General features: G+C 63.9%; 51 protein-coding genes, 2 tRNA genes and 1 pseudogene (1 of these 54 only partly in view). 19 read left to right on the top strand and 35 right to left on the bottom strand.

Translation table 11 applies throughout. The features are described from left to right. Both FYM52_RS09315 and zapE read right to left on the bottom strand, forming a co-directional pair. Nucleotides 1–358, bottom strand: the 5' portion of a protein-coding gene (locus FYM52_RS09315) for a hypothetical protein (RefSeq protein WP_154163869.1). It extends 332 nt beyond the left edge of the window; the window shows 358 of its 690 coding nt (coding positions 1–358); it begins with the start codon at nt 356–358; its stop codon lies beyond the left edge, outside the window. A 10-nt stretch (nt 359–368) separates the two neighbouring features. Continuing rightward, nucleotides 369–1,466, bottom strand: coding sequence for a cell division protein ZapE (gene zapE, locus FYM52_RS09310; RefSeq protein ID WP_042418527.1), 1,098 nt, complete (start codon nt 1,464–1,466; stop codon nt 369–371). 257 nt (nt 1,467–1,723) lie between these two features. On the opposite strand from zapE, the gene FYM52_RS09305 reads away from it, so the two are divergent. Beyond that, nucleotides 1,724–2,557 (top strand): multidrug ABC transporter ATPase, encoded by an 834-nt coding sequence (locus FYM52_RS09305; RefSeq protein WP_154163868.1) that lies wholly within the window; start codon nt 1,724–1,726, stop codon nt 2,555–2,557. A 208-nt stretch (nt 2,558–2,765) separates the two neighbouring features. Here FYM52_RS09305 and lpdA read toward each other — a convergent pair whose 3' ends face one another. From lpdA to FYM52_RS09290, 3 genes are all read right to left on the bottom strand, one after another. Then, the gene (lpdA, locus tag FYM52_RS09300; protein WP_154163867.1) at nt 2,766–4,193 is read right to left on the bottom strand and encodes a dihydrolipoyl dehydrogenase; all 1,428 of its coding nucleotides are present in this window, start codon (nt 4,191–4,193) and stop codon (nt 2,766–2,768) included. 93 nt (nt 4,194–4,286) lie between these two features. After that, nucleotides 4,287–5,519 (bottom strand): 2-oxoglutarate dehydrogenase complex dihydrolipoyllysine-residue succinyltransferase, encoded by a 1,233-nt coding sequence (gene odhB, locus FYM52_RS09295; RefSeq protein ID WP_042418532.1) that lies wholly within the window; start codon nt 5,517–5,519, stop codon nt 4,287–4,289. A gap of 58 nt (nt 5,520–5,577) precedes the next feature. Then, nucleotides 5,578–8,457, bottom strand: coding sequence for a 2-oxoglutarate dehydrogenase E1 component (locus tag FYM52_RS09290; RefSeq protein ID WP_043383450.1), 2,880 nt, complete (start codon nt 8,455–8,457; stop codon nt 5,578–5,580). 336 nt (nt 8,458–8,793) lie between these two features. On the opposite strand from FYM52_RS09290, the gene FYM52_RS09285 reads away from it, so the two are divergent. Continuing rightward, nucleotides 8,794–9,846 carry an AI-2E family transporter gene (locus FYM52_RS09285; protein ID WP_042416429.1) on the top strand — a complete coding sequence of 351 codons (1,053 nt, stop codon included), beginning with the start codon at nt 8,794–8,796 and terminating at the stop codon, nt 9,844–9,846. A gap of 55 nt (nt 9,847–9,901) precedes the next feature. On the opposite strand, the gene FYM52_RS09280 is transcribed toward FYM52_RS09285, so the two are convergent. Further along, nucleotides 9,902–10,114 (bottom strand): hypothetical protein, encoded by a 213-nt coding sequence (locus FYM52_RS09280; RefSeq protein WP_154163866.1) that lies wholly within the window; start codon nt 10,112–10,114, stop codon nt 9,902–9,904. 146 nt (nt 10,115–10,260) lie between these two features. Between FYM52_RS09280 and FYM52_RS09275 the strand changes: the two genes are divergently transcribed. The 3 genes from FYM52_RS09275 to FYM52_RS09265 all read left to right on the top strand — a co-directional run bounded on the left by FYM52_RS09275 (nt 10,261) and on the right by FYM52_RS09265 (nt 11,561). After that, nucleotides 10,261–10,857: a YigZ family protein gene (locus FYM52_RS09275; RefSeq protein ID WP_154163865.1), complete on the top strand. Its 597-nt coding sequence runs from the start codon at nt 10,261–10,263 to the stop codon at nt 10,855–10,857. A 129-nt stretch (nt 10,858–10,986) separates the two neighbouring features. Continuing rightward, nucleotides 10,987–11,220 (top strand): hypothetical protein, encoded by a 234-nt coding sequence (locus FYM52_RS09270; RefSeq protein ID WP_042416440.1) that lies wholly within the window; start codon nt 10,987–10,989, stop codon nt 11,218–11,220. Nucleotides 11,221–11,261: 41 nt separating this feature from the next. After that, nucleotides 11,262–11,561: a helix-turn-helix domain-containing protein gene (locus tag FYM52_RS09265; RefSeq protein WP_154163864.1), complete on the top strand. Its 300-nt coding sequence runs from the start codon at nt 11,262–11,264 to the stop codon at nt 11,559–11,561. Here the strand turns inward: FYM52_RS09265 and FYM52_RS09260 are convergent. Then, nucleotides 11,558–12,334: an NAD-dependent deacylase gene (locus tag FYM52_RS09260; protein WP_154163863.1), complete on the bottom strand. Its 777-nt coding sequence runs from the start codon at nt 12,332–12,334 to the stop codon at nt 11,558–11,560. The genes FYM52_RS09265 and FYM52_RS09260 overlap by 4 nt on opposite strands. A 29-nt stretch (nt 12,335–12,363) precedes the next feature. After that, the gene (gene rlmB, locus FYM52_RS09255; protein WP_045266852.1) at nt 12,364–13,113 is read right to left on the bottom strand and encodes a 23S rRNA (guanosine(2251)-2'-O)-methyltransferase RlmB; all 750 of its coding nucleotides are present in this window, start codon (nt 13,111–13,113) and stop codon (nt 12,364–12,366) included. A 195-nt stretch (nt 13,114–13,308) separates the two neighbouring features. Between rlmB and sstT the strand changes: the two genes are divergently transcribed. Further along, on the top strand, nt 13,309–14,523 hold the full coding sequence (gene sstT / locus FYM52_RS09250; protein ID WP_154163862.1) for a serine/threonine transporter SstT: 1,215 nt from the start codon (nt 13,309–13,311) through the stop codon (nt 14,521–14,523). A gap of 121 nt (nt 14,524–14,644) precedes the next feature. Here sstT and FYM52_RS09245 read toward each other — a convergent pair whose 3' ends face one another. After that, on the bottom strand, nt 14,645–14,893 hold the full coding sequence (locus FYM52_RS09245; RefSeq protein WP_042416452.1) for a DUF3297 family protein: 249 nt from the start codon (nt 14,891–14,893) through the stop codon (nt 14,645–14,647). Nucleotides 14,894–14,973: 80 nt separating this feature from the next. Next, a complete protein-coding gene (locus tag FYM52_RS09240) occupies nt 14,974–15,657 on the bottom strand; it encodes an ABC transporter ATP-binding protein (RefSeq protein WP_154163861.1) in 684 nt (227 codons plus the stop codon). Nucleotides 15,658–15,676: 19 nt separating this feature from the next. Between FYM52_RS09240 and FYM52_RS09235 the strand changes: the two genes are divergently transcribed. Then, nucleotides 15,677–16,336, top strand: coding sequence for an arylesterase (locus FYM52_RS09235; protein ID WP_154163860.1), 660 nt, complete (start codon nt 15,677–15,679; stop codon nt 16,334–16,336). On the opposite strand, the gene FYM52_RS09230 is transcribed toward FYM52_RS09235, so the two are convergent. From FYM52_RS09230 to FYM52_RS09220, 3 genes are all read right to left on the bottom strand, one after another. Continuing rightward, complete coding sequence (locus tag FYM52_RS09230; protein ID WP_051519506.1) at nt 16,293–17,129, bottom strand: DUF2189 domain-containing protein; 837 nt, start codon at nt 17,127–17,129, stop codon at nt 16,293–16,295. The two genes, FYM52_RS09235 and FYM52_RS09230, sit on opposite strands and share 44 nt — an antisense overlap. 172 nt (nt 17,130–17,301) lie before the next feature. Continuing rightward, a complete protein-coding gene (locus FYM52_RS09225; protein ID WP_154163859.1) occupies nt 17,302–18,540 on the bottom strand; it encodes a PLP-dependent transferase in 1,239 nt (412 codons plus the stop codon). An 83-nt stretch (nt 18,541–18,623) separates the two neighbouring features. Continuing rightward, a complete protein-coding gene (locus FYM52_RS09220; RefSeq protein ID WP_042416464.1) occupies nt 18,624–19,109 on the bottom strand; it encodes a BON domain-containing protein in 486 nt (161 codons plus the stop codon). Between the two features lie 175 nt (nt 19,110–19,284). Here FYM52_RS09220 and FYM52_RS09215 point away from each other — a divergent pair, with 175 nt between their 5' ends. From FYM52_RS09215 to FYM52_RS09205, 3 genes are all read left to right on the top strand, one after another. After that, the gene (locus FYM52_RS09215) at nt 19,285–20,943 is read left to right on the top strand and encodes a SulP family inorganic anion transporter (protein WP_154163858.1); all 1,659 of its coding nucleotides are present in this window, start codon (nt 19,285–19,287) and stop codon (nt 20,941–20,943) included. Between the two features lie 78 nt (nt 20,944–21,021). Further along, a complete protein-coding gene (locus tag FYM52_RS09210; RefSeq protein WP_043383496.1) occupies nt 21,022–21,810 on the top strand; it encodes a GGDEF domain-containing protein in 789 nt (262 codons plus the stop codon). Between the two features lie 10 nt (nt 21,811–21,820). Next, a complete protein-coding gene (locus FYM52_RS09205; RefSeq protein ID WP_154163857.1) occupies nt 21,821–22,675 on the top strand; it encodes a MinD/ParA family protein in 855 nt (284 codons plus the stop codon). A 99-nt stretch (nt 22,676–22,774) separates the two neighbouring features. Here the strand turns inward: FYM52_RS09205 and FYM52_RS09200 are convergent, their stop codons facing one another. Both FYM52_RS09200 and FYM52_RS09195 read right to left on the bottom strand, forming a co-directional pair. After that, nucleotides 22,775–23,188 (bottom strand): DoxX family protein, encoded by a 414-nt coding sequence (locus FYM52_RS09200; RefSeq protein ID WP_043383503.1) that lies wholly within the window; start codon nt 23,186–23,188, stop codon nt 22,775–22,777. A gap of 56 nt (nt 23,189–23,244) precedes the next feature. Continuing rightward, complete coding sequence (locus FYM52_RS09195; RefSeq protein WP_043741213.1) at nt 23,245–23,958, bottom strand: pirin family protein; 714 nt, start codon at nt 23,956–23,958, stop codon at nt 23,245–23,247. Nucleotides 23,959–24,082: 124 nt separating this feature from the next. Here FYM52_RS09195 and FYM52_RS09190 point away from each other — a divergent pair, with 124 nt between their 5' ends. Genes FYM52_RS09190 through FYM52_RS09175 form a run of 4 tightly spaced genes read left to right on the top strand, consistent with a single transcriptional unit; the run spans nt 24,083 to nt 27,795 of the window. Further along, nucleotides 24,083–25,051: a LysR family transcriptional regulator gene (locus FYM52_RS09190; protein ID WP_154163856.1), complete on the top strand. Its 969-nt coding sequence runs from the start codon at nt 24,083–24,085 to the stop codon at nt 25,049–25,051. 4 nt (nt 25,052–25,055) lie between these two features. Further along, nucleotides 25,056–26,015, top strand: coding sequence for a tRNA glutamyl-Q(34) synthetase GluQRS (gene gluQRS, locus FYM52_RS09185; RefSeq protein ID WP_154163855.1), 960 nt, complete (start codon nt 25,056–25,058; stop codon nt 26,013–26,015). Then, nucleotides 25,999–26,763, top strand: coding sequence for a tRNA (guanosine(46)-N7)-methyltransferase TrmB (gene trmB / locus FYM52_RS09180; protein WP_154163854.1), 765 nt, complete (start codon nt 25,999–26,001; stop codon nt 26,761–26,763). The genes gluQRS and trmB overlap by 17 nt, the downstream gene beginning before the upstream one ends. A 39-nt stretch (nt 26,764–26,802) precedes the next feature. Further along, the gene (locus FYM52_RS09175) at nt 26,803–27,795 is read left to right on the top strand and encodes a diguanylate cyclase (protein WP_042416487.1); all 993 of its coding nucleotides are present in this window, start codon (nt 26,803–26,805) and stop codon (nt 27,793–27,795) included. A 61-nt stretch (nt 27,796–27,856) separates the two neighbouring features. On the opposite strand, the gene FYM52_RS09170 is transcribed toward FYM52_RS09175, so the two are convergent. The 6 genes from FYM52_RS09170 to FYM52_RS09145 form a co-directional block, all read right to left on the bottom strand. Continuing rightward, entirely contained in the window at nt 27,857–29,110 is a 1,254-nt protein-coding gene (locus FYM52_RS09170; RefSeq protein ID WP_154163853.1) for a GGDEF domain-containing protein, read from the bottom strand. A gap of 14 nt (nt 29,111–29,124) precedes the next feature. After that, nucleotides 29,125–30,174, bottom strand: coding sequence for an ABC transporter substrate-binding protein (locus tag FYM52_RS09165; protein WP_154163888.1), 1,050 nt, complete (start codon nt 30,172–30,174; stop codon nt 29,125–29,127). A 263-nt stretch (nt 30,175–30,437) separates the two neighbouring features. Next, nucleotides 30,438–33,062, bottom strand: a complete 2,625-nt coding sequence (gene alaS / locus FYM52_RS09160; protein ID WP_154163852.1) for an alanine--tRNA ligase — start codon at nt 33,060–33,062, stop codon at nt 30,438–30,440. A 120-nt stretch (nt 33,063–33,182) separates the two neighbouring features. Next, nucleotides 33,183–34,112, bottom strand: coding sequence for a pseudouridine synthase (locus FYM52_RS09155; protein WP_154163851.1), 930 nt, complete (start codon nt 34,110–34,112; stop codon nt 33,183–33,185). Nucleotides 34,113–34,190: 78 nt separating this feature from the next. Beyond that, entirely contained in the window at nt 34,191–35,498 is a 1,308-nt protein-coding gene (locus FYM52_RS09150) for a 3-deoxy-D-manno-octulosonic acid transferase (RefSeq protein WP_154163850.1), read from the bottom strand. Nucleotides 35,499–35,530: 32 nt separating this feature from the next. Then, the gene (locus tag FYM52_RS09145) at nt 35,531–36,919 is read right to left on the bottom strand and encodes a phosphomannomutase/phosphoglucomutase (RefSeq protein ID WP_162524687.1); all 1,389 of its coding nucleotides are present in this window, start codon (nt 36,917–36,919) and stop codon (nt 35,531–35,533) included. 217 nt (nt 36,920–37,136) lie between these two features. On the opposite strand from FYM52_RS09145, the gene FYM52_RS09140 reads away from it, so the two are divergent. Next, on the top strand, nt 37,137–39,872 hold the full coding sequence (locus FYM52_RS09140; RefSeq protein ID WP_162524686.1) for a GGDEF and EAL domain-containing protein: 2,736 nt from the start codon (nt 37,137–37,139) through the stop codon (nt 39,870–39,872). Between the two features lie 192 nt (nt 39,873–40,064). Here FYM52_RS09140 and FYM52_RS09135 read toward each other — a convergent pair whose 3' ends face one another. Continuing rightward, nucleotides 40,065–41,990, bottom strand: coding sequence for a propionate--CoA ligase (locus tag FYM52_RS09135; RefSeq protein WP_370513824.1), 1,926 nt, complete (start codon nt 41,988–41,990; stop codon nt 40,065–40,067). A 236-nt stretch (nt 41,991–42,226) separates the two neighbouring features. On the opposite strand from FYM52_RS09135, the gene FYM52_RS09130 reads away from it, so the two are divergent. After that, the gene (locus tag FYM52_RS09130; protein WP_042416507.1) at nt 42,227–42,538 is read left to right on the top strand and encodes an H-NS histone family protein; all 312 of its coding nucleotides are present in this window, start codon (nt 42,227–42,229) and stop codon (nt 42,536–42,538) included. A 94-nt stretch (nt 42,539–42,632) separates the two neighbouring features. Here FYM52_RS09130 and FYM52_RS09125 read toward each other — a convergent pair whose 3' ends face one another. The 13 genes from FYM52_RS09125 to FYM52_RS18650 form a co-directional block, all read right to left on the bottom strand. After that, nucleotides 42,633–44,174: a PAS domain-containing methyl-accepting chemotaxis protein gene (locus FYM52_RS09125; protein ID WP_238826162.1), complete on the bottom strand. Its 1,542-nt coding sequence runs from the start codon at nt 44,172–44,174 to the stop codon at nt 42,633–42,635. Between the two features lie 355 nt (nt 44,175–44,529). Continuing rightward, nucleotides 44,530–44,606 (bottom strand) — tRNA-Pro (locus FYM52_RS09120). Nucleotides 44,607–44,710: 104 nt separating this feature from the next. Then, a tRNA-Pro gene (locus tag FYM52_RS09115) sits at nt 44,711–44,787 on the bottom strand. A gap of 104 nt (nt 44,788–44,891) precedes the next feature. Beyond that, nucleotides 44,892–45,218 (bottom strand): integration host factor subunit alpha, encoded by a 327-nt coding sequence (locus tag FYM52_RS09110; RefSeq protein WP_238826161.1) that lies wholly within the window; start codon nt 45,216–45,218, stop codon nt 44,892–44,894. A gap of 8 nt (nt 45,219–45,226) precedes the next feature. Next, a complete protein-coding gene (gene pheT, locus FYM52_RS09105; RefSeq protein WP_154163844.1) occupies nt 45,227–47,683 on the bottom strand; it encodes a phenylalanine--tRNA ligase subunit beta in 2,457 nt (818 codons plus the stop codon). Between the two features lie 166 nt (nt 47,684–47,849). Then, nucleotides 47,850–48,902: a phenylalanine--tRNA ligase subunit alpha gene (gene pheS / locus FYM52_RS09100; protein ID WP_043383557.1), complete on the bottom strand. Its 1,053-nt coding sequence runs from the start codon at nt 48,900–48,902 to the stop codon at nt 47,850–47,852. A 112-nt stretch (nt 48,903–49,014) separates the two neighbouring features. Further along, nucleotides 49,015–49,377, bottom strand: a complete 363-nt coding sequence (rplT, locus tag FYM52_RS09095; protein ID WP_042416517.1) for a 50S ribosomal protein L20 — start codon at nt 49,375–49,377, stop codon at nt 49,015–49,017. A 26-nt stretch (nt 49,378–49,403) separates the two neighbouring features. Continuing rightward, nucleotides 49,404–49,607, bottom strand: coding sequence for a 50S ribosomal protein L35 (gene rpmI, locus FYM52_RS09090; protein ID WP_042416520.1), 204 nt, complete (start codon nt 49,605–49,607; stop codon nt 49,404–49,406). Between the two features lie 165 nt (nt 49,608–49,772). Beyond that, nucleotides 49,773–50,375: a translation initiation factor IF-3 gene (gene infC / locus FYM52_RS09085; RefSeq protein WP_081770728.1), complete on the bottom strand. Its 603-nt coding sequence runs from the start codon at nt 50,373–50,375 to the stop codon at nt 49,773–49,775. A 77-nt stretch (nt 50,376–50,452) separates the two neighbouring features. Beyond that, nucleotides 50,453–52,372 (bottom strand): threonine--tRNA ligase, encoded by a 1,920-nt coding sequence (gene thrS / locus FYM52_RS09080; RefSeq protein ID WP_154163843.1) that lies wholly within the window; start codon nt 52,370–52,372, stop codon nt 50,453–50,455. Between the two features lie 312 nt (nt 52,373–52,684). Further along, complete coding sequence (gene aceA, locus FYM52_RS09075; protein WP_043383561.1) at nt 52,685–54,016, bottom strand: isocitrate lyase; 1,332 nt, start codon at nt 54,014–54,016, stop codon at nt 52,685–52,687. A gap of 279 nt (nt 54,017–54,295) precedes the next feature. After that, on the bottom strand, nt 54,296–54,805 hold the full coding sequence (rraA, locus tag FYM52_RS09070; RefSeq protein ID WP_154163842.1) for a ribonuclease E activity regulator RraA: 510 nt from the start codon (nt 54,803–54,805) through the stop codon (nt 54,296–54,298). 108 nt (nt 54,806–54,913) lie between these two features. Beyond that, nucleotides 54,914–55,144, bottom strand: a complete 231-nt coding sequence (locus FYM52_RS18650) for a hypothetical protein (protein ID WP_162524685.1) — start codon at nt 55,142–55,144, stop codon at nt 54,914–54,916. Here FYM52_RS18650 and FYM52_RS09065 point away from each other — a divergent pair. The 3 genes and pseudogenes from FYM52_RS09065 to FYM52_RS18885 all read left to right on the top strand — a co-directional run. Further along, nucleotides 55,071–55,370: an SWIB/MDM2 domain-containing protein gene (locus FYM52_RS09065; RefSeq protein WP_042416534.1), complete on the top strand. Its 300-nt coding sequence runs from the start codon at nt 55,071–55,073 to the stop codon at nt 55,368–55,370. The genes FYM52_RS18650 and FYM52_RS09065 overlap by 74 nt on opposite strands. Nucleotides 55,371–55,526: 156 nt before the next feature. Further along, complete coding sequence (locus FYM52_RS09060; protein WP_081888958.1) at nt 55,527–55,799, top strand: bacterioferritin-associated ferredoxin; 273 nt, start codon at nt 55,527–55,529, stop codon at nt 55,797–55,799. A 142-nt stretch (nt 55,800–55,941) separates the two neighbouring features. Further along, nucleotides 55,942–56,166 (top strand): annotated as a pseudogene (locus FYM52_RS18885) (hypothetical protein); the annotation flags it as partial.

The following is a 56,166-nucleotide window of genomic DNA, read 5'->3' as shown; positions in this document are numbered from 1 at the left end:
CGATGGCCCGCAGGCGCTCGCTGGCCTTTTCCTGGCGTTCCTCGCTGTTGATGCGCAGCTCGCGCTCGCGCAGCGCGGTGTCCTGCTCGCGCGCCTGGGCGCGGACTTCGCGCAGGCAGTTGTCCACCGCAAAGCGCTGCCAGCAGGCTTTCTCGCCCTCCACCCTGCGGGCGTCGATCTGGGACCGCGTGTGCAGGATGTCCTGGCGCTCCTGCGCACGCTGCTGTGCGCGCTGTTGCAGCTCCTGGGGGGACGGTGCGGCCTCTGCCGCGGGCACAGGCTGGGCCTGGACCGAAAACGCCAGCCACCCCAGGGTCAGCCAGCAGCCCGTACGCGTCAACAAGCAAGCAGATGTCATAGCTCTCAAATCAGGTCAGCCCGGTGTCCACCACCCGGCGCTCCAGCGCCAGGAACTCCTGGGATTGCATTTCGTTCAAGCGCGACACTGTACGCGGAAACTCGTGGGCCAACGGGCCTTCGGTGTACAGCTGCTCGGGCGGCACGGCGGCCGACATGATCAGCTTGACGCGCCGGTCGTAGAGCACGTCCACCAGCCAGGTGAAGCGGCGCGCCGGCGAGGCCATGTTGACCGGCATGTAGGGCACGTTGGACAGCAGCACGGTATGGAATTGCGAGGCGATTTCCAGGTAATCGTTCTGCGAGCGCGGGTTGTCGCACAGCTCGCGGAAGTCGAACCAGATCACGCCACCAGCGCGGCGCAGGGGCTTGAGTTCGCGCGACTCGATCTTGAAGACCGGCTTCTCGTCGGGCACATCGGCCAGCTTCTCGAACGCATCCTTCATCGAGGCGTCCGCCTGCGGCCCCAGCGGGCAGTGGTAGAGCTGGACCATCTCCAGCGTGCGGCGGCGGTAGTCCGTGCCGTTGTCCACGTTGACCACGTCCATGCGGGCGTTGAGCAGGTCGATCGCCGGCAGGATGCGGTCGCGGTGCAGCCCGTCAGGGTACAGGCCGTCGGGCGTGAAATTGGAGGTGGTGACAAAGCCCACGCCATTGTCGAACAACGACACCAGCAGGCGGTGCAGGATCATGGCGTCGGTGATGTCGGCCACGTGGAACTCGTCAAAGCAGATCAGCTTGTAGCGCTTGGCGATCTTGGCACCCAGCGCATCCAGCGGGTTCTGCGTGCCTTGCAGCAGGTGCAGCTCGCGGTGCACTTCGCGCATGAATTCGTGGAAGTGCAGGCGCACCTTGCGCTTGATCGGCACGGCATTGAAAAAGCAGTCCATCAGGAAGCTCTTGCCCCGTCCGACCCCGCCGTACATATAGACGCCGCGCGGAATTTCCGGCTTCTGGAACAGCTTCTTGATCGCATTCGAGCGCTTGGATTTGTACGCCGCCCAGTCATCGGCGCAGCGCTGCAACGCATCCACGGCGCGCAGCTGCGCAGGATCGGCGGTAAAGCCCTTGGCAGCCAGCTCGGCCTCGTACGCTTGTCTCACATTCACCTTCTACCTCCAACACGGGTCCATGGCTCAAGCATGCACTCGCGTTCAGCCAAGTCTCAGGGGGAAGGAGGCGAGGATGGGTGCACGCGACACAGGTCCATCAGTGCACGGCGTCGCAGCAGGCGCGCGGACAGCAGATCCGCAGGGGCTTGTGGATATCATGTCGAGCCAACGACAAACCTGCATTCTAGCCGCCTGCTCAGGCGCTTGCGTGCCAGCACGGCGGCCGCAGCGGCGCCCCCCCTCTCCCGCCTTCCATGCACCTCCCCCATTTTCTGCGCCACCCCACCCTTGCACTGACGGTCCTGCTGGCCGCGGCCGCTGTCAGCCCTTCCACCTGGGCGGCCGACGAACAGGCCTGCGCGCCCAGCACCATCGCCGCCGTGGCACGCTGGGCCGGCGTCAGCGGCCCACTGGTGCCGTGGGAGACGCCAGGCGGCCTGATCGCGGCAGCGGCCTGCAAGCCCCTGCCCGATGCGCCGAAAACCACCATCGCGGCCATCGCCTTCGACACCCTGCAGGAAGGCCCCACCCGGGGCGACGGCAGCAAGCTGCAAGTGGTGGCCCTGGTCGAGCACGGCGCGGTGGTCGCTGCCCACCGTACCCAGATCGAAGAGGACGCCACCACCGCCGTGGGCCGCTACCACATCGACACGGCGCGCTACAGGCTCAGCCCCAGCGTGCGCGCCTTTGGCACGGTGTTCCACAGCCACGCCCTGGGATCGCGCTGCGGCGACGCGAACGCCGGTTCCGAGCTGACGCTGTGGGTGCGCGAAGGCCAACAACTGCGCCCGGTGCTGGACACCAACCTGTGGGGCTGGATCAGCATCGTAGGCACGCCATGCATGATGGGCGAGCCCCTGCAGCGCAGCGAAGAGGCCCGAATCACCCTGGGTGTGGAAAAGACCAGCCGCCATGGCTTTGCCGACCTGTCCCTGACCGCACACGTTACGCAGCACGAAGTGCGCGACGGCGCGGTCGGGCAGACCCGCCAGCGCCGGGTGCGCACCGTGCTGCGCTATGACGGCCAGTCGTATGGCAGCGACATGTTCCGCGATTTCTGGTACCCGGCCAGCCTGCGCCGCCCCTGAGGCCAGCTCTGTGCACGCTGCAAACGCCAGCCTGCTGTCTGCACGATGGCGGGATGTTCCGCATGGCCGGCATCGACTGCATACCCCCTTTTGCTGGAATGCCTGCAGCCTGCAGCCCCCTGGCCCTGCATCACTCAGTACCCCTAAAAAATAGCTGCCAGCGCCCTATCCACGGGCGCTGGCAGCCATTTACGGCTTGAAACTTGGTTTAGAAGTTCAGCGTACGCTTGTCCACGGCCAGGGCCGCTTCCTTGGTCGCTTCCGACAGCGAGGGGTGGGCATGGCAGATGCGGGCGATGTCTTCGCTCGATGCCTTGAACTCCATGGCCACCACGGCTTCGGAGATCAGCTCGGACACCATGGGGCCCACCATGTGCACGCCCAGGATTTCGTCGGTCTCGGCATCGGCCAGGAACTTCACCATGCCGGTGGTGTCACCCAGGGCGCGCGCACGGCCATTGGCCAGGAACGGGAAGGAGCCGGCCTTGTACTTCACGCCGTCGGCCTTCAGTTGCTGCTCGGTACGACCCACCCAGGCGATTTCAGGGCTGGTGTAGATCACCCAGGGGATGGTGGCGAAGTTCACGTGACCGTGCTGGCCGGCAATGCGCTCTGCCACGGCCACGCCCTCTTCCTCGGCCTTGTGCGCCAGCATGGGGCCACGCACCACGTCACCCACCGCCCACACGCCGGGCAGGTTGGTCTTGCAGTCGCCGTCGACCACGATGGCACCGCGCTCGTCCAGCTGCAGGCCCACGACCTCGGCGTTCAGGCCGTTGGTGTTGGGCACACGGCCGATCGACACCACCAGCTTGTCGGCTTCCAGCACCTGGGCTTCGCCCTTGGCGTTGGTGTATTCCAGCTTCACGCCGGCACCGGAGGTGTCGACGTTGCCGATCTTCACGCCCAGCTCGATCTTCAGGCCTTGCTTGTCGAAGGACTTCTTGGCTTCCTTGGCGATCTGCTCGTCGACCGCCGACAGGAAGGCAGGCGCGCCTTCCAGCACGGTCACTTCGGCACCCAGGCGGCGCCACACGGAGCCCATTTCCAGGCCGATCACGCCCGCGCCGATCAACGCCAGCTTCTTGGGCGCAGCGCCCACGCGCAGCGCGCCGTCGTTGGACAGCACCTTGTCTTCGTCGAAAGGCAGGCCGGGCAAGGCACGGGCATTCGAGCCGGTGGCCACCACGATCTGTGCGCCGACCAGGGTTTCTTCGGCCTTGCCGGCCACCTTGATCTCATAGCCGCCGTCCACGGCCTTCACGAACGAAGCCGTACCGTGGAAGAAAGTGACCTTGTTCTTCTTGAACAGGTACAGGATGCCGTCGTTGTTCTGCTTCACGATGGCGTCCTTGCGGGCGATCATCTTGCTGACGTCCATGGCCACTTCGCCCGTGCTGATGCCGTGGTCGGCAAAGTGCAGCTTGGCGTGTTCAAAGTGCTCGGACGACTGCAGCAGCGCCTTGGAGGGAATGCAACCCACGTTGGTGCAGGTGCCGCCGGGTGCGGGTGTGCCGGCCGTGGTCGACCAGGCGTCGATACAGGCCACGTTCTTGCCCAGTTGGGCCGCGCGGATGGCGGCGATGTAGCCGCCGGGGCCGGCGCCGATCACGATAACGTCAAATTGCTTGCTCATAACTCAAAATCTCTGTGTGTCAGGTGCTTGAAAAAACCCACCGCAGGGCGTGGCCGAGGGTGGGTTTTCGTCGAGGTTCGAACCCTGTGGGGATTACAGGTCGAACAGCAGGCGGGAAGGATCTTCCAGCGCGTCCTTCATGGCCACCAGGCCCAGCACGGCTTCGCGGCCGTCGATGATGCGGTGGTCATACGACATGGCGAAGTAGTTCATGGGGCGCACCACGACCTGGCCGTTTTCGACCACGGCGCGGTCCTTGGTGGCGTGCACGCCCAGGATGGCGGACTGTGGGGGGTTGATGATGGGGGTGGACATCATCGAGCCGAAGGTACCGCCGTTGGAGATCGAGAAGGTGCCACCGGTCATCTCTTCGATGCCCAGCTTGCCGTCGGCGGCCTTCTTGCCGAATTCAGCGATCTTCTTTTCGATGTCGGCAAAGCTCATCTGGTCGGCGTTGCGCAGGATGGGCACCACCAGGCCACGGGGCGAACCCACGGCGATACCGATGTCGAAGTAGCCGTGGTAAACGATGTCGTTACCGTCCACCGAAGCGTTCAGCACGGGGTACTTCTTCAGGGCATGCACGGCCGCCTTCACGAAGAAGGACATGAAGCCCAGCTTCACACCGTGTTCCTTGGTGAAGTCGTCCTGGAACTTCTTGCGCAGCGCCATCACGGGCGCCATGTTGATTTCGTTGAACGTCGTCAGGATGGCGTTGGTGGATTGCGACTGCAGCAGACGCTCGGCCACACGGGCACGCAGACGTGTCATGGGCACGCGCTGCTCGGGGCGACCCGACAGGTCTTCCTTGACGGCAGGTGCTGCCACCTGGGGCAAGGCAGCCTTGGGAGCGCCCGTGGGGATGCTGGCACCCGCCTTGATGGCGGACAGGGCATCACCCTTGGTCACACGGCCGTCCTTGCCTGTGCCAGCCACATTGGCGGCGGACAGGTTGTTCTCGGCCAGCAGCTTGGCAGCAGCAGGCATGGCCACATCGCCCTTGTTGGCGGCAGCGGCAGGCGCAGCAACCGGTGCAGCGGCGGCGGCAGGGGCTGCAGCCGCAGGTGCGGCAGCGCCGGCCACGGCTTCGGTGTCGATCTTGGCGATCAGTTGGTCAGCGGTCACGGTGGCACCGTCACCTTGCACGATTTCGGTCAGCACGCCAGCAGCGGGGGCAGGCACTTCCAGCACGACCTTGTCGGTTTCGATTTCGATCAGGATTTCGTCCACGGCGACAGCTTCGCCGGGCTTCTTCTTCCAAGTCAGCATGGTCGCTTCGGCGATGGACTCGGACAGCTGGGGGACTTTAACTTCTACGATTGCCATTTTGAATTCTTTCCAAAAAGTGGGAGACGCCCCTGCCTAAGCAGGGGTTGTGCCTGGATTACTTGGTCAGGACAAAGCCTTTGAGCTTGGCGAACGCGGCTTCCACCAGGTTCTTTTGCTGCTCAGCGTGCAAGTGGGCATAACCCACGGCTGGCGATGCAGAGGCTGCACGACCGGCGTAACCCAGCTTCTGGCCTTCTTGCATGTTCTCGTAGATGTTGTGCTGGATGAAGAACCACGCGCCTTGGTTTTGTGGCTCGTCCTGGCACCACACCAGTTCCTTGGCATTCGCGTACTTCTTGACTTCGGCTTCGAAGGCCTTGTGGGGGAAGGGGTACAGCTGTTCCACGCGGATGATGGCGACATCGTCCACTTCCTTCTCGGCACGCTTCTTCACCAGATCGTAGTAAACCTTGCCGGAGCAGGCGATGATGCGCTTGACCTTGTCGGCCTTGGCCACGACGGCGGCATCACGCTCGGGGATCACGGTCTGGAAACCACCGGAGGTGAACTCGGTCAGCGGCGATGTCGCATCCTTGTTACGCAGCAGCGACTTGGGCGTCATGATCACCAAAGGCTTGCGCAGGTTGCGCACCATCTGGCGACGCAGCACGTGGAAGATCTGGCTGGCCGTGGTGGGCTGCACGATCTGCATGTTGGTGTCGGCTGCCAGTTGCAGGAAGCGCTCCAGACGCGCCGAGCTGTGCTCGGGGCCCTGGCCTTCGTAGCCGTGGGGCAGCATCATGGTCAGACCGTTGACGCGGCCCCACTTCACTTCGCCGGAGGCGATGAACTGGTCGATCACCACCTGGGCGCCGTTGGCGAAGTCGCCGAACTGGGCTTCCCAGATCACCAGGGTGTTGGGATCGTTGGAGGCGTAGCCGTATTCAAAGCCCAGCACTGCCTCTTCGGACAGGATGGAGTCGATGACGACGAAGGGCGCCTGGTTCTCGGCCACGTTCTGCAGCGGGATGTAGGTGCCTTCGTTCCACTTTTCACGCTTTTGATCGTGGATCACGGCGTGGCGGTGGGTGAAGGTGCCACGGCCGCAGTCTTCACCAGACAGACGCACGGGGTAGCCCGAGGCCACCAGCGATGCGAAGGCCATGTGCTCACCCATGCCCCAGTCCACGTTGACTTCGCCGCGGCCCATGGCGGCGCGGTCGTCCACCACCTTCTTCACCAGGGAGTGGGGGTTGACGGTCTCGGGCAGCGTGGTGATCTTCTCGGCCAAACGCTTCCATTCGGCCAGAGGAATCGCGGTATCGCCGGCATCGGTCCACTTCTTGCCCAGGAAGGGGCTCCAGTCGACCGCGTACTGGCTCTTGAAGTTGGTCAGCACCACTTCCTGGGTGTGACGGCCTTCGTCCATGGCAGCGCGGTAGGCCTTGGCCATGTCGTCACCCAGGGTCTCGCCCAGGCCTTGGGCTGCCAGCTTGTCGGCATACAGCTTGCGCGTGCCAGGGTGGGCCGCGATCTTCTTGTACATCAGCGGCTGGGTCAGCGCAGGCGTATCTTGCTCGTTGTGACCCAGCTTGCGGAAGCAGACGATGTCCACCACCACGTCCTGCTGGAACTCCATGCGGTAGTCCAGGGCCAGTTGCATGCTCAGTGCCACGGCTTCGGGATCATCACCGTTCACGTGCAGCACGGGCGACTCGACCATCTTCACGATGTCGGTGCAGTAGGTGGTCGAACCCTTGTCGCGGGGGTCAGAGGTGGTGAAACCGATCTGGTTGTTGATGATCAGGTGCACGGTGCCGCCGGTGGAATAACCACGGGTCTGCATCAGTGCCAGGGTTTCCTGGTTCACACCTTGGCCGGCGAAAGCGGCATCGCCGTGCACCAGCACAGGCATCACCTGCTTGCCTTCGGGGTCGTTGCGACGGTCCATGCGCGAACGCACCGAACCTTCGACCACAGGGTTCACGATTTCCAGGTGGGAAGGGTTGAACGCCAGCGACAGATGCACGGGGCCGCCGATGGTCGACACGTCGGAGCTGAAGCCCTGGTGGTACTTCACGTCACCTGCGGGCAGATCTTCGGGCGCAGTGTGCTCGAATTCGGCGAACAGGTCCTTGGGCATCTTGCCCAGGGTGTTGACCAGCACGTTCAGACGGCCACGGTGGGCCATGCCGATGACCACTTCCTGGACACCCTTGGCACCGGCCGCATTGATCAGCTCGTCCATCGCCACGATGAAAGACTCCCCGCCTTCCAGCGAGAAGCGCTTCTGGCCCACATACTTGGTGTGCAGGTAGCGTTCCAGGCCTTCGGCCGCAGTCAGGCGGTCCAGGATGCGCTTTTTCTGGTCGGCATTGAAAGCAGGCTTGGAGCGGATGGACTCCAGGCGTTGCTGCCACCAGCGCTTTTGCACCTGGTCGGTGGTGTACATGTACTCGACACCGATGGTGCCGCAGTAGGTCTCGCGCAATGCGTTGAGCAACTCGCGCAAGGACATGGTTTCCTTGCCGAAGAAGGTGTTGCCCACGTTGAACACGGTTTCCTGGTCGGCATCGGTGAAGCCGTAGAACGCAGGATCGAGTTCAGGAATTTCAGGGCGCTCGGTGCGCTTGAGGGGGTCCAGATCGGCCCAGCGTTGGCCGACGTTGCGATAGGCCGCAATCAGCTGTTGTACCGCGGTGCGCTTGCGCCCGAGTTCGGAGTCGGCACCGGAAGCCACGACCACCTTGGTGCCGCCTTGCTTGGCGCGCTCAGCGAAAGCATTGATGACGGGCTGGTGGGGAATGTCTTTGGCGTTGGATCCATCGACTGCAGGAACGTGCTGCAGGGCGTCGAAGTATTCGCGCCAGGAATCGGGAACGCTGCCAGGGTTGGCCAGATAGTTCTCATACATTTCTTCGACGTAAGGGGCATTGCCGCCGAAGAGATAGGTGTTGCCTTGATAGGCTTGGTAGACAGTGGGCTGATCGCTCATATTCCGCTGACCTTCGCTTTCCTGGAGAAAGCTTTAGCTGGTTGGTAAACCTCCCGCGACACGGCTGTACCGATTGGCGGATGCGACTGTGGCAAAGGAAGGGCCTGTTGTTGCTGCGCCATTGTGCCATCGAAAGCACAATTCGTTTGTGAAGGTCTTATGTAAGAGTTGAGGAATTTCATCGTGCATTGCAACAAACACGTGCCTGAAATGCTCCTCAAAACATATTTCTTATGTAAAACCGCCTGCAGCATAGTTTCGGCAATAAGCAAGTCGCGTACAGTCTGCGCTTGAACATCGCACCAGCCGAGCCCCCTCAGCCCCATCCATCTGGCCATGCCCTCTGAAAAGACCACCAACCGCACCTTCTTGCTTCTCTTGATTGCAGTCAGCGCGGGATTCGGCGTGATTCTGTGGCCCTTCATCGGCGCCATCTTCTGGGCCCTGGCGCTGGCCATCCTGTTCCACCCACTGAACAAGCGCCTTTTGCAGCGCATGCCCAGCAAGCCCAACCTGGCCACCCTGGTCACTTTGGCGCTCTGTCTGCTGGGAGTCATCCTGCCGTTGGTGCTGATCGCCACCTCAGTGGTCAGCGAAACCGTGATCATCTACAACCGCATGTCGACGGGGCAGCTGGACTTCGGCACCTACTTCCAGCAGATCAGTGCCGCCATGCCCGCGTGGATGAAAGATTTGCTGCAACGCATCAACTTGGCGTCAACCCAGGAAATCCAGAGCAAGCTCTCCAGCGTGGCCGCCGAAGCCGGCAAGCTGATCGCGGGCAAGGCCGTGGAACTGGGCCAGAACACGCTGGGCTTTGTGGTGAGCTTCGGCATCATGCTGTACCTACTGTTCTTTCTGCTGCGCGACGGCACCCGCCTCGCACAGCGCGTGCGCAACGCCATTCCAATGGAACGCGAGCACAAGCAAGCCCTGGCCGACAAGTTCGCCACCGTCATCCGCGCCACCGTCAAGGGCAACCTGGTGGTTGCCTGCGCCCAGGGGGCACTGGGTGGCCTGATCTTCTGGATTCTGGACATCCAGGGCGCTGTGCTCTGGGGGGTGCTGATGGCCTTCCTGTCGCTGCTGCCCGCCGTGGGCGCCAGCCTGATCTGGGGGCCGGTCTCCATCTACTTCATGGCCACCGGCAGCGTCACCCAGGGCCTGGTGCTGGCCACCTATGGCGTGGTGGTGATCGGGCTGGTGGACAACATCCTGCGCCCCATACTCGTTGGCAAGGACACCAAGCTGCCTGACTACATCGTGCTGATCACCACCTTGGGGGGCATGTCGATTTTCGGGCTCACCGGTTTCGTGATCGGCCCAGCCATCGCCGCCCTGTTCATCGCCTGCTGGGAAATCTTCAGCCCGCAACAACCGGACGAGTAAGCCCACCCATCAAAAAGCCGCCCTCATTGGCGGCTTTTATGCGGAAATCTCACGCTCACCACTCCCCGATGCTGCGCACCAGATGGTCCAGGTCACATGGCGTGGGGCCAGCCTGGGCTTGCACTGCCTGCGGTGCATCGCCACCCATCTGCGCCACATTGGAGGCTTGCCCCTGCTGCAAGGGCGCAGACAGTGGCGGGTGCTGCGTATGGTGGCGGCCAAAGGTGTGACCGGACAACAGGCTGTGGGTGGCAGGTGGTGTGGACATGGCGGCACGCTCCTTGAACTCGACTGTAAGAAGCCTGAACAACCGCCGCCGTAGGACAAGGTTCACAAGGACTGTCACTGGGGCCTAGGCATAACCCTCACCCAGTCGCCAGCACGGCCCTCGGATTCCTTTAAGCTTGCCGCCCTATGCCGCAAACGATTGCCCGCCCAGCCCACAGCGAACTGCTCATCAAAAAAAGCCGCTTCATCGGTTGCGTGCAACCCATGCACGATCGCGCCAGCGCCCAGGCGGTGGTCGATGCCCTGCGCCAGACCCACCCTGGCGCCGCCCACGTTTGCTGGGCCTTGCTGGCGGGCGGCCAGTCGGCTGCAGTCGATGATGGCGAGCCCAGTGGCACGGCGGGCCGCCCAATGCTGGAAGTCCTGCGCCACCACGACCTGGAAGGCGTGCTGGCCACCGTGGTGCGCTATTTTGGCGGCGTCAAGCTGGGCGCCGGAGGCTTGGTGCGCGCCTACACCGACAGCGTGGCCCAGGCCTTGCTGCAGGCCGAAAAGATCACCTTGCAGCGCATGGTGACGCTGCAGTGCAGCCTGCCCTATGCCCTAGAAGGCTGGCTGCGCCGCGAACTGGAGCAGGCCGGCGCCCAGTTGCAGAACATCCGCCACCACAGCCGCGTGGACATGCAGTGGAGCATGCCCCAGCCGCACAGCGCAGCCCTGGTCCAGCACCTCAACGACGGCGGCCAGGGACGGATTGCTTGGCTGCCCTACTGGCCCGATTGATTCCAAGGCCCAGCCCTGCCAGCCTGCGCGTATCGGCCAAACAAAGCGGGCAATCGGTTTTTTATTGATCGACCGCAAGATGAGCTCCACTTTTAGAGTTCAGGCATTCCTACCGGACCCTGCCTGACCATGGATTTACGCTACGCCACCGCCCTTCGCAACGCCACCAACGCTTGGGCGCAGAACCGCGTCACCGACAGCCTGACGCTGCAGGAGCTGCGCCGTTCCCCCAACCAGCAGCAGCAACCGCAACGCGACCATCCCGCCACGCCGGGCAGCGCTGCAGCCACACCGATGGCGCACGCCCAACCCGAGCTGGCGCGCTACGGCAACCTGGGCACACGCCTCAACGTATTTGCCTGAGGCCGCCGACCGCGGCCTCCAAACCGGATTACAGTCGTGGCATGAGCACCACCCCAGCCACCGGCGAAGACCACCACAAACCCGCTTACCCCCTGGTCACCGCCTTGACCGCTATCCGCAAGGCCCGTCATATGACCCAGGCCGAACTGGCCCAGCATGCCGGGCTGTCGCGCATGACGGTGCAACGGCTGGAAAGCAACGGACTGGATCCACGGCTGTCCACCCTGCAGGAAATGGCTCGCGTGCTGGAGCAGGAGATGGTGACCATCCCCCGGCACCTGCATGGCAGCTTCCACGAATGGTTGGCCGCGCAAACCGCGCACGGCAAGACCCACCCTTAAACACCCCCCTCATCCAGCCGCAGCAGTTGCGGCAATGCCTGGGCCGCCGTGGCGCGCACACAGGCATCGGCCAACCTGTCCAGCTCGGTCGCATCGGGGTTGACCACCACCACACGTGCACCCTGCTGGTGGGCTTGAAAGACCAGCCCCGCTGCCGGGTAGACCACGCCCGAGGTGCCCACCACCAGCATCAGGTCGCAGGTTTGCACCGCGGCTTCCGCCTGCGCCAGGGCCGCCGCTGGCAGGTGCTCGCCAAACCAGACCACGCCGGGGCGCACCGTGTTACCGCAGGTGGGACAAGATGGCGGCTCGCCCCCACGCTGCACGGCAGCCTCTAGATCGCACTGCGGGCACACCGCGTCCAGCCATTGGTGGGCCAGCAAATCCCCGTGCAGGCAGATCACACCGGGGCTGCCCGCCCGCTGGTGCAGGCCGTCCACGTTCTGCGTCACCAGTTGCAGCTTGCCCGGGTGGTGATGGGCAAACTGCGCCAGCGCCTGGTGCGCGGCATTCGGCTGCACTGTGGACACCAGGGCACGCCGGTGGGCGTACCACTGCCAAACGCGCTGCGGGTGGGCCCGAAAACCTGGCTCCGACGCCATCTCCTGCGGATCGAACTGCGCCCAGATGCCGGTTTGCACGTCGCGGAACGTGGGCACCCCCGACTCGGCACTGACGCCCGCGCCGGTCAGCACCGTCACTTGCCGGGCCTGCTGCAGCCAGGCGCGCACTTGCCGCAGAATTTCAGTGTTTTCTGGCTCTAGCGCAGGCATGGCAAGCGCTGACAGCTATCTTTTTGTGCTTATGCCTGGCGCTGGCGCACGGCCTCGTACAGGCACACGCCACTAGCCACGGACACGTTCAGGCTTTCCACGGCACCTTGCATGGGAATGCTGATCAGCTCGTCGCAGGTCTTGCGGGTCAGCTGGCGCATGCCGTCGCCCTCGGCGCCCAGCACCAGGGCCACGGGGCCCTTGAGGTCCACCTGGTACAGGTGCTTGTCGGCATCACCGCTGGTGCCGATGATCCAGATGTTGCGCTCCTTGAGTTCCTTGAGCGTGCGCGCCAGGTTGGTCACCATGAAGTACGGCACGGTCTCGGCCGCGCCGCTGGCCACCTTGGCCACCGTGGCGTTGATGCCCGAGGCATGGTCCTTGGGCGCGATCACGGCGTGCACGCCCGCACCGTCAGCCACGCGCAGGCAGGCGCCCAGATTGTGCGGATCGGTCACACCATCCAGCACCAGCAGCAAGGGGTTCTGCACCCCGCTTTCTTCCAGGTCGTCCAGCAGCTCTTCGAGCGTGCGGGTGTCCTTGACCTCGTCCACGCGCGCGGCCACGCCCTGGTGGCCGTGGCTGCCGGCCAACTTGGCGATGCGCATGGCATCGGCTTCGATCAGGCGCGCACCGGCTTCCTTGGCTTTTTCCAAGAACTGGCGCATGCGCGCATCGCGGCGCGTGCCTTCGTAATAAATCTCAATGATGGATTGGGGCGCGGTCTTCAGACGCACGCCGACGGCATGAAAGCCGAAAAGCACTTTGGGGGACGACATAGGGCAGCGATTATCCCGCTTCGCAGCCCCGCGCCAAGGGCCGCACACAGATACCTGTAGAGCGGGCTTCAATTCATGCCGGTGCATGGCCTGGGCACTTCATAGCGTCAAGTTATGAATTCATGCACCCGACAAGGGATCCACGAACTCCCTACACTTGCGCACTTTCCCGACTTCGGTGCACGCTTTTTCATCATGTTTCACCCCCTGCTGCGCTGGTCCAAGCAGACCAGCATCGTCACGCAAATCGTCATCGGCCTGGTGCTGGGCATTGCGTTGGCCCTGATCTGGCCCGACGCCGCCCTGCGCGTCGAGCTGTTGGGCACCCTGTTCATTTCGACCCTCAAGGCCGTGGCCCCCATCCTGGTGTTCGTGCTGGTGATTGCCGCCATCAGCAACCAAAGCCCCGGCCAGACCGGGCACCTGCGCCCCATCCTGGGCCTGTACCTGATCGGCACCCTGACCGCCGCCATCGTCGGCGTGACGGCCAGCATGCTGTTCCCCTCCACGCTGATACTGCAGGATGCGGCCTCGGGCATGGCGGCCCCGGGCGGCATCGGTGAAGTGCTGGTCCAGTTGCTCAAGAGCGCCGTGGCCAACCCGGTCAATGCCCTGCTGAATGCCAACTACATCGGCATCCTGGTCTGGGCCATCGCCATCGGCATCGCCCTGCGCAAGGGCGCGGAAAGCACCCGCCAGGCCATGGCCGACCTGTCCAGCGGCATCACCCTGATCATCCAGGCCGTGATTCGCATCGCGCCGCTGGGCATTTTCGGTCTGGTAGCCTCCACCGTGGCCACCACCGGCACCCAGGTGCTGGCTGGCTATGTGCACCTGCTGGCGGTGCTGCTGGGCTCCATGCTGTTTGTGGCGCTGATCGTCAACCCCCTGATCGTGTGGTGGCAGATCCGCCGCAACCCTTACCCGCTGGTGTGGATGTGCCTGCGCGAAAGCGGTGTCACGGCCTTCTTCACGCGCAGCTCGGCCGCGAACATCCCCGTGAACCTGGCCATCGCCAAGCGCCTGAACCTGGACGAGAACACCTACAGCGTGGCCATTCCCCTGGGCGCCACCATCAACATGGCCGGCGCGGCCATCACCATCAGCGTGCTGTCGCTGGCGGCGGCCCACACCCTGGGCATCGTGGTGGACATGCCCACGGCCATCCTGCTGTGCGTGGTGGCCTCGGTCTGCGCCTGCGGCGCCTCGGGCGTGGCCGGTGGCTCCCTGCTGCTGATCCCCCTGGCCTGCTCGCTGTTCGGCATCTCCAACGATGTGGCCATGCAGGTCGTGGCCATCGGCTTCATCATCGGCGTGCTGCAGGATTCCGCCGAAACGGCGCTGAACTCGTCGACCGACGTGCTGTTCACCGCTGCGGCCTGCATGGCCCAGGAGCAGCGCCAGGGCTGACGCCTGCCGCACTCCCGTCGACCAAGGCCCCTGCACAGGGGCCTTTTTCATGGGCATCCCATGCCTGCGCCCACAAAAAAGCAGCCCGAAGGCTGCTGCAGGGGGCTGTGCCTGTCCGGGCTCAGCGGTAGTAGGCTTCCACCGTGCCCTTGAGCTTGATCAGCAGCGGACGGCCCTTGCGGTCCAGGGTCTTGCCGGCCGGCACCTTCACCCAGCCTTCGCTCACACAGTATTCCTCCACATCGTTGCGGTCCTTGCCGTTGAAGCGGATGCCGATGTCGTGCTCGAACACGGCCGCCACGAAGAACTTGCTGCTGGGGTCGATCGACAGGTGATCGGGCAATTCTGGGCGGGCGATAGCGTCAGTCATAAAAAATTTCCAGGTCTGCGGGCACAGGGCCCCAATTCACGAATGCGGCGATTGTCGTGCATTTGGCAATGCCCTGGCGCTCACACCAGGCGCCCGGCCTCGATGGTCAGGGTGCGCTCGCACTGCGCGGCAATCTCGCGGTCGTGGGTGACCAGCACCAGGGTTGTGCCCAGCTCGCGGTTCAGCGACAGCATCAGCGCCATCACCGCCGCCCCGGTGGCGAAGTCCAGGCTGCCCGTGGGCTCGTCCGCCAGCAGCACGGCCGGCTGCACCACAAAGGCACGCGCCAGGGCCACGCGCTGCTGCTCTCCGCCGGACAGCAGCTTGGGATAGTGCCCCAGGCGCTGGCCCAGCCCCACGCGCTGCAGCATCTCGCTGGCCTGCTGGCGCGCACTGCGCACGCCGGCCAGCTCCAGCGGCAGCATCACGTTTTCCAGTGCCGTCAGGTTCGGCAGTAGCTGGAAGCTCTGGAACACAAAACCCATCTTCTGCCCACGCAATGCTGCGCGCGCATCCTCGTCCAGTGCAAAAATGTCTTGCCCCTGCAGGCGCACCGAGCCCTGCGTGGGGGTGTCCAGCCCGGCCAGCATCGACAGCAAGGTGCTCTTGCCCGATCCCGATGCCCCCACGATGGCTGCGGTCTGCCGGGGCTGCAGGCTGAAATGGATATCCCGCAAAATCTCCAGCGCACCGGTGGAGTCGGTCACGGTTTTATGCAGGTGCTCGACTTCGATCACCGGGGCAGACATCAATTCAGCAGACATGAAAGGCCTTATCGCTAGCATGCAAGACGCACAAACAAAGAAACACCGCCGCCACTTTATCGCGTCCTCGCTGGCCCTGGGCCTGTCCAGCCTGGCCGGCGGCGTGCAGGCGCAGGCACGCCCTGCCAAGCATGTGCTGGTGGTCGGGGATTCGCTGAGCGCCGAATACGGCCTGGCGCGCGGCACGGGCTGGGTGGCCCTGCTGGCGCAGCGCCTGGCGCAGCACCAGCAGCCGGTGCCGGTCACCAATGCCAGCGTCAGCGGCGACACCACCTCGGGCGGGCGCGCGCGGCTGCCGGGCCTGCTGAGCCAGCACCGGCCCAGCGTGGTCATCATCGAGCTGGGGGGCAACGATGCGCTGCGCGGTCTGCCGCTGTCCGGCACGCGCGACAACCTGCGCTGGATGACCCAGGCGGCGCAGGAGGCCGGCGCCAAGGTGCTGCTGCTGGGCATGCAGATGCCGCCCAACTACGGCCGGCAATACGCCCAGGATTTTGAACAGCTGTTTGCCAGCGTGGCGCAGGAGCGCAAGGCCGCGCTGCTGCCCTTCTTCCTGCAGGGCGTGGCCGATGGCAAGGACCCGCTGGCCCTGTTCCAGGCCGACCGCATCCACCCCAACGCCCAGGCCCAGCCGCTCATGCTGGAGAACGTGTGGCCGGTGCTGCGCCCTCTGCTGTGACCGGCTGTGACCCCACGCAGGCCCGGTAAGCGTGCCAGCTGGCGCAGCCCAGCCATGGCCCCACCACGACCAACGGCCACTGCCAGGGCACCAGCAAGGCGACCGCCACCAGCAGCACGATCAGCAGCCCCCACAACACGAGCACCCCGGTCTGCGTGGTCACCACGCGCAAGCTGGTGATGGCGGCGGTCATGGCATCGGTGCCGCGGTCCAGCATCATCGGCAACGAAACGACGGTGCTGCCGAACACCAGGGCCGCAAACACACCGCCAACGGCGCTGTAGACAGCGATGAATTCCCAGTTGTCGACACTGAACAAGGCCTGGACCACGCCGGTGGTGGACGGCATACCGGTGTTGAAGAACACGGCAAACACCACCAGCGAAGCCCGGCCCCACAGCAGCTCCAGCACGATGAGCACCAGCACCAGCATGCCCATGCTGGCCAGTTGCTTGTCCCAGCAGGTGATGGACTGACCCAGGTCCGGGGCCAGCCCCTGCTCCAGCCGGCGGCTGGTGTCGTACAGCCCCATGGCCAGAAACGGCCCCAGCAGCAGGCAGCCGCTGGCCAACGACATGGTGTATTCCGGGCTGGCCCGAAACACCCAGGCCAGTGCCAGCGCCATCAGCCAGAAACAGCTGCCGTAGAACAGGGCCACGCCCCAGGCGCGGCGGATATCACGCCAGCCAGCAGCCAGCCAGCGCAAGGGCTCGTGCCACCCGACGCTGCGGATGACGATGGGCGCGCCCTCGCTGGCGGCGACCACATGCACGGGGGAATCCGGTGTTGCCATGGCTGTCCTCCTGTGGGAGACAGGAAAACATAGCCACCCGCAGGCGTCAATCTGCGGAAAACACCCGATAAAAAAAAGAGCAGCTGGCTCGCCTCCAACAAAGGTTTCAGAGAAATTTCACTCTGAAATCCAATATGGATGCACGCCAGCAGCTCCTGTTTTTCAGACGACCTCAGTCCTGCCAGGGCGTGCCAAAGGCCAGCTGCCAAGCCTGGGCCAGGTCTTGCAGCAGGTCCTGCGGGTCTTCCAGCCCAACGCAAAAGCGCACCACGGAGCCGGCCTGCAGGCTGCCGCGGCCCCCGCTGCGCATGCTGTCGATGTCATAGGGCACGACCAGACTCATGGGCCCGCCCCAGCTGTAGCCCAGGCGGAACAGCTGCAGGCTGTCGCAGAACTTGTCGATGGCGGCACGGTCGTAGCGCGGGTCGATCACCACGCTGAACAGGCCCGCAGCCGCGCCCTGGCCCTGGTTGGCGCCGCCGCACAGCTGCTGCCAGTGGGCATGGCCAGGCGCGCCGGCGAAGGCTGGGTGCAGCAGCTGCACCACGGCGCTCTGGCGCTGCAGCGCCGCCGCCAGGGTGCGGGCCGACAGGTCGTGCGCGCGATAGCGCAGGGCCACGCTGGACAGCGAGCGCAGCACCAGCTCCGCATCGTTGGCACCGATGCCAATGCCCAGGCGCATGTGCGTCAGCTTGATGCGCATGTGCAAGGCCCCGTCCGCCGTGATAATGCTGCCCATCAGCACGTCGCCACCGCCACTGGGGTACTTGGTCAGCGCATGCGCGGACACATCCACCCCCAGGCTGCCGCCATCGGCCAGCAGGTCGAACGGCTGGAAGGCAAGGCCCGCCCCCCAGGTGTTGTCCAGCACCGTGGTCACGCCGCGCGCACGGCAGGCCTGGACCTGGGCGATCAGATCGGGGAACTCCATGCTCACGCTGCCCGGGGCTTCCAGCCACACCAGCGTGGTCGCCGGTGTGATCTTGGCCTGCAGGTCGGCCACATCCATGGGGTTGTAGAGCACCGGGCGGATGCCCCAGCGGGTCAGCTCGTGGTCGGCGAAATCCTTGTTCGGTCCGTAGGCGTTGTCGGGAATCAGCACCTCGTCGCCCGCCGACAGCAGGCCCAGGGCCACGGTGCTGATGGCGCTCAGCCCGCTGGGCACCAGCAGGCACTGCTGGCCCCCCTCCAGGCTGCACAGGCGCTCTTCCAGCTGGTAGGTCGTGGGCGTGCCATGCAGGCCATAGGTGTAGCCGCTCTTGTCCAGCCAGCGGCGCGTGCGCATGTCCTGCACGTTGTCGAACAGGACGGTGGAAGCCTTGTGGACCGCCGGCTGCGGCGCGGAGAAAGCGGCGGGGGCCTGGTACGCGTGGTGTACCAGCTCGGTCGTGATGTGGCGTGCTTGCTTCATGCCCACATGTTAAGCCGCCCACCGCGCGCACCGGCCAAGAAAAAGCCGCCCGAAGGCGGCCTTCTTGGAAACCGTGCGCCGGATTACTTCACGGTCAGCAGGTTGTTGACGGAGGACACGCCCTCCACGGCCTTGGCCAGCTGCTCGGCACGATCCTTGCCCGCCTGGTTGGGGGCTTCGCCGTGCAGGGTGACCACGCTGCCCTTGGTGTCCACATTGATCTTCAGCGCGCTCAGGTCGGCATCGCCCACCAGTGCGGCCTTGACCTTGGCGGTGATGCTGGCCTCGCTGGCCACGGCCAGGGCGTCGCTGGCCACATCCTTGGTGGCATCGGCAGCCTGCTGCGCTGCCTCCTTGGTGGCCTCTACGGCGTTTTCCATTTTCTGACCGGCTGCCTCGGCGGCGCGGTCTGCCTCCATCTTGGCCTTTTCAGCAGCTTGCTCAGTACGCTCAATGGTGTTGTCCAGCTTCTGACCGGCGGTTTCTTCCTTGGGACCGCATGCGGCCAGGCCCAGGGCCAGGGCCGAGACGGCCAGCACTTGAACAACGCGCTTGTGAGATATCGACATGTGTGAAAGCTCCTCATCAATCTTCATATAGGCAAAGCCACGGCCTCAACACCGTGACGACGTGGGGTGAATCCTAGGGGCAACCCGAATCCCGCCCGGTCGGAGAGGGCCGAAGCGTCCGTAGGACAAGCACGAACATCCAAGACGCCCCGCAATCCCTCCACAATAGCGGCTTATGCAATTGAAACAGTGGTTCCCCTTCCTGGCCTGGCCCCGCCCCACCTGGGCGCTGGCCCGCGGCGAAATGCTGGCAGGGGTCACGGTCGGCCTGATGCTGCTGCCCCAGGGCGTGGCCTATGCCGCCCTCGCGGGCATGCCGCTGGTCACCGGCATCTATGCGGCCCTGCTGCCTTCGCTGGTGGCCGTGCTGTGGAGCAATTCACCCCGCCTGGGCGTCGGCCCTACGGCACTGACCAGCCTGCTGATCGGCGCATCGCTGGCCGGTATGGCCGAACCCGGCAGCGCCCACTGGGTCACCCTGGCCTGCTGGATGGCCATCATGGCCGGCGCCGTGCAGTGGCTGCTGGGCGCGCTGCGCAGCGGCTGGCTGGTCAACCTGGTCACCTCGCCGGTGCTGAACGGCTTCACCCAGGCGGCGGGCATCCTGATCCTGCTGTCACAGCTGCCCGACCTGCTGGGGCTGCGCAGCACCTGGAGCGCCTGGTTCCACAACCCCGATCTGCACCACTTCGACGGCTGGGCCGCCGGCTTCGGCCTGGGCGGGCTGTGCCTGCTGCTGCTGCTCAAGAAACTGGCCCCGCGCTGGCCCGCGGCCGTGCTGGTGGTGGCCGTGTGCGGCATGCTGAGTGCCGCCCTGGGCTACGCCGAACGCGACGGCAACATCGTCGGCCACCTGCCGGCGGGCCTGCCCGGGCTGAGCTGGCCAGCCGCCATCGGCTGGGACGAAGTCTCGCGCCTGCTGCTGCCCGTGATCATGGTCAGCCTGGTGAGCTTTCTGGAAGTGGCATCCAGCGCCCAGCTGGAGCACCGCCAGGCCGGCACGCGCTGGAATGAAAACCAGGACCTGATCGCCCAGGGCATGTCCAAAGTGGTGTCCGGCCTGAGCGGCAGCTTTGCCATCAGCGCCTCGTTCTCCCGCTCGGCCGTCACGCTGCACGTGGGCGCCAAGACCGGCTGGACCAGCGTGTTCGCGATCGGCATGGTGCTGGTGACGGTGCTGTGGCTCACGCCCTGGCTGTACCACATCCCCCAGGCAGCCCTGGCGGCGGTGGTGGTCTCGGCCGTCATCAACCTGATCCAGCCGCGCAGCCTGCAGGCGCTGTTTCGCATCTCGGCGGTGGAAGGCAGCATTGCCCTGACGACCTTCGTGCTGACCCTGGCCACCGCGCCGCGCCTGTACTGGGGCGTGCTCACGGGCGTGCTGCTGAGCCTGTGCCACTTCCTGTACCACCGCCTGCACCCGCGGATCGTCGAGATCGGCGAACACGCGGATGGCAGCCTGCGCTCGCGGGCCATCTGGAACCTGCCGCCCATCACCCCGCACGTGCTGGCCGTGCGCCTGGATGCCGAGTGGGACTTCGCCTCCTCCGCCGCGCTGGAACGCCATCTGACCCAGGCAATGCAGGAGCATCCGGACCTGCAGGCCCTGTACCTGGACGCCCAGCCCATCAACCGGATCGATGTCACCGGCGTGGAGAGCTTTCTGCGCTTGCGCCAAAGCCTGCAAAAGCGCGGGATTGACCTGCATATCGGCGGATTGAAATTGCCGGTGCAAGCGATACTGGACAAAGCAGGATGCCTGTCGCCCGGCACCGGCCTGCACCTGCACCGTACCAATACACAAGCACTGGCTTTTTTGCGCAACGCTTATTGAGGTAAATGGCAGGAAGCCCGCAGCCAGCCTGCACGGACTGCTACACTTGAACGAATTAACCACGCTGGATCGTTTTTTGTGACTGGTACTGCCACAACTCTCCCCATCACGCTGCATCAGCTCCGTCTGGACGGAGCGCTTGCACTGCTGGGTAAAGAAGAAAGTGCAGGCCTGCCCCCAGCGGACCACGATCCCTCCGCCCACTTGCAAGCCATCATCGATGAGCTATGCGACCTCTCTTTGCGCGACCCGCTGACCGGCTGCGCCAACCGCCGTCAGTTCGACACCATCCTGGACCGTGAACTGGACCGCGTGGCACGTTCCGGTGACGTGGCACTGCTGCTGATGATCGACGTGGACCATTTCAAGCGTGTCAACGACCTGCACGGCCACAACGTCGGCGACATGGTGTTGCAAGCGGTGGCCCAGGCGCTGAATGGCTGCGTGCGCCCCATGGACACGCTGGCCCGCTATGGCGGCGAAGAATTCGCCATCGTCCTTCCGGCCTGCCAGCCTGCCTATGGCCAGAATGTGGCTGAACGCGTGCGCAAGGCGGTGGAAGCGCTGCGCATCCCCATCGCCCCAGGCCAGGAACTGACCGTCACCGTCAGCATCGGTGGTGCCTATGCCCTGCAATGGATACGCAGCACGCGCAAGCTGTGGATTGAGCGCGCAGACCAGCAGTTGTACCAAGCCAAGAGCCATGGCCGCAACCGGATTGAAATCGAACAACAACCTGACAGCACCGTGACTGCAGAAGAAAAAAAACTGCTTTTTGTCCCCGATTTGACTGGCGATACCAGCTGGTCCGGGGATTGGTCCGATGTATTCGCCGCCCCCCTGGGCTCGACAGATGGCGTCAACTGAAAGCATTGAGATGAGCGACGTGCTGTCCCCCCTCCACCCCACCAAGGCCAACACCCCTGGTGGCGAACCGCGCACCATCCGCACCTCGAACGCGCACATCATTGCCGTCACCAGCGGCAAAGGCGGCGTGGGCAAGACCTTTGTCTCCGCCAACCTGGCCGCCGCGCTGACCCGCCTGGGCATGCGCGTGCTGGTGCTGGATGCCGACCTGGGCCTGGCCAACCTGGACGTGGTGCTGAACCTCTACCCCAAGGTCACGCTGCACGATGTGTTCACCGGCAAGGCCTCGCTGCAAGACGCGGTGGTCACGGCCCCCGGCGGCTTCCATGTGCTGCTAGCCGGCTCGGGCATGGTCGAATACTCGCGCCTGACACCCGAGGTGCGCAACCAGTTGATCCACGTGATCGACACCCTGGCCCCCAATTACGACGTGGTGCTGCTCGACACGGGCGCCGGCATCTCCGACGTGGTGCTGTTCTCGGTCTCTCTGGCCAAGGAAGTGCTGATCGTGGCCACGCCGGAACCCACCTCGCTGACCGATGCCTATGCGGCCATCAAGGTGCTGGCCACCCAGCAAAAGCGCCAGAACATGCGCCTGGTGATCAACCAGGCCATCCGCCCGGGCGATGGCCGCGCCATCACCGGCCAGCTGCAGCAAGTGCTGAACCGCTTCGTCAACACCGAGTCGGGCCTGCCCATGCGCCTGATCCACATGGGCGACATCCCGGCCGACAAGGCCGTGCGCGATGCCGTCATGCGCCGCCAGCTGTTGCTGCAGGCCACCCCGGGCTGCGCCGCCGCGCTGGCCGTGGCCCAGCTGGCCAGCCGCATCAAATCCATGCTGCCCGCACCGCAACCCGAGTGATTGCGGCGCAATGCCCATAAAAAAAGAGCTGCACAACGCAGCTCTTTTTTTATGGGATGAAGGTGGCGAGACCAACTGCCCCACCACCACCGATCACGCTCAAACGCGCTGGCGCTTGGCGTCCAGGCTCCAGCGGCCTGCCCCGAAGGCGGCAAAGGCCAGCAAACCGCCCGAGATGGCAATGTTCTTGTTGAACATCAGTTGCTGCATCATGGCCTGGTCCGCCGGCAGCGACCAATAGGCATGGAAGAAGAAGCTGGCCACCAAGGTGAAGAACGCCAGCAGCACAGCAGCAGGGCGCGTCATGAAGCCGACCAGCAGCATCAGCCCGCCCACCAGCTCGATCAGCAGCCCCACCGCCACCCCAACCTCGGGCAGGGGCAGACCCACAGATGTCGCATAGCCGACAGCGCCGGAAAAGCCGGCAATCTTGCCAAAACCGGCAGGCACAAACAGCCACGCCAGCAGAATGCGGCCCACCAAGGCCAGAGTGTCTTGAAGAGAGTTGTTCATATCTATTGCTTTCTATGGGCAGTGTCCTTGGGGGAATCCATCAACAAACCAGGCACTCAGGGTGCCAAATCAAACACCAGCAACTCTGCAGCCTGCTGGCTCTCCATGCGCAGGCTGCGCTCATTTTCTGCAAGCAGCGCATCGCCGCTTGTCAGCTTTTGTCCCGCAATCTCGATGTGGCCCTGGACCACCAAGACATAGGCCTTGCGTCCCTGGGGCAACACGTGCTCCAGCTGTACCGTCTGCCCGGGCTGCGGTCGCACGAGGCTAGCGTAGATGCTGGCATCGGCATTCAGGTGGACGGAGCCTTGCTGGCCGTCGGGAGACGCCACCAGGCGCAGGACATTGGTCTTCTCAGCATCGCTGAAGCGTTTTTGCTCATAGCCAGGCTCGAGCGCCTGGCGGCTGGGCAGCAGCCAGATCTGCAGAAAATGGGTGGTGCGGCCGGCCGCGTGGTTGTGTTCGCTGTGGACCACGCCGGTGCCGGCCGTCATGCGCTGGACTTCGCCCGGCGCAATCGTCTGGACGTTGCCCATGCTGTCCTTGTGCGACAGCTCGCCCTCCATGACATAGCTGACGATTTCCATGTCGTGGTGGGGGTGGGCGCCAAAGCCTGTGCCGGCTGCGATGCGGTCTTCATTGATGACGCGCAGGTTGCCCCAGCCCATGTGGGCGGGGTCGTAGTAGCCAGCGAACGAAAAGCTGTGGAACGACTTGAGCCAGCCGTGGTCGGCGTAGCCACGTTCGTGGGATTTGCGGATTTGAATCATGGGGTGCTCCTTACATCTGCAGGTCGTGACCTGCCATGTCCAGAACTGTAAGGGCGCCAGTTCCAGCGTTGATCGCCACCGTTTGATGGCATCATTCAAACTCTTTGAATGAGCGTTCCACCGCATGCCCAGCCCTCGTGATGTTTTAACGCCAGACAGCCTGGCCATGTTGCAGGCCATTGCCGACACTGGCAGTTTTGCCGCTGCGGCGCGACAGTTGCACCTGGTGCCCAGTGCGCTGACCTACCGCGTGCGCCAGATGGAAGAAGCGCTGGATGTGCTGCTGTTCGACCGCAGCACCCGCCAGGCCCAGGCCACCGAGGCGGGCCAGGCCCTGCTGACCGAGGGCATCCGCTTGCTGCAGGACATCGACGCCGTGGCGCACCGCGTGCGCCGCGTTGCCACCGGATGGGAGCCGGAGCTCACCCTGGTCGCCGACGGCGTGATCTCCCAGGCCACCTTGTTCGATTTGGTCGAGGCCTTCTACGCCCTGAAGTCCCCCACCCGGATCAAGCTGGGCATGGGCACGCTGACGGGACCGGTCGAGCTGCTGAGCACCGGCCGGGCCGACCTGGCCCTGGGCGTCGGCAGCAACAACACCAGCGTGCCCGGGCTGCAGCTGGAGGACCTGGGCGACATCACCTTTGTCTTTGCCGTGGCGCCGTTCCATCCCCTGGCGCAGGTGGAGCAACCCATCAGCGACGAACTGCTGCTGGAGCACCGCCTGATCGTCGTCGCCGACTCGGCCCAGCGCGAGCGCACCTCCATCGGCCTGCTGGGCGGCCAAGACACGTTCACGGTCGACACCGTCCAGGCCAAGATCGACGCCCAGGTGCGCGGCCTGGGCTGCGGCTTCCTGCCCGAAAGCATGGCCCGCCCCTATGTGGAGGCCGGACTGCTGGTCACCCAGCCCGTCACCCGGCCCACACGCCAGCTGCGCATGCGCTATGCTTGGAAAAAACCCAGCAGCGGCGGACTGGGCAAGGCGTTGCACTGGTGGCTGACCCAGCTGCAAAGCCCGGTGACCCAGAAAGCCCTGCTCAACGACCACCGCCTGTCGCCCACGGCCGTGGCCGGCCCGGTACAGTCCTGAACCCATGCCCGGCACCGCGTACCGCGGGCGCTTTGCGCCCTCGCCCACCGGGCCGCTGCATGCGGGTTCCCTGGTGGCTGCCCTGGCCAGCTGGCTGGATGCGCGCGCCCACCACGGCACCTGGCTGGTGCGCATCGAGGACATCGACCCACCGCGCTGCCCCCCCGGGGCGGACCAGACCATCTTGCAGCAACTGGCCCAGTGCCACCTGCTGCCGGATGAAGCCCCCACCTGGCAATCGCAGCGCCACAGCCATTACGCCCAGGCCCTGGCCCAGTTGCAGCAGGCAGGCCTGGCCTATGCCTGCGGCTGCACGCGCAAGGACATCGAGGCCGCCTGGCAGCGCCTGGGACTGTCCCACCAACGGCATGTGGAGCGCCCCTACCCCGGCACCTGCCGCCAGTGGCTGCACGGCAAGCCGGTGCGCAGCTGGCGCTTTACCCTTGACGCCTATGTATCCAATTGGCCTGCAGCACAGACAGGACAAGCGCTGAGCGCTCCTTTTTCCATGATTGACGGTTGCCTGCAATGGCACGACCGCCGCCTGGGCCCGCAACAGCAACACCCCGGCCAGGTGGCCGGCGACTTCGTGCTGCAGCGCGCCGATGGCCTGTATGCCTACCAACTGGCCGTGGTGGTGGACGATGCCCTGCAGGGCATCACCCACGTCGTGCGCGGCGAGGACCTGGCCGACAACACGCCCCGCCAGCTGTTGCTGCAGCACGCCCTGGGGCTGCCGCATCCGCAGTACCTGCACACCCCTCTGGTGCGCATGGCCGATGGCGAAAAACTATCCAAACAGCATGGCGCCCCGGCGGTGGAGCTGCACCAGCCGCTGCAGGCCTTGAATGCCGCAGCCCAGGTGCTGCAACTGCCCGCAGCAAACCCCGAAACCACGGTGGCCGATGCGCTGGCGCAGTGGGTTGAAATCTGGCGCTCCACTTACAATGCGCAGCGTGACTGAGCAACAAAACACCCCCCAGGCTGCCCCGGACGCAGCCGCCCCCCAAGCACACGCCGCAGGCCAGGCCCCGGCGGATGTGGCATTTCCCAAAACCATTCGCAGCTATGTGCGACGCACCGGCCGTGTGACCACCGGCCAGGCCAAGGCGTTCGAGGACCTGGGGCCCCAGTTCCTGCTGAACTACGCGAACGCACCACTCGACGCCCAGGCCGCATTCGGCCGCCCCGGCAAGCTGATCCTGGAGATCGGTTTCGGCATGGGCGAGGCCACCGCGCACATTGCCCGCGTGCGCCCCGACGACAACTTCCTGTGCTGCGAAGTGCACGAGCCCGGCGTGGGCGCCCTGCTCAAGCGCATTGGCGAGCACGACATCACCAACATCCGCATCCTGCAGAACGATGCCGTGGAGGTGATCGACCACATGCTGCCCGAAGGCAGTATTGACGGCGTGCACATCTTCTTCCCCGACCCCTGGCACAAGAAAAAGCACAACAAGCGCCGCCTGATCCAGTCGCCGCTGGTCGCCAAGCTGGCCACCCGTCTGAAACCCGGTGGCTACATCCACTGCGCCACCGACTGGGAACCCTATGCCGTGCAGATGCTGGAAGTGCTCAGCGCCGAACCGCAGCTGGCCAACACCGCGCAGGGCTATGCCGCCAAGCCAGATTACCGCCCGTTAACAAAGTTTGAAAATCGGGGGCTGCGTTTAGGCCACGGAGTCTGGGACTTAGTCTTCACCAAGTGTTAAGCTGCGCGCTTCCTGGTTGTCACCACCGCGCCGAACTTCATGCACCTTCTGCAAAACTTGGTTCAAATGACCGGCCAACGCGATCATTTGCGCTTGGAGTTGTCCGTACTCTCCACGTTCTTGCAGTTACCGCACATCACGAATGTTCGGGCGCTGGAGCTGCTCAAGCTCGGTGACCAATACTGGGTGCGCCCCCGCACCTGGTACGAAGCCGGCCAACTGGTGGCGGCCGAGCAGGACTTTGCCAACGATGCCCAGCGCTTTCCGCTGCAGGCCCTGCCCCACCTGCAGGCCTGCATTGCCCACAAGGCGCAACAGGCCCAGCACTCCGACGCGCACCAGCACACCATCTGGTTGCCCGTCTGGATGCACGAACAAGTGCATGTCTGCATTGAGATCACCCAGTCCGAGCCCTTCAACACCCACAACCTGGACGTGATCACCGGGGTGTTCAACGTCTACCAGAACTACCAAAGCCTGCTGGACTACAGCGAACGCGATGCGCTGACGGATCTGCTGAACCGCAAGACCTTCGACGAGCACCTGCTGCGCTTTGCCAGCGCCGTCAGCATGCAGACCGAGATCCAGCCGTGGCTGGCCGTGATCGACATCGATCACTTCAAGCTGGTCAACGACCGCTTTGGCCATCTGTTCGGTGATGAGGTGCTGATCCTGGTGGCCAACCTGCTGCGCTCGGCCTTCGGCCCGCGCCACCGCATCTTCCGCTTTGGTGGCGAAGAATTCGTGGTGCTGATGCCCCCGATGGCCAAGGAATCCGCGCAGGCCTCGCTCGAAGCCTTCCGGGCCATGGTGGCGCGGCATGATTTTCCGCAGGTCGGGCAGGTCACCGTCAGTGTCGGCTTTGCCGGCGCCAAACTGTGCTCGCCCGTGGAAATCCTGGGGCAGGCAGACCAGGCCCTGTACTACGCCAAGGAACACGGACGCAACCGCGTCTGCCACTTCGAGAGCCTTCAGGATCAAGGCCTGCTGGGTGGCTCCCAGGTGTCACACGCGGACGTCGAGCTGTTCTGAGCCCCTTAAACCGCACCTGCGCCAAGGGATGGGCTGGGCCGAAGCACCGCACTGCCGTGACTCACACCGTGGTATCCGCACACACGCGGTCCCGCCCCAGGTCCTTGGCCCGATAAAGCATGTGGTCGGCACGCTCCAGCAGGCTCTCCATCGAATCCCCCGACTGGTATTCGGCCACGCCGAAGCTGCAGGTCAGCCACAGGCTCAAGCCGTTGCACGCCCAGGGCGTAGAGCGCATGTCCGCGGCCAGCCGCTGGGCCACGGCCTGGGCGTGTGACAGATCGGTTTCGGGCATGAAGATCACGAACTCTTCGCCACCGAAACGCACCATCCAGTCCAGGTTGGCCCGCAGGCATGCCTGCAAGCGCGATGACACTGCCTTGAGCACGGCGTCCCCCACGGCATGGCCGTGCTGGTCGTTGATGCGCTTGAAATGGTCAATGTCCGCAAAAATGACCGCAAACGGGCGCCCATAGCGCACGCAACGCTCCATCTCCAGCGGCAGGCGCTGCTCCATGGCGCGGCGGTTGAAGGTCCCGGTCAACGCATCCAGCTGGGACAGGCGCTTGACTTCATCCACCATGGCGCTGAGCTCCGCCGTGCGCTCCTTGACCATGCCATCCAGGTCCTTGATGTGGCGATCCAGGGCTTGTTGCAGGTGCTCGAAACCTTGCATCACCATATCGATCTCGTCGGCGCGGGCCCGTTCCGGACGCCGGACTTCCAGCGGTTGGTTCAACGTCTCGGGCCTGAGGTTGCGCGCAAAGTCCGCGATCTGGCGCAGCGGCAGACCCAGGTCGCGGCGCATGACCCAGGCCACCATCAGGCACATCAGCACCGTGAAGATCAGATAGCCGGGAATCACGCGCTTTTGAGACTCCCACAACAGATTGCGGTAATAGGTGCGATCGGCCCAGACCTCGATCGTGCCCAGGGGCTGCTGCAGCGCGTGGGGGGCGTAAATCACCGTCTGGTAGGACGGCACATCCTGGGCACCCCCGGCCCGCCCGGATGTCAGGATTTCGCCGGTCGACCGGATGTGCACCCGCACCAGCCCCACCGCCTCCAGCTCCGTCAGACGGCGGATCTGGAAGCTCAGCACATCGCGATCAATGTCCCAGATGGCATGCGCCATCGCCTGGCTGCTGGTCTCCACCATCAGGGCCATGGTCTGGAAGAACAGCTTTTCCTGCTGCTGGCGCTCCAGCCACAGCTGCAGCCCCCCCATCGCGATCAGGCAGACCAGTGCGAGCGCGATGATGCGCTGCAACATCAAGGTGGCAATCGAGCGGAACTCCCCGGCTTCACGATGCATACATTCACACGCTGCTAGCGCAGCAGCTGGTCCAGGTCAAAGTCGTAACGTCGCAAAGCAGGATGGTGGTATTTGCTGAACGGCTTGAAGTCCAGGGTGTGCTGTCTTGTGCCAAAGCTTTTCTCAAATCGCAGGCTGCTGGGTGTACTGAAGAGTTTAAACATCGGATACACCAGCTCCAGGCCTTCGGAGCTGAAGTCCACCCCGTGGTGGTAATCAAACAGCAGCACCAAGGCCCAGGCCCCCGCCAGAAAGTGCCCACCCGCCAGGGCGCTCAATTCCTGCTGGCGCAAGGCCTCAAAGGCTTGTGCCGATGTATTGATCCCACTGAACAGCGCGTCCTTGCCGGGTTTGCCGCCCTGGATCTGCCAGGCCTGCATGGCGCCCAAGGCCATTTCATCATTGCCACTCCAGACCAGGCGTGCTTCCGGATAACGCCGGAACAGCTCCTGCGCCTGCAAGCGCGCCTTGTCGCGCCGCCACTCGCCATAGACCTCCTGCAGCAGCACGGTATCCGGCGCTTCCTGCACAGCCCGGTGCAGGCCCTGGTTGCGCGCGATGGAGGAAGCGGTGGAGCGATCCCCGGCAATCGCCAGCAGGTGGAATTTGCCATCTGCCGCCTTGAGCCCGGGGCGCTTACGCGCGGCATCGATCAGGGCCTTGGCCGTCAGATAACCGGCGTCCTGGGCCCGGGGCTCCAGGCTGCCAAGCCAGAATGGGTAACGCCCCCTGGGCACCCCGACCTGGTCACGCAGCTCCGGCTGGATGGCACTGTAGGCCAGGAAAGCCTGGATGCCGGAGCCTTCCAGGGCACGCAACACCGCCGGAGCCACGCTGTAGTCATTCGAAAAAACCACGTACTGCGGGCGTTGCAACGGCGGCAGTTGCGCCAAACGCTGGGCAATCGCAATCGGCTCCAGCCGATCGCGCTCGGCATAGATAACGCGCAATTGCATGCCCAGACTTTGGGCCGCCCTGTGCATGGCGTCGGAAGCAGAGGCCCAGAAGGTTTCAGTGGCTTTACCGGGATTGATGAACACCACCAACTGCGCAGTGGCCGGCATGCAGATGGCGGCCCATGCAGCAGCCACGCACAAGCCCAAAGACTTGGCGTGACGCAACAAAGAGCAGACCACCGTAAGCGCTGAAGTCAGCCGCTTGCATACAGACATGGATACAGATTAAGCGCAAAAGCTTTTAAAAAATCAATAGACCAAGCAATCCAATAGGAATAAGCAAAGCACCACCCTTCCCCTTCCCGGATGGCAGGCAAAAAAAAGCCAGGGAGCGGAAGCCCTGGCTTTCGAACGGCTGGGCCGTTTGTGTCTTAGATGCGCTCGGTCACCCAGGCTTGCACGGAGGCCAGCGCAGCAGGCACCGCCGCGGCATCGGTGCCGCCGGCCATGGCCATGTCGGGCTTACCGCCCCCCTTGCCACCCACTTGCTGGGCCACAAAGTTCACCAGCTCGCCGGCCTTGACCTTGGCGGTCTCGGCCTTGGTCACGCCTGCGGCCAGTTGCACCTTGTCACCGTCGACGGCCGCCAGCACGATCACGGCCGCGCCCAGCTTGTCCTTGAGCTTATCCATGGTGTCGCGCAGGGTCTTGGCATCGGCACCTTCCAGCTTGGCGGCCAGCACCTTCACACCCTTGACGTCTGCCGCCTGGGTCAGCAGCTCATCGCCCTGGCTGGAGGCCAGCTTGCCCTTGAGGGCGGCGATTTCCTTTTCCAGGGCCTTGATCTGCTCCAGGGCGCCGCCGATACGGTGGGTCAGCTCGGTCGCTGGTGCCTTGAAGGCCGCAGCGGCCTGGTCCACGGTGGATTCCAGCGATTGCAGGTAGGCCAGCGCGTTTTCGCCGGTAATGCCTTCGATACGGCGCACACCAGCGGCCACACCGGACTCGCCCACGACCTTGAACAGGCCGATGTCGCCGGTGCGGTGCACGTGGGTGCCGCCGCACAGTTCACGGCTGCTGCCGATGTCCAGCACACGCACGGATTCGCCGTACTTCTCGCCGAACAGCATCATGGCGCCGGTGGCCTTGGCCGATTCGATGTCCATCACGCGGGCATCGGTGGCGGTGTTGGCCAGGATTTCTGCGTTCACACGGCGCTCGATTTCGCGGATTTCTTCCGCGGTCACGGGGGCATTGTGGGTGAAGTCGAAGCGGGTGCGGTCAGCGTTGACCAGCGAGCCCTTTTGCTGCACATGCTCGCCCAGCACTTCGCGCAGGGCCTTGTGCATGATGTGCGTGACCGAGTGGTTGCGCATGGTGGCCGCGCGCAGCTGAGTGTCGACCTCGGCCTGCACGCTATCGCCCACGTTCAGCGTGCCGGTGGTCAGCGTGCCGTGGTGACCGAACACGTCGGCCTTGATCTTGAGGGTGTCGGCCACGGCAAAGCAGGCCGAGCCGGCGCTGATCACGCCCTGGTCGCCGACCTGGCCGCCGGATTCGGCGTAGAAGGGTGTGGTGTCCAGAACCACCACGCCGCTTTGGCCGTTGTTCAGTGCCGAAACGGCCGTGCCATCGACGTACAGCGCTACGATCTTTGCAGATTCCACCAGACGGTCATAGCCGGTGAACGTGTTGGAAGCACCGGTGTACTCCAGCGCACGGTCCATCTTGAACTTGCCGGCCGCGCGGGCCTGGTTCTTCTGCTGCTCCATGGCCGCGTGGAAACCGGCCTCGTCCACCGTCACGCCACGCTCGCGCGCCACGTCGTTGGACAGGTCCAGCGGGAAGCCGTAGGTGTCATGCAGCTTGAAGGCCACATCGCCAGGCAGCACATGGGCACCACCGGCCAGCGCGCTGTCCAGGATGTCCATGCCGTTGGCCAGGGTTTCGAAGAAACGCTCTTCTTCCACGCGCAGCACGTCGGTGATGCGGGCTTCCTGTTCGCGGATCTTGGGATAGGCATCACCCATCACGGCGACCAGGTCCTTGACCAGCTTGTGGAAGAACGGGGTCTTTTGGCCCAGCTTGTAACCGTGGCGGATGGCACGGCGCACGATGCGGCGCTGCACGTAGCCACGGCCTTCGTTGGAAGGGATCACGCCGTCGGCCACCAGGAAGGCGGTGGCGCGGATGTGGTCGGCAATCACCTTCAGCGAGGGGGTGGCCAGATCGGCGGTGTGGGTCTCACGGCCGGCCGCGGCGATCAGCTTCTGGAACAGGTCGATCTCGTAGTTGCTGTGCACGTGCTGCAGGATGGCCGCCAGGCGCTCCAGACCCATGCCGGTGTCCACGCAAGGTGCGGGCAGCGGCTTGACCGAGCCGTCTTCGGCCATGTCGAACTGCATGAACACGTTGTTCCAGATCTCGATGTAGCGATCGCCGTCTTCATCGGGCGAGCCTGGAGGGCCGCCGGGAATTTCAGGGCCGTGGTCGTAGAAGATTTCCGAACAGGGGCCGCAGGGGCCGGTGTCGGCCATCATCCAGAAGTTGTCGGACTTGTAGCGGCCGCCCTTGTTGTCGCCGATGCGGATCACGCGCTCGGGGGGCAGGCCGATTTCCTTGGTCCAGATGTCATAGGCCTCGTCGTCTTCCGCGTAGACGGTGGCCAGCAGGCGCTCGGCCGGCAGCTTGTAGACCTCGGTCAGCAACTCCCAAGCCCACTTCAGCGATTCGCGCTTGAAGTAGTCGCCAAACGACCAGTTGCCCAGCATTTCGAAGAAGGTGTGGTGGCGGGCCGTGTAGCCCACGTTCTCCAAGTCGTTGTGCTTGCCGCCGGCGCGCAGGCAGGTCTGCACGCTGGTCGCACGCGTGTAGGGGCGCTTGTCGGTCCCCAGGAACACGTCCTTGAACTGGACCATGCCCGAGTTGGTGAACATCAAGGTGGGGTCATTGCCGGGCACCAGCGGGCTGGATTCCACAATGGTGTGGCCCTTGGAGGCAAAGAAGTCCAGGAACGTCTTGCGGATGTCTGCAACGGAGAAAGTGGGAGTGCTCATGGATATGTGGTTTCGTTGTGCGCAAAGCTCGCGGCACGGGACAACCGGGGATTATAGGTTTGCAGGCCTGTACCACGGGCGCAGGCCTGCAATTGCGCCTCGCGCACCACGCGGGCAGGTTCAGGCGGCCGGTGCCGGGTCTGGCAACGGCCCCAGGCTGCGGCGCGTGCGGAACTGCCGCGCCGCGCCGGTGACCGGGTCCTGGAACGCCAGGGTCTGGGCCAGCAGCAGCAGGGGGCGCGAGAAGTCGCCTTCCGGCGCATCGTCCACCACCGGGTACAGGCCATCGCCCTTCAGCCCCAGGCCCAGGACGGCCATGTGCACGCGCAGCTGGTGGCGCTTGCCACTGACGGGGCTGAGCCGGTAGCGTGCCCATTGCAGGTTGTGCTCCAGCAGCTCCATGCGCGTCAGGCTGTTGGGCACGCCCGCCACCTCGTGCATGCGGATGAAGTTCTGGCTTTCGACCATGCGGCTGGCGTGCTCGCGGGGAAACTGCAGTTGCGGATTCCAGGGCGCAATCGCCTCGTAGGTCTTGTGCACCGTGCGCTCGCGGAACAGGGCCTGGTAGGCCCCCCGGTCCTCACGCCGGATGGCGAACAGCACCAGCCCTGCCGTGTCGCGGTCGATGCGGTGCACGGGCGACAGGTCGGGCAGGCCGAGCTGCTTTTTCAGCCGCACCAGCAAGGTGTTCTGCAGGTAGCGCCCGCCGGGCACCACGGGCAGAAAATGCGGCTTGTCGGCCACGACGATGTGCGCGTCCTGGTACAGCACCTCGGCCTCGAAGGGGATGTGGGGCTCGGTGTCCACCTCGCGGTAGTAGTACACGCGCAGGCCATGCAGCAGCGGGGTGTCCGGCTGCACCGGGCGGCCCAGTTCATCCACCACCTCGCCGCGCGCCATGCGGGCCAGCCAGTCGTCCCCGGCCACGGCGGGCAGGCGCTGCACCAGATAGTCCAGGGTGCGGCCCTGCCCGGTGCTGGGCAAGACCACGCAGCTGGGCTTGACACCGTCTCGGATGGGAAGGACTTGGGGATCGTGGGTGTTGTACATCGTGCAGCGCCGAACCGATGCGGTCGCAAAAATATCAATAAAAAGGCTTCCAGCGCACAACTGGCAAGCGCTGATAGCTCACTTTTTCAAAGTATCGCCCGCGTGCACGATCGCCGCAATCGCCAGGGCCGTGGCCCGCGCGGCACCGCGGTGGGCCTGGGCAAACTCCAGCGCCGCCTGCCGCGCACGGCGCAGCCCATCGGCATCGCGCGCCAGGGCGGTGGCCAGTTGCACGCCCTGCTCCATGTCCAGCACGCGGAACGCGGCGCCGGCCTCGCAGGCCTGCTGCGAAGCCTGGGCAAAGTTGAAGGTGTGCGGCCCCAGCACCATCGGGCAGGCACAGGCGGCTGCCTCGATCAGGTTCTGGCCGCCCAGGGGCTCGAAGCTGCCGCCCAGCAGCCCGACATCGGCGGCGGCGTAGTACAGCGGCATCTCGCCCACGCTGTCGCCCAGCCAGACATCCACGTCCGCAGGCGGCAGGTCATCGCCCCAGGCACTGCGGCGGGCCACGCGCAAACCAGCGCCCTGCAACAGGGCGTGCACTGCGTCAAAACGCTGCGGATGGCGCGGCACGATCAGCCATTGGCATTGGCCCGCCACACCGTGGAATTTGCGTCCATCCCACTGGGCCACCCATTGGGCTTCCTCGCCCTCGCGGGCGCTGGCCAGCATCACCACCGGGCGCGGGCTGGCGGCACGCCAGGACTGGCCCCTGGCCAGCAGCTGCGCGTCGGGCTGGACATCGAACTTCAGATTACCCAGCACGGCCTGCACCGGCGCGCCCAGGCTGCGCAGGCGCTCAGCGTCCTCCTGGGACTGCGCCCAGACGGCCCGCAAGGCGGCGTAGGTGGGGCCGAACAACGCCGGCCAGCGCTGCGCACCGGCCAGGGACTTAGGGTTGAGACGCGCATTCGCCAGCACCAGGGGCACGCCAGCCTGGTGGCAGCCGGCCACCAGATTGGGCCAGATCTCGGTTTCCATCAACACGCCCACGGCGGGGCGGAACTGGCGCAAAAACCGCCGCACGGCCTGTGGGCTGTCCCAGGGCTGCCAGACCTGCAGGTCCCCGGGCTGCAGCAGCTTGCGCCCCTCGGCACGGCCTGTGGCCGTGCCATTGGTCAGCAACAGCCGCATGCCGGGCAGGGCCGCGCGCAGCTCTGCGATCAACAGGGCGGCCGCCCGGGTCTCGCCCAGCGAGACGGCATGCACCCAGACCCAGTGTCCTGCGCCGTCACGGCCCAGGTCGGCCGGGGCGTAGCGACCAAAGCGCTCCCCCACGGACTCGCCGTAGCCGGGTTCGGCCTGCGCACGGCGGCGCAGCTTGCGCCGCAGCAGCGGTTGTGCGGCCCAGGCCAGGGCGGAATAGGCAGCCAAGCTCCAGTTCATGCGCGGTGTCCTACGCAGCCAGGGTCCGCGGGTCAGTGCGCCGCATGGCCCACCTGGGCACCGGGCTTGACACGTTCCAGCAGCGCCAGCATCTGCGCCTCGATGCGCTGCAGCGCAGCCTCGGTCTGGCCTTCGAAGCGCAGCACCAGCACGGGTGTGGTGTTGCTGGCACGGATCAGGCCGAAACCATCGGGCCAGTCCACGCGCAGGCCGTCGATGGTGCTGATCTGCGCCGGCGCAGTAAACACCGCGGGGGCCAGGGCCTGCAACTCGGCGGTCAGCGCATGGGGCTCGCCCTCGGCGCAGGCCACGTTCAGCTCGGGCGTGGAAAAACTGGTGGGCAGCGCATTCAGCACGGCGCTGGGGTCGGCCTCGCGGCTCAGAATTTCCAGCAGGCGGCAGCCGGCATAGGTGCCGTCGTCGAAGCCGAACCAGCGCTCCTTGAAGAAGATGTGCCCGCTCATCTCGCCACCCAGGGGCGAGTCGACTTCCTTCATGCGCGCCTTGACCAGCGAGTGGCCGGTCTTGTACATCTCCGGCACGCCACCGGCGGCGCGGATCGCGGGGGCCAGGCGCTGCGTGCACTTCACATCGAACAGAATCGTCGCGCCGGGCACGCGCGACAGCACGTCCTGGGCGAACAGCATCATCTGGCGATCGGGGTAGATGGTCTGACCATCCTTGGTGACGATGCCCAGGCGGTCGCCGTCGCCGTCAAAGGCCAGGCCCAGCTCGGCATCCGTCTCCTGCAGCGCACGCACCACATCGCGCAGGTTCTCGGGCTTGCTGGGGTCGGGGTGGTGGTTGGGGAAGGTGCCATCCACCTCCGAGAACAGCTCCAGCACCTCGCAGCCCAGGGCGCGAAAGATGCCGGGTGCCGTGGCGCCGGCCACGCCATTGCCGCAATCGACCACCACCTTGATCGGGCGGCTGAGCCGCACATCGCCCACGATGCGCGCCGTGTACGCTTCCAGCACATCGGCCTGGCGCACCTGGCCGCCACCGGGCAACGACCAGCGCTCGGTCTCGATGGTCTGGCGCAGGGCCTGGATCTCGGGGCCATAGATGGCCCGGCCGGCCAGCACCATCTTGAAACCGTTGTAGTCCTTGGGGTTGTGGCTGCCGGTCACCATGATGCCGCTGGTGCACAAGGTGCTGGCCGCAAAGTACAGCATGGGCGTGGTGCACATGCCCACGTCCAGCACGTCGACGCCCGCCTCGACCAGCCCGGCCATCAATGCCTGGCTGAGCGCCGGGCCGGACAGGCGACCATCGCGCCCCACGGCCACCACCCGCTCACCCTCGGTCAGGGCAGCTTGGCCAAAGGCCCGCCCGACACTGCGCGCCACGTCCTCGTTCAGCGTAGAAGGCACGATGCCGCGAATGTCGTAGGCCTTGAAGATGGAAGCAGCAATTTGCACAGTGGTGTCCTCAGCGTTGGATCTGCAAAAAAACAAGGCACGTCCGTCGTGCCTGCAGCCACATTTTAGTGGCGGCGTCCACCCCGTCTGCACAAGCCCGGGCGAAAGCTTGATGCAGCACGGAAAACATGTTGTTACAAGGAAATCCCCGATTCCAACGGGCGGGGACCGCCCCCAGCATTGCGGCTGCTCTCGGCTGCCCCACACTCCCCGGTCCATGAATGCCCTCCGTCCACTCTTTCTTTCCCTGCTGCGCACCCGCACCGCGGCATTGGGCCTGGCTGTGGTCCTGGCCGTCACCCTGGTGGCGATCTGGGAAACACAGCAGTGGCCGCAGCACCCCGGCGCCTGGTGTGGCCAGGGCTGGGACTGGCTGAACCTGCCCTGGCTGGCCGTTGCACTGGCCTGGGCCGCACTGGCCCACCTCTGGCACAACCACATCTGCGCGCAGCGCCAGGTGGTGCAGACCATCTACAGTGCGGCCTACCGCACCCTGCCCGATGCCGCCGGCATCACCTCGCTGCGCGATGGGCGCTTTGTGGACGTCAACCCGGCGTTCTGCAGCATGATGGGGCTGGAGCTGCAGCAGGTCATCGGCCGCACCAATGCCGAACTGCAGGTCTACGCCACCCCGGACGAACGCAGCAAACTGCTGGACGAGCTGTCCCTCAAGGGCCAGGTCGAAAAAATGCGCATCCTGTGCCAGACCGGGGGCGAGTTGGTGCCAGGCACGATCTCGGCCATCCCGATCACGGTGGCGGGCGAAGAGTGCATGCTGTTCGTCTTCCACGACATGCGCGAGCACGAACGCACCGTGCAGGAGCTGTACGCCCTCAACCGCCAGCTGCAGCAGGCTGGCCACCTGGCGCGCCTGGGCGCCTGGGAAGACCGGCGCGGCCAGGGACTGGTCTACTGGTCCGACGTCTGCTACGACATGCATGGCGTGCCCCGCGGCAGTGCGCTGCCACACGACTACCTGAACACCTTTGTGGCGCCCGAGCACCGCGACCGCATGCGCACGCAGTTGCAGCACTGCCTGCGCGCACGCAGCGACTGGGAGCTGGAAATCCAGATCCTGCGCACCGACGGGCGCAAGCTGTGGGTGCGCTCGCGCGGTGAAGCCGTGCTGGACGACGACGGCCGCATCACGGCCATGCGCGGCGTGATGCAGGACATCGATGCGCAAAAGCGCCAGGAAGAATCCATCCGCGAGCGCGAAGCCCTGCTGTCCATCACGCTGGAGGCGGCCTCGCTGGGCCGCTGGGACTGGGACCTGCACACCGGTCTGATCACCGGCGATGCGTTCTGGAGCACGCTCAACCACCTGCCCGTGCAGGATGGCCCGGCCAGCCTGGGCCAGGCCCGCCAGGACTGGCACTGGACCGAGCTGGTCGGCAGCCACGACATCCCGCGCTTCAACCTGGAGCTGCTGCGCCACATTGACCACCCCGAGGACGGGCCCTTCGATGTCACCTGGCGCCTGCAGCCGGCGCATGGCCGCTCGCGCTGGCTGCGCTCCATGGGCAAGGTGGTGCGCTACGACCTGCATGGGCGCGCCATGCGCATGCTGGGCGTGTGCCTGGACGTCACCACCCAGCAGGAGCAAAAGCACAGCCTGCAGCAGCTGGCGCACTTTGACGCCCTGACCGGGCTGGCGAATCGGATCGAGCTGGCGGCGCGCCTGCACGAAGCCCTGGTCCAGGCGCGCCAGAGCCAGCAGTTGCTGGGCGTGGTCTACCTGGACCTGGATGGCTTCAAGCCCATCAACGACCGCCTGGGCCACGACGCCGGCGACCGACTGCTGGTCCTGGTGGCCAAGCGCCTGCAGCACGCCCTGCGCGCCGATGACTGCGTGGCGCGCTTTGGCGGCGACGAATTCGTGCTGCTGCTCAGCCAGATCCACACCCGTGTGCAGTGCGAAAACCTGCTGCAGCGGCTGATGGCCAGCATCTCGCGCCCCTACACGCTGGATGGCGAAGCCGTGCAGGTCACCGCCAGCATCGGCTACACCCTCTACCCCGAGGACGACTGCGACGCCGACACCCTGATCCGCCACGCCGACCAGGCCATGTACCAGGTCAAGCAAAGCGGGCGCAACCGCATCCAGGCCTTTGACAGCAGCCAGGAGCGCAGCCAGCGCGCGCAGCAGATCCAGGGCCTGCGCATCCGCGAGGGGCTGGAGGGCAGGGAGTTCACGCTCTACGTGCAGCCCAAGGTCGACACCCGCCACCAGCGCGTCGTGGGCGTGGAGGTCTTGTCACGCTGGCTGCACCCGGAGCGCGGCGTGCTCAGCCCCCAGGACTTTCTGCCCCTGATCGAAGGCACAGAACTGGAAGTGCCATTCGGCCAATGGGCGCTGCGCCATGCCATGGGCTGCATCGAGCAGTTGATCGCACAGGGGCTGCAGTTGCAGGTTGCCGTCAACATCTCCGCGCGGCACCTGCAGCAGCCGGGATTTGCCCAATGGGTGACCGAGTTGCTGCAGGCCCACCCGAACGTGCCCCCGCACTGGCTGGATCTGGAGATCACGGAAAGCGCCGCCCTGTACGACCTGCAGCACGTGGCCCAGGTGCTGGCGCAGCTGCGCGCGCAGCGGATCAGCGTGACCCTGGACGATTTCGGCACCGGCTACTCCTCACTGACCTATCTGCGCGGCCTGCCGCTGGACTCGCTCAAAATCGACCGCAGCTTTGTGCGCGACATGCTCAGCGACCCCGGGGATTGCGCCATCGTCCATGGCGTCGTCAGCCTGGCCCAGGCCTTCGGCTACTCGGTGATCGCCGAAGGCGTGGAAAGCGCCGACCAGTGCACTGCCCTGGAACTCATGGGCTGCCACATCGCCCAGGGCTTCCACTTCGCGGCCCCGATGCCGCTGGCCCAGTTACCCGCCTGGCTGTCGACCTGGTCGGCCGCCCAGGTCACTCCGCCCGTCGCCCCCGCCGCCGTGCGCTGAAGATCGGGCAACCGACAACGCCACCAGCCCCACGGGGCACACGCCCCCTACGGGCCACGGCGCGTTGCACCACCCAGAAAATACAAGAAATACACCTCCAGCGCTTATCCTGCTTGCGTTGGCAGCTCCTCTTTTAGAAAAAATAGACACAAAAAAGGGACCTCGCGGTCCCTGGTGCTGGGCGAAGGCCGGTCAGGCATCCAGCAGTTGCTTGACCTGGGCCAGGGCCGTCGGGTCTTCCATGGTGGTCAGGTCCCCGGGGTCACGGCGCTCGGCCACCGCCTGCAGCGCACGGCGCAGCAGCTTGCCACTGCGCGTCTTGGGCAGGGCCTGCACAAACAACACCCGCGAAGGACGCGCCACGGCCCCCAGCTGGCTGTCGACCAGCTTCATGACCTCGGCCTCCATGCGCGCCTGGGCTGCGGCATCGGCCACCTTGCCGGCATCGCGCACCACCGCGAACGCCATGGCCACCTGCCCCTTGAGGTTGTCGGCCACACCGACCACGGCGACCTCGGCGATGTCCGGATGGGCGGCAATGCTTTCCTCGATCTCCCGGGTGCCCAGCCGGTGACCCGCCACGTTGATCACATCGTCGGTGCGCCCCAGGATGAAGTAATAGCCATCGGCATCGCGGATGCCCCAGTCGAAGGTGCTGTAGACCAGCTTGCCTGGAATGCTCTGCCAGTAGGTTTTGACAAAGCGGGCGTCATCACCCCACACGGTCTGCATGCAGCCCGGCGGCAGGGGCCCTTCGATCGCCAGCACCCCCTTGTGGTCCGGCTCGGTCAGTTCCTCGCCGGTCTTGTCGTCCAGCAACTGCACGTTGTAGCCATACACGGCCTTTCCGGGGCTGCCAAAGCGGCTGACCTGCGGCTGCACACCATTGCACAGCGTCAGAATCGGCCAGCCGGTTTCGGTCTGCCAGTAGTTGTCGATGATGGGCACCTGCAAGGCCTCGCTGATCCATTGCGCTGTGGGCTCATCCAGGGGCTCACCCGCCAGCCACAGGGCCTGCAGGCTGGACAGGTCATATTGCCGCAGAAAAGCCGCATCGTGCTTTTTGAGCACGCGCACCGCCGTGGGCGCAGAGAACATGTGGGTCACGCGGTATTTCTCGACCAGGCTCCACCACACGCCGGCGTCAGGCCGGATGGGCAGGCCTTCATACAGAATGGTGGCCATGCCGGCAATCAAGGGGCCATATACGATGTAACTGTGGCCCACCACCCAGCCAATATCGCTGGTACAGAAAAAGGTTTGCCCCGGTTTGGTGCCGAAAATATGCGGCATGCTGGCGGCCAGGGCCACGGTATAACCGCCCGTATCGCGCTGCACACCCTTGGGCTTGCCGGTCGTGCCACTGGTATAGAGGATATAGCTGGGGTCGGTGGATTGCACCCAGGTACAAGGCACCTGGACATCCAGATAGCGGGCGCGCAAATCGCCCCACAGGTGGTCGCGCCCCGCGCGCAAATCCATTTTGGCCAGGCCGCGATTCACCAGCAGCACGGCCTGGGGCTTGTGGGCGCTGAGGCCCAGGGCCTCATCCAGCAAGGGCTTGTAGGGCACCACGCGCCCGCCACGCGAGCCGGCATCGGCACTGACAATCACCTTGGGCTGGGCATCGTCGATGCGCGATGCCAGCGACACCGCCGCAAAACCGCCAAATACCACGCTGTGAATGGCCCCCAAACGGGCGCAGGCCAGCATGGCAAAGACGGCCTCGGCAATCATGGGCATATAGATTTGCACCCGGTCGCCCTTTTCCACCCCAAACGATTGCAGCACCGCGGCCATGCGTTGCACTTCGGCATGCAGTTCGCGGTAGCTGTAGGTCTTTTCCGTTTCGGTTTCGGTCGATACCGCGATCAAGGCGGCCTGCTCCGCACGATCGGCCAAATGCCGGTCCACGGCGTTGTGGCACAGATTCAATCGGCCATCGGCAAACCAGCGCACGAATGGCGGGTTGCTGTAATCGCAGATTTGCTGCGGCGCTTGCGCCCAATCCACCCAACGCGCCTGCTCGGCCCAAAATGCGTCGCGGGTGGCGGGATCAATCGAGCGCTGATGGAATTCAGCAAATGACACCATGGTTTCGTCTCCTTGACTTTTTATCTGCCGGCCATTATTCACGGCGCTCTTTCGACAAGCTGACGCCCCTGGAATGCAATTTTCATTCGTGGAATTACGTAGAGCGCAGCACCTTTTCTTCAGCGACCCACGATTTCCGCAAGAAAGCTGCACTCCCTGTCCGTATTAATTTTTGTTTCCTGCAAACTCAGATAAAATGGAAAACCAATTGAGATTGCGTTTCGGCGTAACTCCCCTTTTCACCGATACCTCTGAACTTGATGACTACTTATAAAGAGCTACTGGCCCAGCGCGCAGAACTGGAAAAGCAAATTGAAGCGGCACGCAAAGAAGCCCTGGCTTCTGCCATCGCCCAGGTGCGCGCCATCGTGGCCGAGTACGAATTGACCGAAGAAGACGTCTTCTCCAAGAAAACCACCCGCGTGGCCGCCAGCACCGGTGCCAAGACCGTGGCCCCCAAGTACCGCGACCCCGCCACGGGCGCCACCTGGACCGGCCGCGGCAAGCCCCCACTGTGGATCGCCGGCCAGGACCGCCTGAACTTCCTGATCCAGGACCAACAAGCCGCCTGAACCGCGCACACCCCATCAAAAAAGCCCCGACAGCCAAGTGCTCCGGGGCTTTTTTGATTGCCAACCCCCATCCACCGATGGGGACCGCACTCCGCTACAGCCTGAAGACCTCCAAGGTGCGGCCCAAGATGGCGGCATTGCTGCTCATGCCCAGGGCGGACTGCGCCGATTCTTCGGCCTGGCGGGCATTGCCCTGGGTCACCGTGTCCAGATCGCGCAAGGCGGCATCCACCTGACCGATGCCGCTGGCCTGGTCGCGCGAGGCATCGCCAATCGCCCCCATCAGATCACTCACATGGGCCACAGCCTGCACCACCTCGGCGATGGTACGCCCGGCATCCTGCATCTTCTCCACCCCCTGCCCCATCTGCGTGTGCGAGTCCGAGATCAGCCGCCGGATTTCCCCCGCCGCCTGGGCACTGCTTTGCGCCAGGGCCCGCACTTCTCCGGCCACGACCGCGAAACCACGCCCTTGCTCGCCGGCGCGCGCGGCCTCCACCGCGGCATTCAGCGCCAAGATGTTGGTCTGGAACGCGATCGTCTCGATGGTGGCGATGATGCTGCCCATCTGCTGCGACGAACGGCGGATGCTCTCCACCAGGCTTTCCACGTGCTCCATGGCCTTGCCACCCTCGGACGCCAGCTGCGCACTCTTCTGGCTTTCCGCCATCACCTCCAGCGTGGTCTGCTGCGACTGCCCCAGCGCCTGGGCCAACACCTGCATGGTGCTGGCCGTTTCCTGCAGCTTGCCGGCCTGCACATCGGTGCGCTGCGCCAGGTGGGTGGCGCCCGCCGCAATCCCGTGCGACAGATCGGTGAAGCTGCCAATCTCATGCCGCGCATCGCCCACCACCGCGCGCAGGTTGATGTGAATCTGCTGCAAGCGCTCCATCAGCAAGGCCATGGGATGGCGCCCCGGCAACAAGGGCGGCAAGGGTTTGTTCAGCTGGCAGCCGGCCAGATCCGTGGCCAGCGCCTGCACCTGCGCAAACGGCTGGCTGACACGTGCATGCAAGCGCCACAGCGCCAATCCCATCCACGCCAACAACGCCAACGCCTGCACGGCCAGCTGCCACGGCTGGATCCAGCCCATCCAGGGGAAAATCAGGGCCAGCGCCAGCACCGGTGCCAGCATCCAGGCCATGCGCTGCGTGAAGGACAGGCGCTGCAGCTTGCCCAGGTGGTTGCGCCAGCCCTGGCGGCGCACATGACCGGCGTGCAGCGCCACCGAAGGCTGCGGTTGCCCCCGCTGGGCATGCAACTGCGCATACAGGGCCTCGGCCGACTGCACCTGCGCCCGCGTGGGCTTGGCCCGCACCGACATATAGCCCACGGGCCTGCCCTGGTGCACGATGGGCGTGACATGGGCTGCCACCCAGTAGAAGCTGCCGTCCTTGCGCCGGTTCTTGACCAGCCCCTTCCAGCTGCGACCATGGCCAATCGTGGACCACATGTCCTTGAAGGCCTCCGGCGGCATGTCCGGGTGACGCACCAGGTTGTGCGGCTGCCCCATCAATTCCTGCATGGTGTAGCCGCTGACGCGCTCGAAAGCGGCATTGCAGTGGGTGATGCGCCCCTGGCTGTCGGTGGTGGACATCAACAGCTCGTCCGCCGGGTAATCAAATTCTTGGTCCATCACGGAAAGGTTTTCGCGCATACACGTCGTTCTCAGAGACCCCGCACACGCACAAAATTGGTGCAAGGCATGGCTGGCGCCAGACAAAGGCGCGATCCTAAGTGCCTGCCACGGCCCCACGATGACAGTTTGACGTTAATTAACGCGGCGGCATCCAAGCCTTGTCCTGCGTGAAACAAAGCGCAGAAAGGGCTTGACCCGCTACCAAAAACATATCTACTTGCGCACGCTGCTTCTGGTGTTCTGTACCAAAGATCTTGCAAAAGCCGGCCAGGCCTGCGCTAGCCGCTATGCTTGGTGATTTATATGCACCAATGAAAAAGGCCTTGATCTGAAGATCAAGGCCTTTTCAAACTGGTCGGCGTGGCGGGATTCGAACTCGCGACCCCTTGCACCCCATGCAAGTGCGCTACCAGGCTGCGCTACACGCCGAAGCCTCAGATTATACCGCGGTTTTGACACCCACTTTTCCAAACACTGAGGATGCTTGGGAAGTGAAATGTGCCAGATGGGTATCTGGCACATTTTCGATAAATTGGTCGGCGTGGCGGGATTCGAACTCGCGACCCCTTGCACCCCATGCAAGTGCGCTACCAGGCTGCGCTACACGCCGAAGCCATGATTGTAATCCAGTTTTTGTAGCATCTGAGGCAAATCAGACGCCGCAAACCACAGATTTCAACCAGATCCTTTGAAATCAAGGACCTAGCCCTCCACTCAGCCCTGGATCTGCTCCTTGAGCTTGGTGCTGGCGTGGAAGGTCACCACACGGCGTGCATCGATGGGGATCAGCTCGCCGGTGCGCGGGTTGCGTCCGGGGCGCGGCGCCTTGGTGCGGATCTGGAAGTTGCCGAAGCCCGAGAGCTTGACCTCCTCGCCCTGCACCAGGCTTTGCGCGATCAGGTCAAAGTAGGCATCCACCATGTCCTTGGCCTCGCGCTTGCTCACGCCCAGTTGGTCAAACAGCAGATCGGCCAACTGGGCCTTGGTCAAGGCGCCCGCTGTGTCCACGTCGCTGTCCATCAGCACTTTGCTTGCTTCCATGGTCTGCCTCATCCGCGCAGGCGGGCCTGCACTTGGGTTTGCAAGGCGGCAATCGCCGCCTGCATGGCGGTGTCGATGTCCACGTCGGTCAGCGATGCATCATCGCGACCCAGGGTCAGGCGCACGGCCAGACTCTTCTCGTCCTGCGCCAGGCTGCCGGGTGCCGCTTCCTCACCGGCCTTGAGCTTCTTGGGACGGAACACGTCGAACAGCACGGCATGGCGCAGCATACCGCCGGGCACGCCCGCGGCAATCGCCTGCATCACCTGGGCATGGGTCACGGCCTCCTTGACTACCACGGCAATGTCGCGCTCCACCGCCTGGTGCTTGGCCACGGGGGCAAACACGGGCACCTGGCGGGCCAGCACGGCGTCCAGCTCCAGCTCGAACATCACCGGCGCCTGGGCCAGATCCCATTCCTGGCGCCACTGGGGATGCAGCTCGCCGACAAAGCCAATGGCCTGGCCGTCCAGCAGCACACGGGCGCAACGGCCGGGGTGCATGGCCGGGTGCTCGGCAGGCTCGAACACAGGCTTGAGCGGTGCCAGCAGCGCTTCCACATCGCCCTTGACGTCGTAGAAGTCGACCTTGGCATCCACACGGCCCCACTGCAGCTGCTCGGCCGCGCCATAGGCCAGGCCGGCCACGCGCATGGGCTGGAAGAAGCCCTTGACGGTGGTGTCGGAGTCGACCACGGACGCATCCTTGAAGAACACGCGGCCCAGTTCGAACACGCGCACACGCGGCGCCTTGCGGTCGACGTTGAACTTCAGCACCTGCATCAGCGAGCCGATCAGGCTGGAGCGCATCACGCTCAACTGGCTGGCAATCGGGTTCAACAGCTTGACGGGATCGTGGTTGCCCGCCAGCTCGGCTTCCCACTTGGCTTCCACGAACGAGAAGTTGATGGTTTCCTGGTAGCCCAGGCCGGCCAACGCATGGCGCACGGCGTAGGGGCTGCGGCGGTTTTCCGCGCGCAGCTTGGGCGCGATGGGCGCCAACGGCTTGGTGGTCGGCAGGTTGTCGTAGCCGATCATGCGCGCCACTTCCTCGATCAAATCCTCTTCCAGGTTGATGTCGAAGCGGAAGGTGGGTGCGGTGACCGAAATCACGCCTTCACTGGCCACGGTGGCTGGCAAGCCCAGGCCATTCAAGGCATCCAGGCATTGCTGCTGCGTCACGGCCATGCCGATGACTTTGGCCGCACGCGCCACGCGCAGTTGCACGGTCTTGGGCGCGGGCATGTTGGGCTGCTGGTCGTCCAGGGCGCCGACCTGTGTGTCGGGCGTGCCGCAGATCTCCAGCACCAGCGCGGTGATGCGCTCGATGTGCTCGGTGGTGAACGCAGGGTCCACACCGCGCTCGAAGCGGTGGCCGGCGTCGGTCGAGAAGTTGAAGTGGCGCGAGCGCCCAGCCACGGCCTTGGGGAACCAGAACGCGGCTTCGATGTAGATGTTCTTGGTGTCGTCGGACACGGCCGTGGCATCACCGCCCATGATGCCGGCCAGCGATTCCAGGCCCTGGTCGTCGGCAATCACGCCGACCTGGAGGAAATCATCAATCTTGATGGTGTTGCCATTGAGCAGCTTGAGCGTTTCGCCCTCCTTGCCCCAGCGCACATTCAGGCCGCCGTGGATCTTGTCCAGATCGAAGATGTGGCTGGGACGGCCCAGCTCGAACATCACGTAGTTGGAGATGTCCACCAGGGGCGAGACCGCGCGCTGGCCGCAGCGCGCCAGGCGATCCACCATCCACTGGGGCGTCTTCACCTGCGTGTTGACGTTGCGCACGATGCGGCCCGAGAAACGGCCGCACAGGTCGGTCGCCTCTATCTTCACGGGCAGCTTGTCCTGCAGCGCCACGGCGGCGGCAGGGAAGGACAGGGCTTTGAGCGGCGTGCCGGTCAGGGCCGACAGCTCGCGCGCCACGCCATACACGCTCAGGCAATGCGCCAGGTTGGGCGTGAGCTTGAGCGTGAACAGCGTGTCGTCCAGATTCAGGTAGGCGCGCACGTTCTGGCCCAGGGGCGCATCGGCGGGGAACTCCAGCAGGCCGCTGGCGTCGTCGTCGATGCCCAGCTCCTTGGCCGAGCACAGCATGCCAAAGCTCTGCACACCGCGCAGCTTGCCGATCTTGATCTTGAAGGGCTTGCCGTCCTCACCGGGTGGCAGCTCGGCGCCCACAGTGGCGCAAGGCACACGGATGCCCACGCGCGCATTGGGCGCGCCGCAGACGATGTTCAGCAGCTCGGGGCCACCCACGTCGACCTGGCAGATGCGCAGGCGGTCGGCGTCGGGGTGCTGCACGGCTTCCTTGATTTCACCGACCACGATGCCGGTGAAGGGAGGCGCCACGGGGTCGAGTTCTTCGACTTCCAGACCAGCCATGGTCAGGGTGTCGGCCAGCTCTTGGGTCGTCAGTGTCGGGTTGCAGTATTCGCGCAACCAGGATTCAGGAAATTGCATAGTCAGACTCTTTGGCGTTCATGCCCGTTGCACCTTGCAGGTCTGCAGCGGACTGGGCAGGCGTACTTTCAAAAGCAGGAGCTGTTGGCGCGCGGCGATCAAGGACTTCCGTATCAAAACCATCTGAAACGCTTGATGGCTGCGCGCAAACCGCTCACTTTATGAATTACTGGAACTGCGACAGGAAACGGATGTCGCCGTCGAAGAACAGGCGCAGGTCGTTCACGCCATAACGCAGCATGGTCAGGCGATCGGGGCCCATGCCAAAGGCAAAGCCGATGTACTTTTCGGGGTCCAGGCCCATGTTGCGCACCACATTGGGGTGCACCTGGCCAGAGCCGGCCACCTCCAGCCAGCGGCCAGCCAGCGGGCCGCTCTGGAACTGGATGTCGATTTCGGCCGAAGGCTCGGTGAACGGGAAGAAGCTGGGGCGGAAACGCAGCACCAGGTCGTCCGATTCAAAGAAGGTCTTGCAGAAGTCGGTGAACACGACCTTCAGGTCCTTGAAGCTCACGTTCTCGCCGATCCACAGGCCTTCGCACTGGTGGAACATGGGCGAGTGCGTGGCGTCCGAGTCCACACGGTAGGTGCGGCCGGGGGCAATGACGCGGATCTCGGGCATGGACTGGCCGGCATCGAGCGCATTGCGGTATTTCTTGACGTGCTGCACGGCATGGCGCACCTGCATCGGGCTGGTGTGCGTGCGCAACAGGTTGGGCGCGTGCTGCGTGCCGCCTTCCACATAGAAGGTGTCGTGCATGGAGCGCGCGGGGTGGTCTTCGGGCGTATTCAGCGCCGTGAAGTTGAACCAGTCGGATTCGATCTCGGGGCCTTCGGCCACGTCAAAGCCCATGGAGCCAAAAATGCCCTCGATGCGCTCCATCGTCACGGACACGGGGTGCAGACCGCCCGTGCCGCGGCGGCGGCCCGGCAGGGTCACGTCCAGCACTTCGGCCTTCAGGTGGGCCTGCAGCTCGGCATCGGCCAGCGCCTTGCGGCGCGCGGTCAGGGCCGCTTCGATCGCCTGCTTGGCCACGTTGATGGCAGCGCCACGCGACTTTTTCTCTTCGACGGAAAGCTGCGCCATGCCCTTCATGAGCTCGGTCATCTTGCCCGACTTGCCCAGAAACTGCGCCTTGGCATTTTCCAGATCAGCGGGGGTGTGGGCCTGCGCAAACAGCTGCTGCGCGCTTTCGACCAGAGAATCCAACTCGTTCATATCGACTCTTTATCGACTTGTAAAAATAAACAAGGGCTAGTGCCTTTTCAAGCCCTAGCCCTTGCCGTTTGTGCGCTAGCAGCTACCCGAAGAGTAGCAACCAACCGTTAACTTAAGCAGCAGCCAGCTTGGCCTTCACTTGGTCAACGATGCTGCTGAAAGCAGCCTTGTCGTGCACAGCGATATCGGCCAGCATCTTGCGGTCGATTTCGATGGAAGCCTTCTTCAGGCCGTTGGCGAACTGGCTGTAGGTCAGGCCCAGTTCACGTGCAGCGGCGTTGATACGGGCGATCCACAGCTGGCGGAACACGCGCTTCTTGGTACGACGGTCACGGTAGGCGTATTGGCCTGCCTTCATCACCGCCTGCTTGGCGACGCGGAAGACGTTACCGCGACGACCGCGGAAACCCTTGGACAGGGTCAGAACTTTTTTGTGACGGGCACGAGCCGTTACACCACGTTTGACGCGAGGCATGTGTTTTCTCCTAGTTCGTCAGTGAATTACAGACCAGCGCCAGGCAACATCTTTGCGATGGAGCCCATATCGCCTTCATGCACGGAAGTGATGCCACGCAGGTGGCGCTTGTTCTTCGTGCTCTTCTTGGTCAAGATGTGACGCTTGAAGGCTTGACCGCGCTTGACGGTACCACCGGGACGAACGCGAAAACGCTTCTTCGCGCTGCTCTTGGTCTTCATTTTGGGCATGTGAATGCTCCTGTTTGTTGTGCTCGTGAGGCGTTGTGGCAACCCTGCCCCAACTTGTAGGCCCCGAGACACTTCTGGGTGCTGGCTTGCGCCGGCTTTTACAGCTTTGCAAGCTGCAAAACGAAAACCTGCCCTTGCGGGCATGCTCCCGAAAAACGATGCATTTTACGCGGTTTGCGCGCCTGTGTCTGCGGCGGGCTTGCCACCGGCAGGCTTTTTGCGCGCAGGGGCAATCATCATCACCATCTGGCGGCCTTCCAGCTTGGGGAATTGCTCCACCTGGATGGAGTCCGCCAGTTCGTCGCGCAGACGGTTCAGCAGGTCCAGACCCAGTTGCTGGTGCGTGATTTCACGACCGCGGAAACGCAGGGTCACCTTGACCTTGTCGCCGTCCGCCAGGAAACGGCGAATGTTGCGCAGCTTGATGTTGTAGTCGCCATCATCGGTACCTGGGCGGAATTTCACCTCCTTGATATCGATCACGGTCTGCTTGGCCTTGGCTTCCGCCGCCTTCTTCTGCTCTTGGTACTTGAACTTGCCGTAGTCCATCAAGCGGCATACGGGTGGCGTTGCCGTTGCGGCAATTTCCACCAGATCAACGTCCAAATCACCGGCCATGCGCAATGCTTCCTGCAAGGAAACAATGCCCAGGGGCTCATTCTCAGGACCCGACAGACGCACTTCAGGCGCCATGATTTCACGGTTCAGACGGTGTTTGCGTTCCTCGCGGTGGCGACGGTCACGGAATTCTGTAGCTATGGCTTTCACCCTAAATTGAAAACGCTACGAAAAGCGTAGCTGCTTGCATTGATGAGATCGGCGCGGACTGGCCGCGCCTTACTGCATCAGACTTTGTTGTGGATATCGCTGGTCAGCAGTTCAATGAACGCTTCCACCGACATGACGCCCAAGTCCTTGTTACCCCGGGCACGCACAGCGACGGTGCCTGCCGCTTTTTCCTTGTCGCCTGCGACCAGGATGTAAGGCAGCTTCTGCAATGCATGCTCGCGTATTTTATACGTGATCTTTTCGTTGCGCAGATCAGACACCACCTTAAGGCTTTGATGGGGCAATGCTTTTTGCACCTTTGCCACAACTTCCTTCACGTAACCGGCCTGCGCGTCCGTGATGTTGAGCACCGCCACCTGCTCTGGCGCCAGCCACACGGGCAAGGCGCCCGCGTACTGTTCGACCAGAATACCGATGAAACGCTCCAGCGAACCGACGATGGCCCGGTGCAGCATCACGGGGCGGTGGCGTGCGCCATCTTCGCCCACATACTCGGCATCCAGACGCTCCGGCATGGAGAAGTCCACCTGGATGGTGCCGCACTGCCACTGGCGACCCAACGCATCCTTGAGGGTGTACTCGATCTTGGGGCCGTAGAAGGCACCATCGCCCACAGCGATCTGGTAGTCGCAACCCGATGCCTTCAGTGCATCGAACAAGGCTTTTTCGGCCTTGTCCCAGATTTCGTCCGAGCCGATGCGTGCTGCGGGGCGGGTGGCCACCTTGTAGATGATGTCGGCGAAGCCGAAGTCGGCATACACCTTCTGCACCAGTTGGTTGAAGTTCAGCACTTCCTGCTGGATCTGGTCTTCGGTACAGAAGATGTGGCCATCGTCCTGCGTGAAGCCGCGCACGCGCATGATGCCGTGCAAGCCGCCAGTGGGCTCATTGCGGTGGCACTGACCGAATTCACCATAGCGCAGCGGCAATTCGCGGTAGCTCTTGATGCCCTGCTTGAAGATCAGGATGTGCCCAGGACAGTTCATGGGCTTCAAGGCGTAGTCGCGCTTCTCGGATTCCGTCACGAACATGTTGTCGCGGTACTTGTCCCAGTGACCGGTCTTCTCCCACAGCGTCTTGTCCAGGATTTGTGGACCCTTGACTTCTTCGTAGCCGTTGTCGCGGTAGATGCGGCGCATGTACTGCTCCACCTCCTGCCACACGCGCCAGCCCTTGGGGTGCCAGAACACAGTGCCGGGCGAGCATTCATCGATGTGGTACAGATCCAGCTCGCGCCCCAGGCGGCGATGGTCGCGCTTTTCAGCTTCCTCGATGCGGGTGATGTAAGCCTGCAGGTCCTTCTTGTCGGCCCAGGCTGTGCCGTACACACGCTGCAGCTGCTCGTTCTTGGCATCACCACGCCAGTACGCACCCGCCAGCTTGGTCAGCTTGAAGACCTTCAGGAAGCGAGTGTTGGGCACGTGCGGGCCACGGCACATGTCCACGTATTCCTGGTGGTAGTACAAGCCCATGGCCTGCTCGTCCGGCATGTCCTCGACCAAGCGCAGCTTGTAGTCTTCGCCACGCTCCTGGAACACCTTGATGACATCGGCGCGCGGGGTCATCTTCTTGATCACGTCATAGTCCTGCGCGATCAACTCCTTCATGCGCACTTCAATCGCCGCCATATCTTCGGGCGTGAACGGGCGTTCGTAGGAGATGTCGTAGTAAAAGCCTTCGTCGATCACAGGGCCGATCACCATCTTGGCGGTCGGATACAACTGCTTGACGGCATGCCCCACCAAGTGGGCACAGGAGTGGCGAATGATGTCAAGGCCGTCCTGGTCCTTGGGCGTGATGATTTGCAACTGCGCGTCTTGCTCGATCAGATCGCAGGCATCCACCAAACGGCCATTGACCTTGCCAGCCACCGTGTTTTTGGCCAGGCCAGGACCAATCGATGCAGCCACCTGCATGGGCGTGACAGGGCCGTCAAATTCGCGTTGCGAGCCGTCTGGAAGTGTGATCTTTAGCATGAAAATCCTTGGAAACTTGTCTGTGACAGAAGCGCGCAGTGGCTGAAAAAACAAAGCGCGGACATGTCCGCGCTGAAGGGGCCAACAACTGCAGGCAGGCGCGAACACACAGCCTCAATGGCTGCGAGAGAACTCCGTGCTCGTCGTTCGCGGTGTCATAACCAGATTGCCTTTCTCGCCCTTGTTGATTAAGTATTTGCGCATTTTAACGCTGCAACAACAAAAAAGCCCGCAGTCAGCGACTGCAGGCCAAGCCATATCACCCCAAGCCAGCGCAGAACCCCACCTTGCTCTGCGCCGGCAGGCGCTCAATCAGTGGAACTGCTCTTCTTCGGTCGAGCCGGTCAGCGCCTTGACGCTGGAAGAGCCACCCTGGATCACGGTGGTCACGTCGTCGAAGTAGCCCGCACCCACTTCCTGCTGGTGCGACACGAAGGTATACCCCTTGTCACGCGCCGCGAACTCGGGCTCCTGCACCATGTTCACGTAGTGCTTCATGCCTTCACCACGGGCATAGGCATGGGCGAACTGGAAGGTATTGAACCAGTTGACGTGAATACCGGCCAGCGTGATGAACTGGTACTTGTAACCCAGCGCCGACAGATCGTCCTGGAACGCAGCGATCTGCTTGTCGTCGAGGTTCTTCTTCCAGTTGAACGAGGGCGAGCAGTTGTACGACAGCAACTTGCCAGGGCAGGCAGCGTGCACAGCCTGTGCGAACTCACGGGCAAAGCCAATGTCGGGCACACCGGTTTCGCACCAGACCAGATCCGCATAAGGTGCGTAGGCCACGCCGCGGCTGATCGCCTGCTCCAGACCGTTCTTGACGCGGTAGAAGCCTTCTTGCGTACGCTCGCCAGTCAGGAAGGGCTTGTCGTTGGCGTCGTGATCGGACGTGATCAGGTTGGCGGCCTCCGCATCGGTACGGGCCAGCACGATGGTGGGCACACCCATCACGTCGGCGGCGAAGCGCGCCGCGATCAGCTTCTCGCAGGCCTCCTGCGTGGGCACCAGCACCTTGCCACCCATGTGGCCGCACTTCTTCACAGCCGCCAGTTGGTCTTCGAAGTGCACACCAGCAGCGCCAGCGGCAATCATGTTCTTCATCAGCTCGAAGGCGTTCAGCACGCCGCCGAAGCCGGCTTCGGCATCCGCCACGATGGGCAGGAAGTAGTCGATGAATTCCTTGTCGCCGGGGTTGATGCCACGGCCCCACTGGATTTCGTCAGCACGCTTGAAGGTGTTGTTGATGCGGCGCACCATGGTGGGCACCGAGTCGTAGGCGTACAGCGACTGGTCGGGGTACATGGTCTCGGAAGTGTTGCCGTCGGCAGCCACTTGCCAACCAGACAGGTACACCGCTTCGAGCCCTGCCTTCGCCTGCTGCATGGCCTGGCCTGCAGAGATCGCGCCGAAGGCGTTCACATAGCCCTTCTTGGCACCACCGTTGATCTTTTCCCACAGCTTGGCTGCGCCGCGCTGGGCCAGGGTGTACTCAGGCTGCAGGCTGCCACGCAGGCGCACCACGTCGGCAGCGGTATAGCCACGCTTCACACCTTTCCAGCGGGGGTTTTGCGCCCAATCCTTTTCCAGGGCGGCGATCTGCTGTTCACGGCTGAGTTGTTGGTTCAGGGATTCAGGCATGGTGGGTCTCCAGTTAAAAGTCAGTCAATGGTCCGAACTTGGGCGCCGATTTTTTTCGGCCTGGAAATAAATTTAAGTCTTATAGAAGAGTCATGCAAGCTCTTATGTCTTATACAAGATAAATATTTTCATCATTAAAAATCAAATACTTATACACATATTTCTCAATGCAAAATCAAATTCTTATCCGTGAAATTTCTTATTGCATTGCAACATTGAGAAATTTTGCAATATGAAAACACATCATTGCCAAGTGAAAATTGCGGCTGAAAGGCTGATTCAGCTTGCGGCCATGTGCACCGGTCCATGTGTCACCACCACCCCGTCTTCATCCGCATACAGCCAGTCCCCCGGACGCACGGGCACGCCCGCCAGCATCACCGCTACATCCTTTTGGCCTTCGCCGCGCTTTTCGGTGGGCATGGGCATCAGACCCAGGGCCATGATGCCCACCTCCGCACTGCGCAACTCTGCAACGTCGCGCACACACCCATCGACCACCACCCCCGCCCAGCCGTTGCGCGCCGCAGCCGCTGCGAGGTTGCCCCCCACCAGCGCCTTGCGCAGAGACCCGCCGCCGTCCACCACCAAGACCCGCCCGCTCCCGGCAGAGTCCACCGCCTGCTTGACCAGGCTGTTGTCCTCGAAGCACTTTACGGTGGCAACTGGACCCGCAAACTGCCGCATCCCCCCATAGTGGTGAAACACCGGCGGCAACACCCTGAAGGCCCCACCATCCTCACTCTTGTGGGCGTCGCACAGGTCACAGGTCTGAAAATTGACTGGCATCACATCTCCTCTTGAGGGCAGGTCAACGCCCTTGGTTTGATTCTGGATTCACACAGAGGCATGCTCCCATTTCTTGGGCGGACTGGAAAGAAACGGTACGCTTTTGCGTCAAGACGTGCTCTGTTGCAACAACTCTGGTGAAAAAAACTGGTTCGCCCGCTTGGAAAGCCTAATTTTTCCCATTAGCATCAGGCTCAACCAGTCGTGGCGCAGGCCCGCGCCCCGCCAAGCTGGCACAACACCCATCCCAACAAGGAAAGCAAACATGGCAACTGCAAAGAAGGCAACTGCTGCAACCGCAGCTCCCGCAAAAAAGCGCACTCCTAACGCCGCCTTCATGAAACCCCTGACCCCCAGCCCGGCTCTGGCGGCCGTGGTGGGCAAGGATCCTCTGCCCCGCACCGAAATCATCAGCAAGCTGTGGGTCTACATCAAGGCCAACAAGCTGCAAGACGCTGCCAACAAGCGCATGATCAACGCAGATGCCAAGCTCAAGGAAGTGTTCGGCAAGCCCCAAGTTTCGATGTTCGAAATGGCTGGCCTGATCGGCAAGCACGTCAGCTGATCCACCTGGCGCACACACAACCGGCTTCGGCCGGTTTTTTTACGCCCGTCTGCAGCCTCGCTTTAACCCGACGCATAGAAAGTGTTTGCAAATGCGATGAATTCGCATTTATAATTTCTGCATCACATCAATAGCCAGCCACAACTGCTTGCAGCCATGATCGTTTGTGTATGCCACCGAGTTTCTGATCGCGAGATCGCGCGCCATGCACATGCGGGCATGAGTTTTGACGAAATTCAATTCGAACTGGGTGTGGCCACCCAATGCGGTCGCTGCGAAACCTGCGCCCGTGACGTGGTGGCCAAGTGCTGCAGCAGCGGTGCCGCAGCGGCCATTCACAACGAAGCCAGCGTACAGACAGTTCAGCTTGCCACCCCTATCTTGGAGAGCAAAGCATGGCATTCGTCACAACAGTTGCAGGCAGCCTGATCCTGGTTCTGGGTTGCTCATGGTGGATGTTCCGCAAATAGCGGACGCAGCACCGACGCTTTGGGCGTACGATTTCTTCCACCTTGCGCACTAGGCCGCGATGGCAGGCCTGCTGGCTGCGACAGCCGGCTTTTTGATATCTATGTCTCCTTCTGAAAAATTCGCTCCTGCCGGACATTTTGGTCACAAGACCATGATCACCGGTGTGGTGCTGACCTTGCATGCCGCAGGCATCTGGGCCTTGCAAAGCGGTATGGACCGCCCCCCAGAGCCACAGATCATTCCGGCCGAGGTGATTGCCCAGTTCATTGCACCGGTTGCGGCTTGGGCTGCGGTGGCTTGGGGGTGGGCTTGGGCGGCTGCGGGG

The sequence above is a fragment of the Comamonas sp. CAH-2 genome (assembly GCF_009668305.1).
Taxonomy (GTDB): Bacteria; Pseudomonadota; Gammaproteobacteria; order Burkholderiales; family Burkholderiaceae_C; genus Comamonas; species Comamonas aquatica.
The sequence above is the reverse complement of the archived record's forward strand: the minus strand, read 5'-3'. Positions and strand labels throughout refer to the sequence as shown.

Excerpts from the sequence above, each read along its gene's own strand:
- FYM52_RS09305 (WP_154163868.1), top strand. The coding sequence starts at position 1,724 with ATGCACCTCCCCCATTTTCTGCGCCACCCCACCCTTGCACTGACGGTC.
- lpdA (WP_154163867.1), bottom strand. The coding sequence starts at position 4,193 with ATGAGCAAGCAATTTGACGTTATCGTGATCGGCGCCGGCCCCGGCGGC.
- odhB (WP_042418532.1), bottom strand. The coding sequence starts at position 5,519 with ATGGCAATCGTAGAAGTTAAAGTCCCCCAGCTGTCCGAGTCCATCGCC.
- FYM52_RS09290 (WP_043383450.1), bottom strand. The coding sequence starts at position 8,457 with ATGAGCGATCAGCCCACTGTCTACCAAGCCTATCAAGGCAACACCTAT.
- FYM52_RS09285 (WP_042416429.1), top strand. The coding sequence starts at position 8,794 with ATGCCCTCTGAAAAGACCACCAACCGCACCTTCTTGCTTCTCTTGATT.
- FYM52_RS09280 (WP_154163866.1), bottom strand. The coding sequence starts at position 10,114 with ATGTCCACACCACCTGCCACCCACAGCCTGTTGTCCGGTCACACCTTT.
- FYM52_RS09275 (WP_154163865.1), top strand. The coding sequence starts at position 10,261 with ATGCCGCAAACGATTGCCCGCCCAGCCCACAGCGAACTGCTCATCAAA.
- FYM52_RS09270 (WP_042416440.1), top strand. The coding sequence starts at position 10,987 with ATGGATTTACGCTACGCCACCGCCCTTCGCAACGCCACCAACGCTTGG.
- FYM52_RS09265 (WP_154163864.1), top strand. The coding sequence starts at position 11,262 with ATGAGCACCACCCCAGCCACCGGCGAAGACCACCACAAACCCGCTTAC.
- FYM52_RS09260 (WP_154163863.1), bottom strand. The coding sequence starts at position 12,334 with ATGCCTGCGCTAGAGCCAGAAAACACTGAAATTCTGCGGCAAGTGCGC.
- rlmB (WP_045266852.1), bottom strand. The coding sequence starts at position 13,113 with ATGTCGTCCCCCAAAGTGCTTTTCGGCTTTCATGCCGTCGGCGTGCGT.
- sstT (WP_154163862.1), top strand. The coding sequence starts at position 13,309 with ATGTTTCACCCCCTGCTGCGCTGGTCCAAGCAGACCAGCATCGTCACG.
- FYM52_RS09245 (WP_042416452.1), bottom strand. The coding sequence starts at position 14,893 with ATGACTGACGCTATCGCCCGCCCAGAATTGCCCGATCACCTGTCGATC.
- FYM52_RS09240 (WP_154163861.1), bottom strand. The coding sequence starts at position 15,657 with ATGTCTGCTGAATTGATGTCTGCCCCGGTGATCGAAGTCGAGCACCTG.
- FYM52_RS09235 (WP_154163860.1), top strand. The coding sequence starts at position 15,677 with ATGCAAGACGCACAAACAAAGAAACACCGCCGCCACTTTATCGCGTCC.
- FYM52_RS09230 (WP_051519506.1), bottom strand. The coding sequence starts at position 17,129 with ATGGCAACACCGGATTCCCCCGTGCATGTGGTCGCCGCCAGCGAGGGC.
- FYM52_RS09225 (WP_154163859.1), bottom strand. The coding sequence starts at position 18,540 with ATGAAGCAAGCACGCCACATCACGACCGAGCTGGTACACCACGCGTAC.
- FYM52_RS09220 (WP_042416464.1), bottom strand. The coding sequence starts at position 19,109 with ATGTCGATATCTCACAAGCGCGTTGTTCAAGTGCTGGCCGTCTCGGCC.
- FYM52_RS09215 (WP_154163858.1), top strand. The coding sequence starts at position 19,285 with ATGCAATTGAAACAGTGGTTCCCCTTCCTGGCCTGGCCCCGCCCCACC.
- FYM52_RS09205 (WP_154163857.1), top strand. The coding sequence starts at position 21,821 with ATGAGCGACGTGCTGTCCCCCCTCCACCCCACCAAGGCCAACACCCCT.
- FYM52_RS09200 (WP_043383503.1), bottom strand. The coding sequence starts at position 23,188 with ATGAACAACTCTCTTCAAGACACTCTGGCCTTGGTGGGCCGCATTCTG.
- FYM52_RS09195 (WP_043741213.1), bottom strand. The coding sequence starts at position 23,958 with ATGATTCAAATCCGCAAATCCCACGAACGTGGCTACGCCGACCACGGC.
- FYM52_RS09190 (WP_154163856.1), top strand. The coding sequence starts at position 24,083 with ATGCCCAGCCCTCGTGATGTTTTAACGCCAGACAGCCTGGCCATGTTG.
- gluQRS (WP_154163855.1), top strand. The coding sequence starts at position 25,056 with ATGCCCGGCACCGCGTACCGCGGGCGCTTTGCGCCCTCGCCCACCGGG.
- trmB (WP_154163854.1), top strand. The coding sequence starts at position 25,999 with ATGCGCAGCGTGACTGAGCAACAAAACACCCCCCAGGCTGCCCCGGAC.
- FYM52_RS09175 (WP_042416487.1), top strand. The coding sequence starts at position 26,803 with ATGCACCTTCTGCAAAACTTGGTTCAAATGACCGGCCAACGCGATCAT.
- FYM52_RS09170 (WP_154163853.1), bottom strand. The coding sequence starts at position 29,110 with ATGCATCGTGAAGCCGGGGAGTTCCGCTCGATTGCCACCTTGATGTTG.
- FYM52_RS09165 (WP_154163888.1), bottom strand. The coding sequence starts at position 30,174 with ATGCCGGCCACTGCGCAGTTGGTGGTGTTCATCAATCCCGGTAAAGCC.
- alaS (WP_154163852.1), bottom strand. The coding sequence starts at position 33,062 with ATGAGCACTCCCACTTTCTCCGTTGCAGACATCCGCAAGACGTTCCTG.
- FYM52_RS09155 (WP_154163851.1), bottom strand. The coding sequence starts at position 34,112 with ATGTACAACACCCACGATCCCCAAGTCCTTCCCATCCGAGACGGTGTC.
- FYM52_RS09150 (WP_154163850.1), bottom strand. The coding sequence starts at position 35,498 with ATGAACTGGAGCTTGGCTGCCTATTCCGCCCTGGCCTGGGCCGCACAA.
- FYM52_RS09140 (WP_162524686.1), top strand. The coding sequence starts at position 37,137 with ATGAATGCCCTCCGTCCACTCTTTCTTTCCCTGCTGCGCACCCGCACC.
- FYM52_RS09130 (WP_042416507.1), top strand. The coding sequence starts at position 42,227 with ATGACTACTTATAAAGAGCTACTGGCCCAGCGCGCAGAACTGGAAAAG.
- FYM52_RS09125 (WP_238826162.1), bottom strand. The coding sequence starts at position 44,174 with ATGGACCAAGAATTTGATTACCCGGCGGACGAGCTGTTGATGTCCACC.
- FYM52_RS09110 (WP_238826161.1), bottom strand. The coding sequence starts at position 45,218 with ATGGAAGCAAGCAAAGTGCTGATGGACAGCGACGTGGACACAGCGGGC.
- pheT (WP_154163844.1), bottom strand. The coding sequence starts at position 47,683 with ATGCAATTTCCTGAATCCTGGTTGCGCGAATACTGCAACCCGACACTG.
- pheS (WP_043383557.1), bottom strand. The coding sequence starts at position 48,902 with ATGAACGAGTTGGATTCTCTGGTCGAAAGCGCGCAGCAGCTGTTTGCG.
- rplT (WP_042416517.1), bottom strand. The coding sequence starts at position 49,377 with ATGCCTCGCGTCAAACGTGGTGTAACGGCTCGTGCCCGTCACAAAAAA.
- rpmI (WP_042416520.1), bottom strand. The coding sequence starts at position 49,607 with ATGCCCAAAATGAAGACCAAGAGCAGCGCGAAGAAGCGTTTTCGCGTT.
- thrS (WP_154163843.1), bottom strand. The coding sequence starts at position 52,372 with ATGCTAAAGATCACACTTCCAGACGGCTCGCAACGCGAATTTGACGGC.
- aceA (WP_043383561.1), bottom strand. The coding sequence starts at position 54,016 with ATGCCTGAATCCCTGAACCAACAACTCAGCCGTGAACAGCAGATCGCC.
- rraA (WP_154163842.1), bottom strand. The coding sequence starts at position 54,805 with ATGCCAGTCAATTTTCAGACCTGTGACCTGTGCGACGCCCACAAGAGT.
- FYM52_RS09065 (WP_042416534.1), top strand. The coding sequence starts at position 55,071 with ATGGCAACTGCAAAGAAGGCAACTGCTGCAACCGCAGCTCCCGCAAAA.
- FYM52_RS18650 (WP_162524685.1), bottom strand. The coding sequence starts at position 55,144 with ATGAAGGCGGCGTTAGGAGTGCGCTTTTTTGCGGGAGCTGCGGTTGCA.
- FYM52_RS09060 (WP_081888958.1), top strand. The coding sequence starts at position 55,527 with ATGATCGTTTGTGTATGCCACCGAGTTTCTGATCGCGAGATCGCGCGC.